This is a genomic window from Myroides albus, from assembly GCF_009711045.1.
Classification (GTDB): Bacteria; Bacteroidota; Bacteroidia; order Flavobacteriales; family Flavobacteriaceae; genus Flavobacterium; species Flavobacterium album_A.
The window spans coordinates 1-57,671 of the sequence record NZ_WMJX01000001.1; the positions used below are offsets into that span (position 1 = coordinate 1).

The window sequence follows — 57,671 nt, forward strand, 5'->3', positions numbered from 1 at the left end:
AAAAAACATGAAGAAAAAACATGAAGAAAAAACATGAAGTAAATTTCTACTCTAATAATAAAGCCTAACCAATAAACATATTAATAATTTAATAGTAAAAAACATCTCCTACTCTTTTAGAATTATCAATTAAAATAAACACCTAAACCACCTTAAAAATCCATAATGTTTCACGTGGAACAAAAGAAAAAGGATATAAAAAGGGATTGTTCCACGTGAAACAATCCCTTTTTATATTATAGCTATACTTTAACTATCTTCCCATATGTATCAGTAAAATAGAGATATCCGTAGGAGTAACTCCGCTAATACGAGAAGCTTGAGATATCGTGATAGGTCTAATATTCTTTAGCTTCTCACGTGATTCAAATGATAGTGACACTATCTTATCATAATCAAAATTCTCAGGTATACGCACATCCTCCAACCTATTCAACTTATCAGCATTATTCTTTTCTTTCTCAATATACCCAGAGTATTTTACTTGGATCTCGGCCTGCTCAATAATCTCTTGATCTAAATTATGATCTTCTACATAAGCCTTTACTTTCTCAAATTTAAGAATGTCTTCCAGTTCAATTTGTGGACGAGAAAAGACCTTAAACATCTTATCAGGTTGAGTCATTAGAGATGAACCTTTGTCCTCCAAGATAGGGTTAGCTTCCTCTGTTTTTACACTTGTTTCCTTAAAGAATTGAACGAAGTTTTCAGCTTCTGTCTGCTTATGTTCCATTCTTCTCATACGTTCTTCGGTAGCTAAACCTAGTTCAAAAGACTTCGGTGTTAATCTAAAGTCTGCATTATCTTGACGTAATAAGGTACGGTATTCCGCACGAGATGTAAACATTCTATAAGGCTCTTCTGTCCCCTTCGTAATTAGGTCATCTATTAATACTCCTATATATGCTTCATCCCTTCTAAGGATTAACTCTCCTTCTTCTTTCACTTTCAAAGCCGCATTCATACCAGCCATTAATCCTTGTGCAGCTGCTTCTTCGTAACCAGTAGTTCCATTGATCTGTCCAGCAAAATACAATCCATCTACAAGTTTAGTTTCAAGCGAATGCTTTAACTGTGTAGGTGGAAAATAATCATATTCGATAGCATATCCAGGTCTAAATATCTTAGCATTCTCAAACCCAGCTACCGAACGAAGAGCCTTAAACTGAACCTCCTCCGGTAGTGAAGTAGAGAATCCATTTACATAGATTTCACAAGTATTCCACCCCTCAGGTTCTACAAATATTTGATGTCTATCTTTATCAGCAAAACGATTAATCTTATCTTCAATAGAAGGACAATAACGTGGTCCAATACTCTTAATTCGACCAGTAAACATAGGAGAACGATCAAAACCTTCTCTTAATAAATCGTGTACTTCAGGAGAAGTATACGTCATGTAACAGTCTCTTTGTTGAACTAATGGCTGCGTCACATCTAAGTACGAGAACTTAGAAGGGTTAATATCTCCCCCTTGCACTTCCATCTTACTATAATCTAATGATCGACCATCCACTCTTGGAGGTGTACCTGTCTTCATTCTTCCAGAAGTAAAACCAGCTTTCACAAGATCTTCTGTTATACCGTAAGCAGCACCCTCACCGGCTCTACCACCACCGAACTGTTTTTCTCCGATGTGGATAAGCCCATTTAAGAATGTACCATTCGTTAAAATAACTGTCTTAGCTTTTATCTCTAACCCAAGATTAGTTACTACACCTTCGATCTTATGATTCTTAATAATCAAAGATTTCACCATATCTTGATAAAAATCAAGGTTAGGTGTACCCTCTAACATAAGTCTCCAAGTCTCAGAAAAACGCATACGGTCAGACTGAACACGTGGAGACCACATAGCTGGTCCTTTAGACTTATTAAGCATCTTAAACTGGATCGCAGTCTTATCTGATACAATACCGGAATACCCTCCTAAAGCATCAATCTCTCTTACGATTTGCCCTTTTGCGATACCACCCATTGCAGGATTACATGACATCTGAGCGATGTTCTGCAAACTCATTGTAATCAATAAAGTTTTAGAACCCATATTTGCAGCGGCAGCAGCAGCCTCCGAACCAGCGTGCCCTCCACCTACTACTATTACATCATATTTATCTTGAAAAATACTCATTCATTAAATTTTAAAATTATTGTTCCACGTGGAACAAAGTCATCTTTTCATCTTCTTTACGACGCATTAAATCACTTTCTTCTTTAGTCTTATCCTTATATCCACAGTAATGTAATACACCATGAGCCATAACTCTTAGTAGTTCAGTATCAAAATCAACACCAAACTCTAATGCATTCTCTCTAACTCTATCAATGGACAAAAAAATATCACCTGAAATAATACTACCTTCCGTATAGTCAAAACTAATAATATCAGTCAAAGTGTCGTGATCAAGATACTTTACATTAATTTCATGTAAAAAATCATCAGTACAAAAAATATAGCTAATATCACCTAAGTAAAAATCTTCTGACTCTACAATATGTTCAATCCAATTTTCATACTTTTCTTCGTTATCTAACTGAAAATCAGTTTCATAATTAAAAATAACCATACTTATTTTCTATAAAAAATTTGAGTGCCAAAGGTACAATGAAAAATAAAAAACTTAGAAAATAAAAGCATAAATATTTCTTTACAAACAAATTAGCCCAGGATCAAAGAATAAAATAAGTAGATAAGTAAAATTAAGAAAAAATGCAAATGCCGGAACCAGGTAAATACAGGCTATAAAAATAGGAGTAGTAGAAACAAACTTATATCTCAAACTCTCCTTACTAACAATAGTTTACGATAGTATTCTTATACTATGGTACTACCAAACATCAACTTAAGAGATCAATAGAAAATAAAACTTAGAACTATCGATTAATATTGCTCATACCAAAAATCAAATATACAAAATATATACAACCAATACAGAAGAATAGCTACAAGTGTAGAAATAGAAAACACCTAAAACTTTGTGCAGTATTAATCTCATAAAAAACTACTTGCTCTCTACTCCCGAATATCGTAAATATACCACGAAGAAAACCCAAAGAATCAAATCAAAAAAAAATTTATCCAAAATCTAACCCTTCATAAATCTCATAAAAAAAAACTACTTGTCCTCTACTCCAGAATATCACAAATATACCACGAAGAAAACCCACAGAACAAAAACAAAATAAAATTCTATCCAAAATCTAAGGCTTCATAAATCTCATAAAAAAAACTGTTTGTCCTCTACTCCAGAATATCACAAATATACCACGAAGAAAACCCACAGAACAAAAACAAAATAAAATTCTATCCAAAATCTAAGGCTTCATAAATCTCATAAAAAAAACTGTTTGTCCTCTACTCCAGAATATCACAAATATACCACGAAGAAAACCCACAGAACAAAAACAAAATAAAATTCTATCCAAAATCTAAGGCTTCATAAATCTCATAAAAAAAACTGTTTGTCCTCTACTCCAGAATATCACAAATATACCACGAAGAAAACCCACAGAACAAAAACAAAATAAAATTCTATCCAAAATCTAAGGCTTCATAAATCTCATAAAAAAAACTGTTTGTCCTCTACTCCAGAATATCACAAATATACCACGAAGAAAACCCACAGAACAAAAACAAAATAAAATTCTATCCAAAATCTAAGGCTTCATAAATCTCATAAAAAAAACTGTTTGTCCTCTACTCCAGAATATCACAAATATACCACGAAGAAAACCCACAGAACAAAAACAAAATAAAATTCTATCCAAAATCTAAGGCTTCATAAATCTCATAAAAAAAACTGCTTGTCCTCTAATCCAGAATATCTCAAATATACCTTGGAGAAAACCCACAGAACAAAAACAAAATAAAATTCTATCCCAAATCTAAGGCTCTATAAATCTCATAAAAAAAACTGCTTGTCCTCTAATCCAGAATATCTCAAATATACCTTGGAGAAAACCCACAGAACAAAAACAAAATAAAATTCTATCCCAAATCTAAGGCTCTATAAATCTCATAAAAAAAACTGCTTGTCCTCTAATCCAGAATATCTCAAATATACCTTGGAGAAAACCCACAGAACAAAAACAAAATAAAATTCTATCCCAAATCTAAGGCTCTATAAATCTCATAAAAAAAACTGCTTGTCCTCTAATCCAGAATATCTCAAATATACCTTGGAGAAAACCCACAGAACAAAAACAAAATAAAATTCTATCCCAAATCTAAGGCTCTATAAATCTCATAAAAAAAACTGCTTGTCCTCTAATCCAGAATATCTCAAATATACCTTGGAGAAAACCCACAGAACAAAAACAAAATAAAATTCTATCCCAAATCTAAGGCTCTATAAATCTCATAAAAAAAACTGCTTGTCCTCTAATCCAGAATATCTCAAATATAAGCAGAAGAAAACCTACAGAACAAAATCAAAATAAAATTCTATCCCAAATCTAAGGCTCTATAAATCTCATAAAAAAAAATAACTGTCTCTTAGTACAGAATAGCACAATTATACCCTGGAGAAAACCCATAGAACAAAATCAAAATAAGATCATATCAAAAATCTAAGGCTCTATAAATCTCATAAAAAAAAATAACTGTCTCATAGTACAAAATACTACAACTATGGGACGAAAGGAAAAAAGAATGTCACTAAAAGCAACATTAAAATAAATACACTACTACCTTCAAAAAAAATTGAACAAAATAAAATTCTGATACTCCAAAATAAAATTGTCACTGACTATCAAAAAAAGTACATGTGTACAAACTACATAATGGGTGAAAAAAGCACAATTAAATAAAAAGACAATAAGCACTGGCAAAACTCGAGAAAAGAAAATCAATAAAAACAGAAAACAAAAAATATTTAAAAATCTCGAACCGCAAAAGAACAAATAATTTTTCCCATCACTTTACTCAAAATAGAAAAGCACACAAATCGTCGGAAAAATGTTCCACGTGAAAAAAACAATTTCAACCTTTATTAACAACATAAATTATTAATAAAAGAAAAAAGAAAATTTATAAAAAAAGATATGTATGTATATAGCTTGTTAATATGTAGCATAACTTTTTTCTATAGATTTCGTATTATCAATTATTAATACTTATCAACATATTATTAATTTTTAAATTGCTTAAAATTAAAGGATTATTTTGTTTATCAACATAGCTTATTATCGTTATCAACAACCTTTTTAGGATAAGTTTAGGTGTTAATTTCTGTTGATAAGTGCTTAGTTCATTATTGATATCTACCTAATAGTTTTTATAAAGTTAATTTGGAATTGACCTTCGATGTAGTGTATTGTAAAATTTTATTAAAATCCAAAAAATAGTTATTTCAAACTTTCCATATTTATCAACATTTTTTGTTGATTTATATATCATTGATTATCTGCTTTTTAAGCGATTTAATTATTTCTTATGTTGATAACACATAAGTAGCTAATTATTAATAGATTATAGTATTTAGTAAGATGTTGTCTTTTACCTGTTTTAGTTCTCTTATGTGCTAAATAGAGTTTAAATATTTCTGTAGTAAAGCAGATTTTACGCTTAATATAGACATGTTTTAATCCAGAAAATATTGTTTTAGAGAAGTAAAACTCCTTCTATTTTAAGTTGATATTTTCTCGAAAAGCAAGTTGTAAATCTTTTTGAAAGACATATTATTTCTTTTTACGTTATTATAAAAATGTCCGATTAATACTATTTTATATACACTTTAAATGCCATCTTCATCGTGTCATTTTATTTCTATTTTATGTATAAGTACATACTAAATTGTAGTTGTATGTCTATGTATTTACCCTTAAGGTTATTTCTTTTTTCTATGTGACGTATATCTTTCAAATGATTACTTTTTGAGTAGTTATATACTTATTAATTGACAGTTATGTTATCTTTGTAAAAAATTTTAAACAAAATGGCTAAGCAAGTTCGCGTGCGTTTTGCACCAAGTCCAACAGGGCCTTTACACATTGGTGGTGTAAGAACCGCGTTATTCAATTATTTATTCGCTAAGAAGCACAACGGAGTATTCTATATTAGAATAGAAGATACTGACCAAAATCGTTTTGTACCAGGAGCTGAGGCTTATATATTAGAAGCTTTAGAATGGTTGGGGATTTCACCAGATGAGACTATCGGTAAGAATGAAAAGTTCGGACCATATAGACAGAGTGAACGCAAGGAATTGTACAAACAATATGCTGATCAACTGATCGAAAGTGGATGGGCATACTACGCTTTTGATACTGCTGAAGAATTAGATCAATTGAGAAAAGACGCTGAAGCTGAAGGAAAGACATTTATATATAATCATACGAATAGAGAGCAGCTGAGTACTTCTCTTAAATTAAGTAAAGAGGAAGTAGATGCTAAGATAGCTAATGGTGAGGCTTATGTTATCCGCTTTAAGACTCCTGTAGGAGAGACTTTACATCTAAAAGATATTATCAGAGGTGATATCAAGTTCGAAACGAGCTTATTAGATGATAAAGTGTTGTATAAAAGTGACGGAATGCCGACATATCACTTAGCTAATATCGTGGATGATCATCTTATGGAGACATCACACGTGATTAGAGGTGAAGAGTGGTTACCTTCTCTTCCACTACACGAGTTGTTATACAAAGCATTCGGATGGGAAGCTCCTGAGTTCGCTCACCTTCCTCTAATCCTTAAGCCAGTAGGTAACGGTAAGTTATCTAAGCGCGATGGAGATAAATTAGGATTCCCTGTGTTCCCATTAGATTGGCAAGATCCTACATCTGGAGAGAAATCTTCTGGATATAGAGAGAGAGGATTCTACCCTGAGACTGTGGTGAACTTCCTTGCTTTACTTGGATGGAATGACGGTACAGATCAAGAGATTTTCTCATTAGAAGAGCTAGTAGAGAAGTTCGATTTAACACGTGTGCACAAGGCAGGTGCTAAGTTTGACCCAGAGAAGAATAAATGGTTTAACCAGCACTATCTGAAACTACAAAGCGATGCTGACTTAGCTAAGGCATACCAAGTAATCTTAAAAGAGAATGGTATCGAGGCGACAGATGCTTATGTAGAGAAAGTAGTGGGATTAATCAAAGAGAGAGCAACATTCGTAGCTGATTTCTATGAGTTGAGTGATTTCTTCTTTGTAAAGCCAACAGAATATGATGCTAAGGCATTAAAGAATTGGAAAGAAGATACCTCTGGTATTATGACACAAGTGTCTGATGTAATAAAAGGTATTGAGACATTCGAAGCGAAGAATATAGAGTCTATCGTGAAGGATTGGATCAATGAGCAAGGTATCGGAATGGGCAAAGTGATGCAACCACTTCGCCTTAGTTTAGTAGGTGCTGTAAAGGGACCAGACTTATTTGACATCATCGAGATGATAGGAAAAGACGAAACTGTCGATAGAATAAAGTTAGCTATTCAAAGAAATAACTAACTTACTAATAAAGTTTAGCAAAGGGGCTCATGTTTCATGAGCCCCTTTTTTTGTATAGTTAACCTATAGAATAGTTTTTTTGTTAAAAAAAATGTAATTTTATAGCATACTAATGCATTCAAAAATGAAAAAGTTACTGTTTTTATTTTCTTTAATGCTTTGTAGTTTATGTTTTTCATGTAGCAATGATGACAATAAATTAGGAGACAAAGCTGAAGAAGCGTGGAACCATTTTGTACAAAAACACCTTGTTGGTGAATGGGTGCCTAATAAAATTGAAATTAAACCAATAATAGGTGAGGTTTTATTATCTACCCCTTATCCTCACAAGGATGGATGTGATCGCGATATCCTGTCTATGTCTGAAAATTTTGAAGGAGCATTTAGCGTATACAGTGAATCCTGTAGTATTGTGAACTACCCATTTAAGTGGAAACACCAAATAGGCACATTGAGTTTTGAGTTTGATAACCGCATCTTAACCGCTTTTTTATTAAAAAAATCCAATGAGTATTTAGTATTAGATTTTAAAGCTATAGATGCGTTACCTATCTTGACTAAATATTATCCAGATATTGCTACTTTACCAGCTGAAGAACTTGCATTGCTTGTGGTAAAGGTCACTTTTTTGAAAAAAGCGAATTAGGTTAATTCTTTTGAGTTACTTTGTAAATAATTAAATATAAATAAATTGTTATGAATCCAACTATTATTGTAGGGGTAATTATAGTAGTAATTATCTTTTTGGGAATTTTTACTGTTAAGCAGCAAAGTGCTGTTGTTGTACAACGTTTTGGTAAGTTTAATAGTATTCGTCAATCTGGTTTGAATTTTAAAATTCCGGTTGTGGATAAAATTGCAGGAGTGGTTAACCTTCGTATTCAGCAATTAGACGTATTGATTGAAACAAAAACAAAGGACAATGTATTTGTTAAGTTGAAAGTTTCAGTACAGTTTAAAGTGATCCAAGATCGCGTATATGACGCATTTTATAAATTAGAGTATCCTCATGATCAGATTACATCCTATGTTTTTGACGTAGTACGTGCTGAAGTACCGAAACTTATCTTAGATGACGTATTCGAGCGCAAGGATAATATCGCTGTAGCTGTTAAAGCAGAATTGAATGAAGCTATGACCACTTATGGTTATGATATCATTAATACTCTAATCACAGATATTGATCCGGATATCCAAGTTAAAAATGCGATGAACCGTATTAACGCTGCTGATAGAGAAAAAGTAGCTGCGGAGTATGAAGCAGAAGCAAGTAGAATACGCATTGTAGCGAAAGCTAAAGCAGAAGCAGAATCTAAGCGTTTACAAGGACAAGGTATTGCAGATCAGCGTAGAGAAATTGCTCAAGGATTAGTAGAGAGTGTTGACGTATTGAATAAAGTGGGTATTAATTCACAAGAAGCATCAGCTTTAATTGTTGTAACTCAGCATTATGATACACTGCAATCAGTGGGTGGTGAAACAAACTCTAACTTAATCTTATTGCCAAATTCACCTTCTGTTGCAACAGATATGTTAACGAATATGGTTGCTTCATTTGCAGCGAGTAGTAAAGTTAAAGATATGATGGAAACTCCCAATATTGCATTAGCTAAAAAAGGAGGTTATAAGCAACAAAATAACGATAATGAAGATGACCTTAACTAGGTTAGAGAACGTTCTTTAAAACGTATAATAGAATCAAAAAAGGCTAATTACATTGTAATTAGCCTTTTTTGATTATTGTCTTCTCTTTTTAAAGAGATATTTTAAAACAGTTGTAATTACAAAAGCTTGTAAACTCCCAGAAGATTTTACAAAGTTTGCAATAGAACCGACTGTATTTTTTACTAATCTATCAGGTGATAATTCTTCTTTAATATCGTCTACAGATTGAAAAATCTTTTGGTAGTGTATTTCGCGTTTGACTTCCAAAATCTTTAAATCCGAATTAATTTCCTCTAAGGATGTATATTGCTTTCTCATGAGTTCGATTCGAATTTAATCATTAAATAATATTTCTGATAGTTTTTTTATCAAAGGTCTCTCTACTAAAGATTTTCTAAATGAATAAGCAATAATAGAAACTAAGATATAGAAACTACCAACAATTAAAAACCCTGTTGAAGTACTATTAAAAGCTTCACCGATAGCATAGGCTGCGAACAAGGATATAAACAATAAGGCCAATGTTGAAAATAAGCTTACTAATATCAATGTCATAAAGATACTACCAGCTTTGACACTTACTTTAAAGCCCCATAAGCGATAATAGTCTAATGTTGACTTGATAAATTCTTCCGAATTTTCTTTAATATTAGTCATTTCTGATTTAACCTCGTCGAAAGCCATATTACAAAATCTAATTATTTTTTAACGTTATCAGCAGCATCATTTGCTTGTTTCTTCAATGCAGCTAATTTATCTTCTAAAGTTGCAATTACTTCATCTCTTTTCTTTCCTGAAGTATTTACAAAGTGCTCAAAACCCTCTTCAAAATCGTGTTTTTTCTTTTCAACAGCACTGCGAACTTGTTTTTTAAGTTCGTCAATTTTGTCTTCAAGATCTTCCTTAGATTCATCAAAAGTTTTCTTGATTTTCTTTCTTGTTTTTTTTCCTTCATCAGGAGCAAAAAGTATTCCTAAGCCTGCTCCTACTGCTACTCCAGCTAATACTGCAAGTACTGTACCTCCTAAACGATTTGACATAACATTGATTTTTTGATTATTATCTAATAAAGTTAGAAAAAAATCACCTCTTTAACTGTTAAAAACAAGTTAAAGAGGTGATTAAATTATATTTTACACAAAAGATTAGGAGTTTATTTTTGCTCTACTTTAGCCCAAGTATCTCTTAATCCAACTGTTTTATTAAATACTAATTGATTCGGTTTACTGTCTTTATCCACACAGAAATACCCCATTCTTTGGAATTGGAATTTATCACCTTCTTTAGCTGTACTTAAACTTGGCTCTAAATAGCCTTTTACAATCTCTAAAGAGTTAGGGTTTACAAATTCTAAGAAGTCTACTTCTTTATTACCATCGGGATTTTCATCTACGAATAAACGATCGTAAATACGAACTTCTGCTTCTACTGCATGAGCTGCAGAAACCCAGTGAATCGTCCCTTTTACTTTGCGTTTACTTGCTTCTGATCCACTACCACTTCTACTATCTGCATCATAAGTTGCATGTATTTCAGTGATATTTCCGTGCTCATCTTTAACGACACTTTCACCTTTGATAATATAAGCATTCTTAAGGCGAACTTCTTTTCCAAGCGTTAATCTAAAGAATTTGCTATTAGCTTCTTCTTTGAAATCTTCTCTTTCAATATAAAGCTCTTTAGAGAACGGAACTTTGCGATAAGTCATTACCTCTTCTTCTGGGTTGTTCTCTGCGTCTAACCATTCTTCTTGTCCTTCAGGGTAATTTGTAATCACCAATTTTACAGGATCCAAAACAGCCATGACACGTGGAGCAATTTTATTTAAGTCTTCGCGAATACAAAATTCTAAAAGTGATACATCTATTAAATTATCGCGCTTAGCAATACCAATAGTATCAGCATAGTTTCTTATAGAAGCTGCTGTATATCCTCTTCTTCTCAATCCTGAAATAGTAGACATACGCGGATCATCCCATGCTGTTACATGTCCTTCACTTACCAAGCGAGCAAGTTTTCGTTTACTTACTACCGTATGCGATAAGTTTCGTCTTGCAAACTCGCGTTGTTTTGGTCTAATATTGTCTTCAGTAACCACTTGATCTAAGAACCAATCATATAGTTCTCTATGAGGTAAAAATTCTAAAGTACAGAAAGAATGAGAAATACTTTCAATATAATCACTTTCACCGTGTGCCCAGTCGTACATTGGATAAATGCACCAAGCATCTTTAGTTCTGTGGTGTGCTTTTTTTATAATTCTGTACATGATCGGATCACGCATCAACATATTCTTGTGAGACATGTCTATTTTTGCTCTTAGAATATGTGCTCCTTCTTCAAATTCTCCATTTTTCATTCTCTCGAATAAATCAAGGTTTTCTTCTATAGAACGATTTCTATATGGACTATCTACACCAACTGTAGATGGAGTACCTTTCTGTTGAGCCATAACTTCTGAAGTTTGGCTATCTACGTATGCTTTGCCATCTTTAATCATTTGGATAGCCCAGTCGTATAGCTGTTGGAAATAGTCAGATGCATAAACTTCATTTGCCCATTTATACCCAAGCCATTCTACGTCCTGTTTGATTGCGTCAACAAACTCCTGTTCTTCTTTAGACGGGTTAGTATCGTCAAAACGCAAGTTAACTGGCGCATTGTACTTTAACCCTAATCCAAAATTTAAACAAATAGAACTCGCGTGACCAATGTGTAGGTACCCATTTGGTTCAGGCGGAAAACGGAAATGAAGTTTTTCTGTTGGCAAACCATTTTTTAAATCCTCTTCAATGATTTGCTCAATAAAGTTTAATGATTTCTCTTTTGTTGACATGGATTTTATTTATATAATACTCACAAAGGTATCAAAAAACAAATCAACTTCGATGGATTTATTATCTTTCCTTGCTATAGACCGTAAAAAAATGTCGTAATTTTAGCCTTTATTTATTTTAATTATTGACTAATGGGAATTATTCGTTTAAACAATATTCGCGTATATGCTTTTCATGGTTGTATGGAAGAAGAAGCTAAGATAGGATCTGACTATCGTGTAGATGTTACTGCTAAGGGAGTATTTAGAGATGCTGCTACTTCTGATAACCTGGTTGACGCTATAGACTACGTGCATTTGAACAAAATAGTGAAAGAGGAAATGGCAATTCGCTCTAACCTTTTAGAACACGTATGTGAGAGAATCATCAAAAGGGTTTTAAAAGAAATTGAAATGGTTACGGATATCACTGTTGCAGTTTCGAAAATTAATCCTCCTATTGGCGGAGATGTCGAATCTGTAACGGTTGAAATGCAGGAAGTTAGATAAAACCTAAAAAAAATATACAACTTTTAGAGTAAAAGGCTTTTGAACTTTCAAATTATTTGCTAAGTTTGCAATCCAATTCGGAACAATGGCTTCGTGTCCGAGTGGCTAGGAAGCGGTCTGCAAAACCGTCTACAGCGGTTCGAATCCGCTCGAAGCCTCAAAAGGATAGTTGTTTAACTATCCTTTTTTTGTATCCAATAATGATATATCTGTGAATAAAAAAAGCCTTAGAGATTCTCTAAGGCTTTTACTTATTTTGTATTTTCTGTAGCGGTTGTTTGGAAGTATTGCTTTACACAGTCTATTGTCGATTTTGGTAAAATTCCTTTCATCATTATTCCAAAACCAAACACCATGATGATGATACTGCTGATTTTTTTTACTTTCAAGATATTTTGATACGTTAACTTCTTGCGTAATTGCTTTGCTAAGAATATTTTAAATAAATCTGTGATAAAATAAGCCAGAATAGTAAAGCCAAAGAAAGTGAACATCTTTTTTGGATCCATGTCCATTTGAGGTCCAATTGTAATGATTATTCCCAACCAGAATCCCAACACACCTACATTGATAAAGTTTAATAGAAAACCTTTCGCAAAGAGGTTAAGATATTCTCTCCTTAGGTTAGGTGGAGCTATTTGCAGTGTTTGTACTTCTACTTTTTTGAGTTTGATAAAGGAGATTATTCCATAGGTAATCATGATAATTCCTCCAAAGATAAAAAGTGCAGGGTCGTCTTTTATGGCATTGATCAGTTTAAAACTACTAAAGAAGGCAATAGCAAAGAAGATAGCATCAGCTAAAATAACTCCCATATCAAGAGCTATCGCTGCTTTAAACCCTCTCGTTATACTTGTTTCAATAAGAATAAAAAAAACAGGACCTATCATAAAACTTAGGAAGAACCCCAAAGTCATACCTGTTAGCAAACCATCAAACATTTTATATAATTAAAAAATGCCAATCATAATAATTGGCATTTAATTATTTCGCAAGTTACAGCTTTTTGGAACAATACTAAAAAATGTTATTCAACTTTTTTAATTGTACCCCCAGCTATTGTTTTTTCATTTAATGTTTTTGGATTCCCATATACGGAAATCGATCCTCCTGCTCTTACTTTCGCATCAGCAACATCAGTGGCATTGATACTCGCTTTACCTCCAGCATTTACTGTGACTGATGTTTGTTTGGTTACAAGTTTGCTATTGATAATATCAGCTCCCGAGTTTGATAATGCATCTTGTACATTTGCTTTACCAGTTAATCTAATTATAGATCCAGCACCTGCTTTGACATTTACTTTATCGGTATCTATGTCTAATTTAATGGATGAGCCTGTTTTTCCTTGTACGTCTAATACATTGGCATTCAATGTACCTTTTCCAACAACGTTAGCACCTTCTCCTGCATTAATCTCATTTAGCTCTTTGTAATACAGAGTAACCTTTATCTCATCACCTTGATAACTGTTAGTGAAATTCATCTTTATTTTTAGATGTTCATTCTTGTTGATGACATTGACGTTATCTTGTTTTTTGCCCTCGATTTCTATCTTGGTACTTCCTGTAGTAGGAATTAAAGTTACTTCTATTTGGTCGAAAACACTTAGCTTTTTAAAAGAACCAATTTCTTTATCTATCTGTGCAAAAGAAATTTGAGCAACCAATAAAGTAATTAATACGGCTAATTTTTTCATAATCTAATTTAATTTTTTAATGAAATTGTAATCCAATTGTTTCTTTACTAAATCTGCATTTTTTACAGTAACAACAACCTCATCTCCAAGTTGCAGAAGATTCTTTGTTGCTTGTCCAACTAAGGCATATTGCTTTTCGTCGAAAACGTAATAGTCTTCTTTTATTTCTCTAATGCGAACCATTCCTTCACATTTGTTTTCTATGATTTCTACGTAGATTCCCCATTCAGTAACACCAGATATAACACCTACAAACTCTTTTCCTTGTTGGTCCTGCATATACTTTACCTGCATGTATTTGATACTATCTCTTTCGGCAGTTGCAGCCAGGTTCTCCATAGAAGAACAATGGTTACATTTTTTCTCAAATTCATCTACTTTAGCAGACTCACCATTATCTAAATAGTGTTGCAGTAGGCGGTGTGCCATTACGTCTGGATAACGTCGTATTGGCGAAGTAAAGTGAGAATAATAGTCAAATGCTAAACCGTAGTGACCGATGTTGTTGGTAGAATAACTTGCCTTACTCATGGTGCGTATAGCTAATGTATCTACTAAATTTTGTTCTTTTTTACCATTGACATCCTTTAGTAGTTTATTCAGTGATTTTGATACACTTGACTTTGTCTTAAAGTTGATTGTGTGTCCAAATCTCGCAATGACAGATTGAAGAGCAAATAGCTTTTCTTGATCTGGTTCATCGTGCACACGATATACGAATGTCTTCTTTTGTTTACCAATAAATTCTGATACTTTTCTATTGGCAAGTAACATGAATTCTTCAATCAAATGGTTTGCTTCTTTTGCCTCTTTAAAAAAGACTCCTACTGGTACATCATCTTCGTTCAAGTTAAATTTCACTTCCACTTTGTCAAAAGAGATTGCCCCATCACTCATGCGTTTTTTGCGCAATTGTTTAGCTAAATCATTCATTTTTAACACTGCTTCAGCTACTTCTTCACTGACTGTTTGCGTTTCTCCTGTAATAGAAATGCTCTCTGGAATTACTCTATCCTCAGTTTCAATGATGTATTGTGCTTCTTCGTAAGCCATACGTTGATCTGAATGCGTCACTGTACGACCAAACCACTTGTCGACAATCTCTGCCTTGTCATTTAACTGAAATAGGGCTGAGAAAGTATATTTATCTTCATTAGGTCTAAGTGAACAAGCAAAGTTAGACAACACTTCAGGTAGCATTGGAATTGTTCTATCTACTAAATAAATAGAAGTAGCTCTATTATAAGCTTCTTCGTCTAAGATAGTTCCTTCTTGTACGTAGTGTGATACGTCAGCAATGTGGATACCTATTTCGAAATTGCCATTTTCAAGTTTTTGGAAAGACAAAGCATCATCAAAATCTTTTGCGTCTTTTGGGTCAATAGTGAAAGTAAGAATATCGCGCATGTCTTTTCGTTTCGCTATTTCACTTTCAGCTATAGAGGTATCTAATTTGTTTGCAAATTCTTCTACTTCTTTTGGAAATTCTGTAGGTAAACCATATTCTGCCAAAATAGCGTGTATTTCAGTATTGTGTTCTCCTTGTTTACCTAATACTTTCATTACTTTCCCGAAAGGACTATCTGCTTTTTCTGGCCAATCTTCTATCTCAACTACAACTACATCACCATCTCGTGCTTCTCCTACTTTTTCTTTTGGAACGAAGATATCAGTATACATCTTAGCATCAGCTGTAGATACAAAAGCAAAGTTCTTTTGAATTTCAATAACACCCACAAACTGTATTTTGTGTCTTTCTAAAACCTCAACAACTTCTCCTTCTGGTTTTTTACCTTTTCGTTTGTTGTAAATATAAGCTTTGACAAAGTCGCCATCTAACGCTTTATTTAAATTATTTGTAGGAATGAATACGTCGTCTTCCATTCCCTCACATACCAAGTATGCTGTTTTACGCGAAGTCATATCGATATAACCTTCAACATAATTAGCTTTAGGGATAAAGCGATATTTACCAGTTTCTATTTCTTCTATCTTTCCTTTTGAGATTAAGTGTTTAAGTTCTTTTATTATCTCGTTTCTTCCTTGCGTATCGTTTACTTCTAATTGACCAGCAATTTGCTTGTAATTATAAGATTTAGTAGTGTTCTTAGACAAGAACTTTAATATTTTTGGAGCAAAGTCAAACGACTTATTCTTTTTATGTTTAATTTTTTTTGCCATTTTCTAATTCATTTGTTTACCTCTATTCAGGTTCATAATTATCCTTAAAAGTACGAATTACTTACTGGTTTATCCTACTTTTTGGATTAATTTAATTTGATTTTTATACATTAATTTATTAATTGCTGTCATTATGAGCAAAGTTTTGAAGCAATGTGAAATGTAATAATTTCCCAGAAAGGGAGATGGAAGAATTATTTTTTTCTATACTCATTGATAGTAATACAGTACTGTAGAGTGCCAGTACAATTTAATGTGACAAAGTTAATGCGCTCTATTGTACTTTCCAAAATTTGCGGGTAAAGCTTGTATCAATTACGGAAGAAAATGAGAAATTAAATCATTATCACGGTCTACGTGATAGTTGTTTAAAAATGGATAGTGTAATCGTATTTTCCTTTTTTGTAATATTCTACGCTTTGAGGTTCATTATTTCTGAAGTAAGTCTTTTCTGCTATTCTGCCTTTCTTGTCGTAAACCTCCCATACTGATAGCATTCCACTATTAAATAAGAAGTATTCATTCTTTTCTCCCGTATTGTGGAAGTTAATTTGAGCCTGGATGACTCCCTCTCTATAATTCTTTTCAAACTCCTTTACCCCATTGGAATAATACGAGATAATGTTGCCATCTAAAAGACCATTCGAATAGCTGTAAGAGGCTTTTAATTTGCCGTTCTCGAAGTAGATTCTCAGCTCACCTTCTCTTTTTCCTTCCACATAATTCACTTCAGAGAATAGGATGCCATTTCGGTAGAATGACTTGTACTTGCCCGTTTTATAACCATCGACATACAAAGCCTCTTCCTCTATGATATTGTGATCGTTGTACCTTACAACTTTTCCTTGTAAAGGCTTTCCATTTAGTTCGAATAAAACGGGTTCTTCTTGTTCTTGGCTATATACGGATAATGAACTGAATGTAGCCAGAATAAAGATTCCTGTGATTAAGTTGCTATTCATCTTCTTTTGTATTGAAGTTTTCAATTGCTTTGACTACTAAGGGTAGATAGACACTTTTGTAAATGACGTCACTTTCATCAACCAACGTTCCATCGGCATTGCATATATTGGGTGAAATTATTTGATACCCATTTCTAAAGATTCTCTGTATGTAAACTTCTATGGCTACATACTCTTTGTGCTCCCCGTGTAGTATTCCATTTTTGTAGTTTACCTCTCTTTTTAGGTAACCATTTTTGTCAAAAACTTGTCGGAGTCCTTCTCTTTTATTGTGAAGGTAATACGCTGTTTCTTTGACAACTCCAGTTTTTGTATAGATTACTTCAGGCCCTTCTTTGAGGTGGTTTTTGTATATTCTCTTAATAAAAACCTTTCCGTTATCATGATAATAGTATAGCTCCCCATCTAAGTTGTCATTGATATAGGTAGCTTTTAGTTGCAAAATGCCCTTGTCGTATTTATTGTAAACACCATTTAGCATGTCGTTTTTATAGCTGTGTTCTCCTGTCAATTTACCACTTGCTGTATATTGTTTAAAGATTCCGTCTTTAAGGCCTTTGATATACTTGCCTTGTTGCTCGATTTGTCCATTAGGAAAGTAGGTAGTTAGTTCACCGTTTAATATATTGTCTTTATACGTACCTTTATATTTGAGTTTTCCATTGCTGTAATACACTGTGTTTTCGCCTTCCTTAAGTCCATTTACCAAGGTTGTTTCTTCAGCTAATTGATCATTGGAAAAATAGGCTTTAAGCTTTCCGTTTAGCGGCTTATTCCCGTCGGCATAGACATAAGTCCCATTGACTAATTGAGCTTGACTATGCATAGAGATTAGCAGAACAAGTAGAAAGAGTAAATATTGAATCTGTTGTTTTTTCATGTCAATTTTTAGTTAAGTAGAATGAACACCTTATAAAGGTAACTAATTTAATAAGTTGATTTTTAAAATAGTACAGCTTACTTTAATAGATAATCTACTATGTATTGACGTCAGCCACTGGATTTATTTATTGTCTTATATTCCATAGTGGTTTGAGAATAGTTATCAGGTTTAAGGTCATTTGTTGTTTCGTTTTACTTCGCATTTCAAGAGGGTTGTCTTTAAGGTATTTGCTTTAGTTCTATTGAAATAGATTATTGTATGTAAATTTTTGTATTTTAGAAAACCAACAAAAAACTTTAATTATGAAAACAATATCTTATGTGCATGGGGCATCCTCTATTCCCTTGCTGGGCGAAACTATTGGCCAAAATCTAAAGCGAACCGTTGATAAATATCCAGATAAAGAAGCTGTGGTAAGTGTTTACCAGAATTACAGGGCTACTTATCGCGAGTTTTATGAACAGACAACTCAGGTGGCCAAAAGTTTATTAGCAAAGGGAGTGATTAAGGGAGATCGCGTCGGTATTTGGGCACCCAATTGTTATGAATGGGTTTTGATGCAGTATGCGACTGCGCGTATTGGTGTCATATTGGTAAATATTAACCCTGCTTATCGCGCGCATGAACTTGAATTTGCAATCAATCAATCCGAAGTATCTTTTATTGTATCAGCTGAAAGTTTTAAGTCAAGTGATTATCGAAAGATGATTTCTCTTGTTTTTGAAGATTGTCCAAGCTTGAGGGAGGTGGTTTTTTTAGGGGAAGAATGGACAGAATTTTTGAAGCAAGCAGACCATATTTTTGAAGAAGATTTTGTTCTAATTGAAGAATCAGTTCAGTTTAGTGAGGCTGTGAATATTCAGTATACTTCAGGGACAACTGGATTTCCCAAGGGAGTTACGCTAACACATCACAATATTCTAAACAATGGCTATTTTATCGGTATTCGATTAAAGTACTCCGTAAAAGATAGGGTGTGTATTCCTGTTCCTTTTTACCATTGCTTTGGGATGGTTATTGGCAATTTGTGCTGTATTGCTCATGGAGCAACCATTGTCATACCCAATGACGGATTTGATGCTAATAAAACGCTGCAAACCGTTCAAGATGAAAAGTGTACTTCTCTATATGGTGTGCCTACTATGTTTATCGCAGAACTGCAACTTCCCAATTTTAAGGATTATGATTTAAGTACCCTGCGTACGGGTGTTATGGCGGGGTCTTTATGCCCTGAAAGTATTATGAAGCGCGTTAAAAGTGAAATGCACATGGAAGAAGTGAGTATCTGTTACGGAATGACCGAAACTTCTCCAGTATCTACGCAAACGCATATTGGTATTGATATAAAGAAGCAAACGACTACCGTAGGTACTGTGCAGGATCACTTAGAAATCAAAATTGTAGATCCAGAAACAGGTAATATTCTCCCTCGAGGAGAAGCAGGAGAACTTTGTACTCGTGGATATTCTGTTATGTTGAAATATTGGAATAATAGGACTATGACTTCAGAAGTATTGGATGACAATAGGTGGATGCACTCTGGGGATTTAGCGACAATGGATGAAGATGGGTATATCTCTATTACAGGGCGTATTAAAGACCTTATCATTCGCGGAGGGGAGAACATATCTCCGAAGTGGATTGAAGACTTCTTATACACTCATCCCGCTATTGCTGATGTACAAGTTATTGGTGTTCCAAGTGAAAAATATGGAGAGGAAATTATGGCTTGGGTTATACTCAAAGAAGGTCAAAGTGCAACTATGGATGAATTGAGAGCTTATTGTGATCAAAAGATTGCGCATTTTAGAATTCCAAAGTATTGGAAGTTTGTTACCGAATTTCCGATGACTATTTCTGGCAAAGTTAGAAAAGTAGAAATGAGACAAATAGCAATCGAAGAATTAGGTTTGTAGAAGATAAAAAGTTTTAACTTTGTAGTGTATAATATAACACAACAATAAAATGAAGATTTCTATAGGAAATGACCATGCAGGTCCAGCATATAAACAAGCAATTGTCAAGTATTTAGAAGAAAAAGGACATACAGTTACTAACTATGGGACTGATTCTTTTGATTCAGTAGATTATCCAGATTTTGCTCATAAGGTAGGTACTGATATTGATGAAGGCAAAGCTGATTTAGGTATCGTAATCTGCGGAAGTGGAAACGGTATAGCGATGACTGCTAATAAACATCAAGGTGTGCGTTGTGCTCTTTGTTGGACCAAAGAGATTGCTGAGTTAGCAAGACAGCATAACGATGCTAATGTGGTTAGTATTCCCGCTCGTTTTACGTCTATTGAACAAGCTATTGCAATTGTAGAAGCTTTCTTGAATACAGCTTTCGAAGGAGGAAGACATCAGAATAGAGTGAATAAAATTACTTGTGCCTAAACAAGTTTTAACAATATAGAAAAGTCCATAATGCTAATTATGGACTTTTTTTTTTGTATACTATTACTCTATTTCGAAGATAGCTTGTATTTCTACCACAGAGTTGACCGGAACAGAAGTAGCACCCAGAGTACCTCTTGCATGTTTGCCCTTCTCTTCGAATATAGCTACAGATAAGTCTGATGCCACATTCATTAGATTAGCGTGCTGAGCGTAGTCAGGAGCCGTGTTGAATATACCTGTTAGCTGTACGGTTTTCTTTACTCTGTTGAGGTCACCATCTACAGCTAATTTAAGCACCGCGATTACATTTAGCATCGTCTGTTCAGTCGCTTGCTTTGCTTGTTCTTCTGTGACATCTACACCTACCTTACCAGGATATAATACTTTACCCTCTTTTAAGGCTACCTGATTGATGAATATTAGATTTCCACTGCGTGAGTAAGGCGTGTAGTTTCCCACAGGATTTGGCGCTACAGGTAGTATGATGTTTTTTTGTTTAAGCGTGGTTTCTACATCAGTGACTACTTGTTTAGGCGTCATTTCTTCTTTCTTTTGAAAAGTTCCTTTTAAGGCTTTGGCAACTTTAGCGAAGTTTTGACCTTGCGTATAAGCGATTAGCAGTTCGCTTTCGCTGGGACGTTGTACCGTTTTGTTTGAAGCAAGGCTACTGGCTCCCAAGACGCTATTGCCTTGAGGGATGCTATTATCCAGCTTCTCCGTAGCTCTGATGCCATTCGGTACGAGTATCATCCCATGTACTGCTAAGCTGTTCCAAAACGACTGTAATGCGAGCTCCTTCCCTGCTCCGCTACCAGCAGACATAAATACGGCTGTAGGTATTCCCTCCAGAGCATGAGCAGTCCACAGATCTACAGTCTTCGCGAGAAAGGCACTCATCGGAGTACTGATGTTACCAAAGTACACAGGAGATCCCCATACGATGCCATCATAAGTCGGTAGCTCCTCAGGAGTAGCTATCTGTAGATCATGTAACAGTGCATTTGCTGAAGGTTGTACTATTTTTATAGTCGCCTCTGTGTGAGGGTTGCTTTCTATTCCCTTAGCGATTTCTTGTGCCATTCTATACGTACCACCTGTATCAGAGTGGATAAGTACTAATATTTTGGTTAGGGTATCTTTTGCCATGATCTGTGTCGTTGTGAAGAATAGTGTACAAGTGATTAGTGCAGTATATAATGCTTTCATATTAATTATTTAAAGTATAATCACAAAGGTATACTTGCAGTTTATATTATATTTGTCAAAAAATATATGCAAAACGCCAATATCAAATGTGGATTGACCGAGAAACTCTTAGGAGTATATGATGATACTAATGAGGTACAGGCGTATGTATGGTATGAAGACAACTTCGTTCACGATGAGTATCAGCACGCTCATCAGCGATATCAGCTCACCTACGTAGAACAGGGCTATCAGTACCTTCATGTAGATAACTGTATCTATCTAGTCCCTCAGTATCACATAGCATGGATACCTTCAGGACAGCAGCACGCTACTACCTCTACAGCGAAGGATATCAACCTAAAAGTACTGTTGTATAAAGAGGTGCCAGCTGACTCATTCTATGATCAAGTGCACATCTTCCCTGCTCCTACTGTGCTGAGGGAGATGCTACAGTATGTGACGAAGTGGAATAGAGTAATCGAGACAGAATTAGAGAAAGAACAGTTCTTACAGGCTATTCTTATGAGTTTAAAATCGTTCTGTGAAGAGAATCAATCGCTCCAATTACCTATTCCTACCGATCATAGGTTAATACCTGTATGCACGTATATCAATGAGCATCTTACCTCAACGCTTGACTTAGATGAACTAGCCAGTATCTCTACCATGTCTGTGCGCAATCTACAGCGCCTGTTCAAACTGGAGACAGGTATCACTCTACAGAAATACCTTCAGATCATCCGCATCTTGAAGAGTATAGAGCTAATAGATACAAGAGAATTTACCTTGAGTGAAATCGCTTTTAAAGTAGGTTATAAGAGCTTAGTGGCTTTTAGAAACTCCTATTTTGACATAGTGAAAGTATATCCTAAAATTAAAAAATAAGGGTATACACCCCTGACAAAAGGTTGTCACTACCCTACTCTACCTTTGCTCCATAATCTTAACAATATACAGAATGATACGAGTAAGTAATGCACCAGTGTGTGCGATGGAGTTCACCAGTTTTAGAAAGAAAACCACAGTAAATGATGACGAATTATTAGTTGCAGTAGCCCGATTTGAGCGTCAATTGGCGCAGGTAGAAGGTATTGTCTATCATACCTTGGTTCGCAACTATGATAACGAGTATGCTAATGTGCTGTTCGCTACTTCTATGGAGGTGATTAAGACCTTAGAAACAGTGATAGGAAACACCAAAGAAACCCAAGACTTCTTCAGTATGGTAGACATGAGTACTGTGCAGGTAGAGTATCACCAGATAAACAAGTTTAATTTCACAGTGCCTTCCTACTTTGGTTGTATAGAGAATGGTAAGTTTTCTCTTAAAGATACTACTCAAGCCTCTACTCTATTATCTGTCTCGGATGCTGTAGAACAAGCTTATCTCAAAGCTTTTGACAACACTAAAGGACACTTTATCTCCACTCGTGGCGATAACCAATATGCCGAAATCGTATTAGGTCAAACCTTTGGCAATACGAAGGAGATTTGCTACGGTTATTTTGGGAATGAAGCTTGCCTTTCTCTTCTTGGTTTAATCGACGAGAGCAGTATGAATCTTGGTTTTTGGTATGTGGTTGGATAAGTGAAATTAAACTACTTAATTATTTGATTATTGACTGACATAGAGCTATTTAACTGTCGCTGACTAAATGAGGTTGTCACTGTCAATATCTGTATAAGAAAGGCCAATTTAAGAGAAAAAGCTAAGAATCTGTTTAAGTACAAATTGTCTTAGAATAAAATCAGTATTTCATTTTTGTATCCCTACGATTGAGGTGGTCGGCTTGTGGTCGGTATTTGATAGGCATCTGGTCGGCTTAAAACATCGCAAAATAGCCTATCACTACCCTATCATCTACTAATCATCTACCGATAAGATGGAATAGTCTTTGTGCAACTTTATAGTACCAACCTATAAAACAAAAAATTATGGCAAAGATGTCACCAAAGGGAAAAATTACAGGAGTAAGTGGTCCTGTGTATTTTAGGTCTTTAAACAATGTGCAGATTGTACAAAGTAGGCCTAATCGCTCAAAACAAGACAAGGGCAAGAATCCTTCCGCTAAGCTGTTTAAGCACACGGCACAGAGCCTGAAACACATACGTAAGCATGTCGAATACTTCTTGGGGATGAGGTATGAGTCTACTGCTCATCTGCGATTGATGGGGCTTGTGATGACGGCCTTGCGCAAGAATACTGTACTACTGATAGCAGAGACTACACTATACAATACTTCTATTGCTGAGGTAGTCGGATTTGAATGGAATACAGCTAAGCTATTTACAGATACCTTCTTGGTAGATATAGCTGTAGAGGAGTTGGAAAATAAGGAGATAACTGTATCGGTGTCTCCTTTTATCCCGATAGAACAGGTGGACTTCCCTCCTATGTGTACACATGCAAGTTTGCGTATCGAAGGATTTTTCATGGCTGAGAATGACGAGATACTTAGTAAGCAAACAGGCACATTATCTATTGATTTCAAAAAGAGTGATGAGGTGGTCAGTCCTCAAACGCTATCTGTACTGATTCCCAATCGGGATTGTCTAAAGATGATGGTAGCTGAGATACAGTTCTTCTACCCGATTAACAACAATCCTGATCAATTGACACTGTACAACTCTAAGGCTTTTAATCCGAGTGTAGTGGTATATGTGGGGAAATGAGGGTATCTTTAGCTACGCAAAAAGCTAAAGTATAGAGATGAGAATGTATCTATGTATTAATAATCAAATGGGTAACATAGTAGGAATAATAACCTGCTATGAGTGTACTAAATGTGACGTAGAGATGCATAGTTATTTGATGTATATAGTTGCAGATGTGGAAATATCTCGGTAAATGCTAAAATAGCAAGGGTAAGGATAATTGTAAGATTTTTGAAGAGTAAAAATGGTTATGGAAAGAGAATTTAGGTTAGATGTTGTTTTGGAAGAAGAATCGTTGGATTTTACTACCATTGTAAACCAAATAACAAATGCTTTTGATATAGAGTTAACTGTAAAGAATCACAAAGGTAGATTGTTGGGAAAAGGGGTATGGGACGAAAGATACAGTTTTCAATTGGAAGATAAGTACGATGACTTATTTGGAGATCACGATCTCTTTTTTGAAATGGGGATAAAGTTTAGTGCTACTGTGGATGACTGTATCACTATACAACAAAAAGTACTGAGGAGATTGGATGAGTATAATATAGCTTGGAATAGGGTAATGTTGATAAAGTATTGAGTTAGTTTTCGTTTATTGAAAAAATGTTTTATTTTAGAGTAAACAAAAAAATATAAGTATGAAAAGGTCTTCATTGGAGGATTTGGAGGTAGTTGTTTAGTTACAATTATAGTAGATTCAATTAATAACGTAGATTAGTTCTTGGGAAGTTTCTACAAAAAGATGTTTTAATTATGAAGAATCGCAAGTATTTAGCTATCGGGTTTGGAGTATGTATCTTGATATACTTGATAGATCACTCAGATCGATTTTTAGAAGGTGTAAGAGACGCATTGTCTTTATAAATAAATATACCCTACAAGCTATGTTATATTGCTTGTGGGGTACTTATAGCAAATCTGTAATATCGTTTTGGTGTATTACTTATAATAAGTTAAGAACTCCTCTATAAGGTATGGAGGGTTGGCTTGTTTTGTCCAACTTAAGGGTAGATCATAGTACTCTAATTCGTGGATAATAACAGGTATGTCTTTGCCTAATTTCTCTTTTAATAGATTGGATTGATGTAGCTCTTGTACTATAGAAATAATCACTTCCATAAAAGCTTTCTGAACTTGTTCGTCTTTCGCACAAATAGCTCTATAGGCGGTATCATCGCCTTCTTCTTCTAAATCCTCTGCTTCCTCCTGCTCATCGTCAGTATAATACCATCCAGAGTCTTTGATAAACTGCTGTAAAACGTTGTCTTCACCACCTAATGTCTCTATCTCGTCTTGCAACCAAAAGGCAAAGTTCCACTTCGCTTCCATCGTATCACTGGCATTGTTTTGCTCAGCGATTACTTGAGATGCTGTGTTGTAACTGATATAGATAACAGGGCATCTCGGGTCATCATTATCATTGTCCTTCCAAAAAGATAGTGCGTATATATCTTCCATTTTCTCATTAGCTATTGCTGCTATTGCTCTTTCTACTTTTTTAAATAAATATGTATATAGTTTTGCTCTATCCATTACACTGTTTTTGGAGTTTATTAAACAGCACTAAAAGTAGTAATTAAAGCAGTATAACGAAGGGTTTATTTAGTCATAGAATATTTAGTTTTCTCTACCACGTCTTCCAATCATTAGAAGTAAACTTCCACTCAGGAGTTTGGATGATGTCGTTATTGAGGTCATACCAAGGGCTGTTGTCTGTAGCATTAGGGTTCTTTAGAATCTGTAGCTCCTGAGCAGGCATATAGCTCTGTGCTAAGAGGACTACCTTGTCCCCTGCTTCATTCTGAGCCATATCTACTACGATAATGGCATGGCCTATAGGATTGCCTGACTGGACTAAGATATCTCCTATCTGTACATCCTCTTTAGAGATAGATTGGAGTTGTTGTTTTAGTGAAGCCGTGTTGGCATAGTTAAAAATGTGTTCAAGGTATTCCCAATATTTTTTAGGGGAATAGTCACCCTTAATATACTCTATGTAATATCTGGGTTTACCATCAGAAACGAAGTTAAAGGCTATTTCGTCATATCGCTTTTGGCTGTAGAGATAATCAGCTCTTAGACGCATAGTCGCATCAGCACATTGGTGTAAGTCTTTCTTCCCTATGGGTAAGTCAATGACAGAGGAATAGACATAAGTGGCATATTTCTCTTTGCCGTTATAGTATTTTACAGTTTCTCCAAAGGGTTTTAGTGGTAAGTGTTGTAAGTGGTATCCAAAGTCAGAGGTGGTGTAAGTAAGACGTGTATATCCCTTAGGTGTGTTGTACCTCTCTCCTATGCTCATACCTGTAGCGTTGATGTAGTTGATCTTTTCTTGTGCTGTTGTAAATTCAACAGATGCGTTAGCCTTGTTGTTTTGACAAGAGATGCACAATATACAAGAGATAAAAGCAAGGAGGTGTTTCATACAGACTTTTAGATTATAACGATATTAAGTAAGTAGATAGTATCCTATGAAACCTAAAAAAGGTTGATTGTGTAAAATCAAGTATGAGCAAAAGGTCAATTGATTAAAAGGTTAAAGTCTATTGGAATGTCATACTAATATGTTTCGATGTATATTTATAGTTCGGTTATTTAATCGTGTTTTTAAAACACTTTAAAGTATTAAATCAATGGAAAGTAAAGAGAGAATATAATTATTAAGACTTATGACTGTGGTTATAGGTCTTTTTTTATTGATATTATCGTTTAAAGAGAATAAAGAATACTGCTACTTGTATGGCTAAGATGGCATAGAATTTAACTTTAAAAGCGTCTTTAGAGATTTTGTGTCTAAGTTTCTTCATCGCAATCCATGCTCCCAATGTTCCTCCAAAAAAACAGAGTGTCAGAAGATTTTTTTCTGCAACTCTTCGCCTGTTCTTTAAGGCCTGTTCTTTGTCATAAGCGAACATTGAAAAGGCTAAGTAATTTATGATAAACAGGTATAAGAATAAAAACTTCATAGGGTTTAATTATTGATACAAAGGTAGTATTTTAGCTATTCTTAAAATAATTAATTATGACGTTGATTGAGTTTATTCAACAAGCTGTAAATGCAAGTGCGAGGAGTATTGAGAACACGTTATCTCTTTTTGGAGAAGGATGTACAATACCTTTTATAGCCAGATATAGAAAAGATAGAACGGGAAACCTCGATGAGGTAGTGATAGAGAAGATTGCTCGCTATAGTGAGTTATATGAAGGGATAGTCAAGAGAAAGGAATCTATATTAGGTGCAATAGAGGAGCAGGGTAAACTGACAGATGAATTAAAGAGTAAGATTACAAATAGCTTTGATTTGACGGAGATTGAAGATCTCTATTTACCTTATAAAAAGACTCGTAAGACCAAAGCTGATACAGCAAGAGAAAATGGTTTAGAGCCATTGGCTAAAGTGATTATGGCTCAGAATGCTCATGATGTAGAGTCTATTGCTGCGAAGTATCTTAATGATAAGGTAGGAAGTGAAGAAGAGGCTATACAAGGAGCCTCTGATATCATCGCAGAGTGGGTGAATGAGAATATGTATATACGAAAATTACTGAGAAGAAAGTTTCAACGCAATGGAGTTATTTCGACAAAGGTTGTGAAGGCTAAGAAAGACGATGAAGCGGCTCAAAAGTTTGATCAATACTTTGATTGGACAGAACCTGTTTATAAAATACCAGCCCATCGCTTACTGGCTATTTTAAGAGCCGAGAAAGAGGGTTTCATTAAGTTTAGTATAGCTATAGATAAAGAGGAAGCGCTGCGTTTTATTGGTGACAATGTAGTTAAAAGCGAGAACGAATGTGGTAGAATAGTAGAAAAGGCTGTAGCAGATAGCTATAAGCGTCTATTAGAACCGGCATTGTCTAATGAAGCATTGGCAGAGGCAAAAGAGAAGGCAGACTTGAATTCAATACAAGTATTTGCTGATAATCTTACTCAATTGTTACTGGGATCTCCTTTGGGAGAGAAGCGCATTTTAGCTATTGATCCTGGTTATAAGACAGGGTGTAAGGTGGTGTGTTTAGATGAACAGGGAGATTTGTTGTACAATGAGACAATATATCCACATGCACCACAGAAAGATACGACTATGGCAATGAAGAAGATTCGCTCTATGGTGAATGCTTACAATATAGAAGCTATTGCGATAGGCAATGGTACAGCCTCAAGAGAGACGGAGTTCTTTATCAAGAAAATTGCTTTTGATAAACCCGTTCAAGTGTTTGTAGTTAGTGAAGCAGGAGCATCAGTTTATTCGGCATCAAAGATTGCCAGAGAGGAGTTTCCTTCGTACGATGTAACAGTTAGGGGAGCAGTCTCCATAGGAAGACGTCTATCAGACCCTTTAGCTGAATTGGTAAAGATAGACCCTAAGTCAATTGGCGTGGGACAGTATCAACATGATGTAGATCAAACCCTATTGAAGAAAGAACTGGATAGTGTGGTAATAAAGTGCGTGAATACAGTAGGGGTGAATTTGAATACTGCAAGTAAATCGCTATTGAGTTATGTATCTGGTATAGGTGAGAAGATGGCTGAGAATATTGTACAATACCGAACAGAGAATGGCCCTTTTGAGAGTAGAACAGCGTTAAAGAAAGTACCTCGTTTAGGTGAAAAGGCATTTCAACAAGCGGCAGCATTTGTTAGAATTAAGAATGCCAAGAATCCATTAGACGATTCTGCTGTACACCCAGAGGCTTATGGTGTAGTAGAGAAAATTGCAAAAGATATGAAAGTATCTATAGGGGATATGATCTCTAATAAAGAGCTAATCGCTAAAGTAGATGCTAACAAATATACTACTGGTGAGGTAGGCGTATTAGCCCTTCAAGATATTTTAAAAGAGTTAGAGAAACCTGGATTAGATCCTCGTAAAGCGGCGAAAGTATTTGAGTTTGATCCCAATGTAAAGCATATGAGTGATTTGAAGATAGGGATGGTGTTGCCAGGAATAGTGAATAATATTACCAATTTTGGATGTTTTGTTGACATTGGTCTAAAGGAAAGTGGTTTGGTTCACATTTCTCAACTTAAAGAAGGATTTGTATCTGATGTGAATGAAGTTGTCAAGCTACATCAGCATGTGGAAGTGAAAGTAACAGATGTGGATGAGGCTAAGAAAAGAATACAATTAAGTATGATTTTATAAAAAAAGCTTTGCAAACATAATTTTGGCACGATACTTGTTTTTATTACTTACAACTGAATTTCAATAGGTTTTGTTTAGATAAACAAACAAATTAAGTTAAGTAGTGTTTTTATTATGTTTTATAAGTGAAGAGCCTTTCTTTTTAGTGTTTAGAAAGGCTCTTTTTTTTATATAAAGTAGTCGTAAACAAAAAAAGCACTATCAACCGGAGTTTATAGTGCGTATAATATTACAATTAAATAGTGTTAACTATTCAGTTTTGCTTTCGTCTTTAGTATCTTTTTTAGTTACTTGTTGAGCATTGTCTTCTTTAGTAGCATCTTTAAATTCTTTGATACCACTTCCTAATCCTCTCATTAATTCAGGTATTTTTTTACCTCCGAATAACAATAGGATTATCGCAACAATAATAATCACTTGCCACGGTCCAACCATTCCTAAAAAAAAGTGTAATGCGTTCATATTAATTTGTTTGAAACATTAAGTTCTCGCAAATATAGGAAGAAAATTATAAAACCACTGAATCTGAATAATTTTATTATATTTTTAAGAGTGTTTTCGATATTAAAAATTACTTTTAAGGGGAATTAAATAAGGAGATAGTAGATTCATAAGTACTATAATTGTTATATTTGTTTATTAAAAGCGCAACTTATGTCAACAAAAGACAAGAAATCAAAGAGATGGAAGAGTAAACTTTTAAATAAGTACCGTGTTGTTATCGTTAATGATAGAACTTTTGAAGATGTAAGGTCTTTTAAATTAAATCTTTTGAATGTCGTTGGTGCAATGACGGCATGGATTTTTCTATTGATTTTATCTACCGTTATTTTAGTTGTATTAACTCCAGTTAAGGAGTATATTCCCGGATATTCTTCTGCCGATTTGAAGCAAAGAGCGATTGAGCTAACCTTAAAAGTTGATTCATTGGAGGTCGAATCTGTAAAGAATAAAGCCTATTTGTTAGCCGTCAAGAAGATCTTACTCGGCGAGGTGGAGTCAACACACAGCAACTTGGATTCTCTTAAAAAATCAGAAGTACCTGTTGATCAAATCGTGCACAAGGAACCAAGTGAAAAGGATTTAAAGCTTAGAGAAATGGTGCGATTAGAAGATAAGTATAACTTGTTTCCTGAGGCTACGCCTAAAGTAAATCAAATTCTTTTTTCGCCTATTGATGGAGAAATCGTCAAGAGGTTTGATCCAAGTATATCTCATTTTGGTTTGGATTTTATGGCTGCTAAAGGAACTCCAGTCAAGGCTATATCAAAGGGTATTGTACTTTTTGTCGATTGGACCTTGAGAGATGGATATACTGCGATAGTGCTACACGAGGATGGAATAATTTCCGTGTATAAGCATCTGAATACAATGGTAAAAGAGGAATATGACAAAGTTAGTTCGGGTGAAGTATTAGGCTTATTTGATGGTAATTTTGAAGATGAGTTAAATAAAAGTAATAAGAAGTATTTTCATTTTGAATTGTGGAAGGATACATATCCTTTAGATGCTTCGGTATTTATAGATATTGAATAATAGAATATGTCATTAAAATCTTTTGGTGCAAAAGTATTTGCATCTATTATACATAAAAAGAATCAGAAATGGATTAATAATCCAGTAGAAACACAACATAAAGTGCTCTTATCTTTGCTCAAAACAGCTGGGCAAACCAGTTTTGGAAAAGATCATCACTTCTCAGAAATAAAAACGCATAGCGATTTTGTAAATCGCGTACCTATTCGAGATTACGAAGGGCTGCGTCCCTATATCGACAGAGTAGTTGAGGGAGAAGCTAATGTACTGTGGAAAGGCAAGCCTCTTTATTTTGCCAAGACTTCAGGAACTACTTCAGGAGCTAAATATATACCATTGACAAAGGAGTCAATGCCTTATCATATCAGTGCTGCAAGAAACGCTATTTTGGCGTATGTGCACGAAACAGGTATTGCGGATTTTGTAGATAGAAAAATGATTTTCTTGCAAGGGAGTCCAATTTTAGAAGAAAAGAATGGAATAAAACTCGGCAGGTTATCTGGTATTGTAGCTCACTTTGTCCCTGCTTATTTGCAGAAGAATAGACTTCCAAGTTTAAAGACAAATTGCATTGAAGATTGGGAAACGAAAGTTGATGCTATAGTCGAAGAAACTGTACATCAGGATATGAGTATTATTTCGGGTATTCCAAGTTGGGTGCAAATGTACTTTGAGCGTTTGGTTGTCCGAGAAGGTAAGTCAGTAGGTGATATTTTCAAGAACTTTAATTTATTCATCTACGGAGGAGTAAATTACGAACCTTATCGCGCTAAATTTGAACAACTAATAGGAAGAAGGGTTCCGTCAATAGAGTTGTTTCCTGCCTCAGAAGGCTTTTTTGCCTATCAGGATTCTCAGAAAGAGAAAGGACTATTGCTCTTGTTAGATGCAGGTATCTTCTATGAGTTTGTGAAAGCAGAGGATTTCTTTAATGAGAATGCCAAAAGATATACCATTGGCGAGGTAGAACTGGGCGTGAATTATGTTTTGATTATTTCTACAAATGCTGGTTTATGGGGATATAATATTGGAGATACAGTTCAGTTTGTCAACTTGAAACCTTACCGTATCGTTGTGTCTGGACGTATTAAGCATTTTATCTCTGCTTTTGGTGAACACGTCATCGGCAAGGAAGTAGAAACGGCTATAGAAGAAGCTATGAGAGGAACGACTATTCAAGTGAACGAGTTCACAGTGGCTCCGCAAATAACACCAAGTGAGGGGTTGCCTTATCACGAGTGGTTTATCGAATTTGGCAGTGAGCCAGAGCACTTGGAAAGTTTTGCTTTGAAAATCGAGCAATCCCTTCGAAAACAAAATAGTTATTATGATGATTTAATTGTCGGAAAGGTTTTGCAAACTTTGAAAATTAGAAAAGTGACTAAAGGAGGATTCCAAAACTACATGAAGAGTATTGGAAAACTGGGTGGGCAAAATAAATTGCCAAGATTGAGCAATGATAGAAACATTGCAAGTGAATTAGAAATTATAAATTAAATATTGACGTAATATGAAAGGTATGAAAGAGATTAAAAATATATCAAGAACGAGAGCACAGGTATCGTCAGCAGCAGTGGAACGCATGTATATTACTATGCGTCACCTGTTTAATAGAGGGTTTTATAAGCCCATGGGAGTGTCAGGAGATACCTTAAGAGAAGCCTTATTGGAGTTGCGTCCAGAAATATATGGTACAATTGCAGAAGAAAAAGTAGAGTTGAATGGGTTGTTATACGTGATTGAGCGTCTTCCTATCGGAATAGAAGAGTGTCGCTATATTAACTTGACTTCGGATGAAGGATATACTTTTTCGCATTTTACTGCTATCGTGCCACCAAAGAGAAGAAGAAATTGTTACCGCATAGATGAAGAACAAATGAATATCGAGATTACCAGAGGTAGATCTGATATCTATGATGTTTTGACTCACTTGACTTTTATTTTTATTGAATCGCATAAAATTAAAGATCGCGTTTTAATTGGTGAAGATGGTAAAGTGACCAGAGATTGGCGAAAAATAGAGACGGCAGCCAAGAAAGAAGAACCTTTAGAGTTAGAGGAGAAAGAGGTAATTATGTCGCACTTATCTAATGTTTTGGGACGTTCTTTCGCTGAGGTATTAGATGTCTATGAGAAATTTGCAATAGAAGAAAACCCAGATCGATTTTTAGATGTTATCTATTGGTTGGGTAAATTAGCGATAGAAGAGGATGTATTTAACGACAAGAGAACGATTACTTTTAGTCCATTGTTAAGAGAGCGTTTAGGACATCATATTTATGGAGAAATTTGGTCTGATCGCATCAAGGAGGTTTTGACTAAGAAAGGTTTGTTAGAGCGTCCTATTCATATCATCAGTGCAAATATGCATAGTGTGATGAACTCAATTTTTGCTCCATCTGTTGTTAAACAAGAGTTAGAAGTTACTTCTGAATTGGGAATCTATGAGGAGTTGAGTAAACCTGAGAACAAGCATCTAAGAGATCTTGTAAATGAAAGGGCAGAGAGAGAAGGAATGGTGTTTCTTAAAGATGAGTCAGGTACAAATATTGATGTTCAAATTTTTGATACTGCTAAGATTAACTTTGCCAATACTAATTTTAAAGGACAGCAAATTGAGGGGGAATACCCTGTAATTATCGTTATGGATTACGCTTTTGGAGAGCAGGCTTATGAGACGATTGACGAGCTTTTGAAACCGTATAAAAAGACAACGATGATTGATGTAGAATCAGTGTCTATTATGGGGAAAGCTGGTATTTTAGTTGGAGGTAAAGGGGATATTATGATCCCATTTGCTCATATTAACGAGGGTACTGGAGATAATTATCCATTTGACAATGAGTTGACAGTCGAGATGTTTAAGAATGATGATATCCCAGTTTTTGGTGGTACTATGGTAACTGTATTGGGAACGTCGCTTCAGAACAAGGATCTATTAAAATTTTTCCACGATTCTACATGGGGAGTAATTGGATTAGAAATGGAAGGAGCACATTACCAAAAAGCAATTCAAAGTGCTTCTAAGATTAGAAAGAGTATTAATCCAGATGTAAAAGTTAGATATGCTTACTACGCTTCTGATAATCCATTGGAAACAGGAAGTACACTTGCCTCTGGTGGTTTAGGAACTACAGGTGTGAAACCGACGTATTTAATTACGATTAAGATATTAGAGCAAATATTTAGTATTAAGTAGAGAATTTAATTATGGGAGATTCGAATAATCACAAGTCGCAGGACTTAGATGAAATAGACTTAAAGTATTTAAAAGAATCTGCAGTATCATTATTTGATACTGTAGGTTTTGGTATATTTAGACTAATAAGATTAGTGTTGAGCTATTGGTATCTTTTTACTCTGGCAATAATCATAGGTGTTGGTTTAGGGTATTACAAAGAGAGTAATATTCCTGAAAAGGCTCTTGAAGAGCAAGTTTCGAATGTACAAAAAGATATTCAAAAGTATAGTATTCTTATTTCTCCTAAAGTTGAAAGTGTTGATTACTTGAAGTATTTGGTTTCGAGTAATTTCAAGAATACTTTTAGCTCTCAAGAATTGTTATCATCTAGATTAATTGGAGTAGATGACATATATAATTGGTTGAGTAAAGATTCCAGTTATGTAAAAACATTAGCTTTGATCGGAACTAATTTGAATAGTCATGAAGACCTAATTCAAAATTATGCTACATCAAAGAATTATCATTATCAAGATTTGAGAATAGAAGTAAATTCAGATTTTGAGATTAATAGATTTGTAGAAGAACTTCAGAATTATTTTGATAGTTTACCGTTGTTTAAGAAAAAGTTAGAGCTTGCTAAGCAAGGACTACTTTTAAAACAAATAGAGTACTGTAAAGACTTGGAAAGAATTAATCATGCTCTTGATATTGTTAAGAACGGGAATAAACTATCTTTAGATAGTGAATCGAGAATATTGAGTTTAGTTAAGTTTAAGCACGAGTTACTTGAGTTGATACAGGATAATGAATTTGAATTGTTGGAGAGTGATCATGTTGTTTATTTGCTTGGAGTAGTAAAAGATGAACGAGAACTCGATAAACACTATGTAGGAAATGTTGTAAAAGAAGCGTCAAAGAATAAGATGATCATGTATTCATTGTTTTTGATTCTGTTAGTTTTTATCGGATTAGGTGTTTATAAATTATATACTCACTACAGTAATCGAAAATGATGGCATAATGAAGATTAAAGCAACAAATATAGAAGGCTGTTTTGAATTGTACCCTACTGTTTTTAATGATGAGAGAGGATATTTTTTTGAGAGCTACAATAAGGTGACCTTTGAGAATTTATCGGGACTTAAGGTTGATTTTGTACAAGACAATCAATCTTTTTCAAAAAGAGGAGTTCTAAGAGGATTGCATTTTCAGAGAGGAATATACCAACAGGCGAAGCTTGTACGTGTAATTAAAGGTGAAATAGAAGACGTTGTAGTAGATATTCGCAAAGATTCTCCAACATTTGGTCAGTACTTTAAAACAGTACTTTCTGCTGAAAATAATAAGCAAATTTTTGTACCAAAAGGATGTGCACATGGTTTCTTAGTATTGAGTGAGGAGGCTTTTTTTAATTATAAATGCGATAATTATTATAATAAAGAGTCAGAGGGGGGAATTTTATATAATGACGTAGATCTTAATATTCCATGGAGTATTAGTGATAGTGAATTGATTATTTCAGATAAAGATCAAGTGTTACCAAGATTTAAAGATATTAGTGCATTATGAAAAAAGTACTTGTAACAGGCTCAAAAGGACAGATGGGGCAAGCATTAAAATCAATCTCAGGAAATTATCCTAAGGTTGATTTTGTTTTTATGGATAGAGATAGCTTAGACATTACGTGTCAATCTGTTGTAGATGAAGTATTCGATAAGATTCTTCCAGATTATTGTTTTAATTTTGCTGCTTATACAGCCGTCGATAAAGCAGAAGAAGATGTAGAATCGGCCTTTAAGATTAATGGAGAAGGAGTATTTAATTTGGCAAAAGCCTGTGTAAAACACAATACTATATTGATTCACCTTTCCACTGATTTTATTTTTGATGGTACAAAATCTAGTCCCTATTTTAAAGATGATATTCCCAATCCGATAAATGTATATGGTGTTTCTAAGTTGAAAGGAGAGGAGTATGTAAAAGAGATTCTTCAAAGTTATTATATAGTTCGTACTTCGTGGTTATATTCTGACTTTGGACATAACTTTAAACAGACAATGTTAAGGTTGTCGAATGCGAACGACGAGATAAATGTGGTAGATGATCAGATAGGAGCTCCTACTAATGCGTTAGAGTTATGCTGTTTTTTAATGAATTTAATGCAAGAAAAACGAGAGTATGGAGTTTATCATTATAGAGGAGAGAAAGTGTGCTCTTGGTATGAATTTGCAGTATCTATTTTTAGAGAAAATAATATAAATATAAAAGTTAACCCAATAACTACAGAGGAGTATCCTACTAAAGCAAGGAGACCTAAGTATAGTGTGTTGGATCTTGGTTAGTTCTTAGTTATTTTAAAAGATAGAGTTAATATATTATAGAATAATGACAGTTTATTTTTACATTCCTAATAAAGCTATAAATGAGGCGACAATTTATTATACAAAGATTGTTGAGCAAGCCTTTTTGGAAAACAATGTTTCAGTTATTAGGAAAGAAAGCTTAGATTTCTCTTTAAAAAAAGAAGATTTAATTTTTACAATACGTATAATAGATTTTATTAAAGCGCGTGTAAAGTTAAGAACAAAGCGAATTGCTATTTGGTTCCAGGGGATTTTAGGAGAAGAGTATTTGTTGCTTAATAACAATTCTTTGAAAGCCAAAGTTGTAAAAAAAATAGTAGATATCTGTGAAAAGTATACCTTGAAGAATTCGTTTTTCTCTTTTTTTGTATCTGACGCAATGAGAAGGTATTTTGAAAAGAAACACAATTTACTTTTAGATGAGGATTATGCTTTAGTACCTTGTTATAACAAAAAGCTGAATAAAGCTTACTTTGACACTGGTAAAGAAAATTACACTTTCGTTTACGCAGGAACACTTTTTTCATGGCAGTGTTTTGAAACCACAGTGAAACTTTTTAAGGAGATAGAGAAGCTAAATGAGAAAGCAAAGTTTATTGTTCTTACTAAAGAGAAAAATGAAGCAAAGGATATTTTGAATAAATATGATGTGAGAAATTATGAAATTTCCTTTGTAAGTTTAGATCAATTGGATTTAGAATTAAGTAAGTATAAATATGGGTTTTTGTTGAGAGAAGACGATGTAATTAACAATGTTGCAACTCCAACTAAGATGAACTCCTATCTATCTGTTGGTTTAATACCAATCTATACCAATGTTGTTTATGATTTTGAGGAGAAGCTTGATTTAGGCTCTTACTCTATTAAAATTGATATTAATGCTGATTTGAGTTTAAGTGCAGAGCAAATCTTTTTAAAAGATCAAGTTACTGTTGACTACAGTGAATATTATGGTATTTGTGAAAAGAACTTTACTCACTATTACGATGATAGTTATAATGTAGATTTAATTAAAAATACACTAGTAAGAAAAGCTTTAGTATGACTATGAAAGGTTCATTAAATAGAAAAGTTTTTTTGCTTATTTCTTTCATTTCTATTTTAATAGGAATGTTAGGATATTACTTTTTGCCTGAAAAGTTTTTTTATGATTCAATTAATATTGTAAATGATCCACTGAATGAAATTGGTTGGTTTGGAGGTAGTTATCCATTTACTATAAGTATATATCACTACAGTGGATTAGCTTTTTTACCCAATTTTTTAATTGGTTTTATTCAATTGAGTATTGTTTTTATAATACTAAATAAGTTAGGTATACCTAAGGATTTTGGTAAAGTAAGTTATAAGAATTTATTCTTGTACTTTTCTTTTCTATTTGCAGGGGTATTTCTGGGACAGCCTACAAAAGAGTTTATTGCTTTTATCATTATGTTGGTTCTTTTAAAGTTAATATTAGATAATAGATATACTCTTTTTAGTAAAAGCATGATGTGTGTTTTTATATTATTCTTGTTTGGTATCTTGTTTAGGCCATACTATCTTTTGATTCCCTTCATAGTGTTTGGGATGTATATTGTAGTTTATCTGCCTATTCGGAACAAATTATTTTGGGTGATTGTTGCTGGAATATTTGTAGTTTTTAGCATATCTATTGCTGTGTATTTTTTGAAAGGCGATTTTTTAACAGAGTTATATAGGGAGCAAATAAATGACCCTAGAGTTGGTGAAGATTTTGCAAGTTCAATGATTAGTTCACCTGTGAGGCCTACCACTTGGTACAATGAGTTTGTGAGTATTATATATGGTTTTTTTGCTGTTAATATTCCAGTAGATGCAATAAGATTACTTCTAAAGCCTCAAGTTTTAGTTTTCATTTGTTGGCAAATTGTTTTTGTAATTATTTTTTACAAGAAGTTTCGACTTCATATTTTAAACCGATTCACCCACCAAAAGGAGATTCTAGTTTATTTATTTGTGTTAGCAATGTTTATTATACAAGGATGTTTTGAGCCTGATTACGGATCTGTGTTAAGACATAGAATTGGATTTTTCCCTTTTATTTATTTTATAATTATAGATGGAGTTAACAAAAAAGAATAGAATAGATTATATATTTAATTTATTAATTTTAGGAATAGGATGTACTTTTTTTATGCGTAAGATTAGTACAATTCTAATTATACTATTTGTAGTATTTTGTGTAGTGTTTAAGCGAAAACTTGTTATTAATAAGACAAGTTTTCTTATAAGTTTAGTTATTGCTTCTTTGTTTTTAGTAGAGTTGCTTTTTATTTGGAACAGTTCCGATGTAAGTGTCGCCTTGAAAAGTTTGGAGAAGTATTTAAGTCTACTTTTGTTTCCTATTTTTATTATTGGTAATTACAGAGATATTAGATTTAAGTTTATTTTATTAAATTATGCAAGGATTACGCTTGGATTGACTATTTTCTTTTTTATTAGATTTATAATTTTATATCCTGAGAATGTAGACTTATACTTACAAGGAGTTCACCTTTGGGAAGCAGGTTACGTTTTTGTTGATAGTTTTGGTAATCACGCACCGAATGTTAACTTACATTTAGCCTTTGTGACTTCTATCATCTTTTATTATTTTTTGCAGGATTATTATAGAAGTAGTGTGCTTAAAAGAGTTACTAACTTAGTTTGTATCATAGCTTTGATAGTATTAATCTTTGTTATTAATACAAGAGTAGCGTTGTTTTTAGTTTTTATAGATTGTTTTTTAATTGTTTTTTACTTTTTGAAGAAATCAACAAGTTTTAAGTTTGGTTTAAAACAAAGAATATTATTGATATCATTTGTTGTTCTTTCTCTAACAGGAAGTATATACACCATTGCAAAAGTACCTTATTACAAGGATAAGTTTTCTACATTTACTTTTGGTTATATGGATAAAGTAGGGAAGTTGGATGAAATTCAAAATCCTGAATCAAAAGTTTATAATTCACTAGCTTTAAGACTAAGTGTTTGGAAGTCAGTATGGGCAATTTATCAAGAAAGTAATCCCTTGATTGGTATTGGTGTTTCGGATTTTGATCAGGCATTGTATCATCATTATGAAGAAACGGAGCAGTCTTTTCTAAGAAAACATGAATTAGGCCCACATAATCAATATATAGAAAGTTTAGCTAAATTTGGTATTTTAGGTTTACTTTCTACACTTTGTTTTCTCATTTTACCTTTTACGTTAGGTTATAGAATGAAGTTTGTATTAATGATGCTCTTCTCTTTTAATATGTTGTTTGCAAATTTATTTGATGGCTATTTGTACTTATTTATGGGCATTGTTTATAGTGGATGGATGATTAGCTTATTTGGAGCTTATTACCTACAATTTAAAAGTAAGTTAGAGTCTATTTAAGGATTCTGTATAAATTGTCGAGAGGATTGTAAAATTAGTTTCTTTGTTATATTTATTAGTACAATCAATGTATGCATTGGTTCCTAATTTAGCTCTTAGACTCGAATTTTCTAATTCATGTACAAGTGGTACTAGATCTTCAACCTTTTCAAATAGGTATCCATTGATACTATCTTGTACAATATCTTTATTGCCAATTACATTTGTTGCTACGATTGGTTTGTGGAAAGCCATTGCTTCTAAAACAGCAATTGGTAAACCTTCCCAAAGAGAAGTTTGTATGTATACGTCTAAGCTATTCAATGAATCATATAGATCTGTTTGATTGTGAATCCAACCAGTAACAATAATATTGCTAGCCGTTAGTAGTTCTTTTTGATCTCCATCCCCTATCCATATGAATCTATATTTTGGAAAAGTTTCAGCTATTTGATTAAATAGTTGAGGGTTTTTTTGTGGCATGATTCTACCAATTGTTCCAATTGTAATAGTATTAGTATTATTTATTTTGGGTATATAGTACTTTGAAAGTTTGTCAAGGTTAATTCCATTTCTTACTAGCATTGATTTACCTATTTTACGGGCAATATTGTACTCTGTATCCCCACATGCAATTGTAGTTCCTCCAAATAATAGTTGTGTGAATTTCTCTATATTATAGAATATCTTTCTTTTTAGAGGTGAGATGTCAAGTCTTAGAAAAGAATATCCGTGCGGTGTGTAATAAATTGCTTTTCTCTTTACCATAAACGTTGTAGCCCAACGGCCGATGACCCCTGCTTTAGAAGAGTGAAGATGCACTACGTCAGGTTTGATGCTTTTTAAGAGATTGCGCAGTTTTAAAGTAGCTTTTATATCCTTTATAGGTTTTAATTCACGTTGCATTTCAACACAAATCATTGTAATGTTTTTTGGAAAATCATTTTTGATTTGCTCTTCACTGACTTCTTTTCTATTATTACTATAAATAATAATAGTTTCAATATCGTCTACTTTTGAAAAGAAATGAGCTAAGTCTTTGAAATAAGAATAAACACCACCACCGAAAGATTCTACTATATGAACTACTCGCATACTTTTTTATTGACAAAAATAGTATAAATATTGTTACTTAAGTATTGTTATTCTTGAAGGTTAAAAAAACTGAAAAGTTCATTAACTTAGCAATTTAAAACGAATGTTAAATGAAGCGAATACTAATCACTGGTGCTGCTGGTTTTTTGGGATCACATTTGTGTGATCGATTTATTGCTGAGGGATATCATGTAATAGGTATGGATAATCTCATCACAGGCGATTTGAAGAATATTGAACATCTCTTTAAACTAGACCGATTTGAGTTTTACCACCATGACGTAACTAAGTTTGTTCATGTACCTGGTGAATTAGACTATATACTTCATTTCGCATCACCAGCAAGTCCGATAGACTATTTAAAGATACCTATTCAAACATTGAAAGTAGGGTCTTTAGGAACGCATAATCTATTAGGTTTAGCACGTGTTAAAGGTGCGCGAATCTTAATCGCTTCTACTTCTGAGATATATGGTGATCCCCTTGTACATCCACAAACGGAGGAGTATTATGGGAATGTGAATACTATTGGACCGCGTGGGGTGTATGACGAAGCTAAGCGATTCCAAGAATCCATTACCATGGCTTATCATACTTTCCATAATGTTGAAACAAGAATTGTTCGTATCTTTAATACATATGGTCCTCGTATGAGGTTAAATGATGGAAGAGTTATACCAGCTTTTATCGGTCAAGCATTGAGAGGAGAAGATTTAACAGTTTTTGGAGACGGAAGTCAAACAAGATCTTTTTGTTATGTTGATGATCAAGTAGAAGGAATTTATAGATTGTTATTGTCTGATTATCATTTACCTATTAATATTGGTAATCCCGATGAAATTAGCATTCTTGATTTTGCAAGAGAAATAATAAAACTTACTAAAAGTGATCAAGAGATAATATTTAAGGACTTGCCTATAAATGACCCTTTACAACGTTGCCCAGATATTACTAAAGCGCAGACAATATTGGGATGGCAACCAAAAGTTGGTAGGAGTGAAGGTATGATGAAAACTTTTGAATATTTTCAAAAGTTCTCAGATACAGAATTGTTAAAAGAAGAACATAAAGATTTTTCTAAATTTATTTACTAGTGGCTAAAAATTCTGGAAGATATTCTTATTTAATTAGGCCATTAACTATATCATTAGATTTGATATTGATTAATGTGCTCGCTACGCTAACATTTGATATACCAAATGCTTGGCTTTTTCACGTATTCTTGTCAGTTGGTTGGATAATTAGTGCTTGGATTAGTAATTTCTACGATGTATATAGACATACAAGAGTTGTTAGAATATTAGAAAAGGTAGTAAAACAATTCGCACTTCAGTTTGTTGTTGTTACTTCTTTTAATGGTTTTTTTGAGCGTTTTGCCGAACCAATGACTCTAATTACATATGGTGTATTGATTGTTATTACTGTAACTTTTTCAAAGTTCCTGATCTTCTTCTCATTGAAGTATTTTAGAAAAGTTTTAGGTGGTAACTCGAGAAATATCATTTTGATTGGAGAAGGAAAAGAAATAAGCCGTTTGGCAAAAGTATTCCATAAGCGAAAAGATTTAGGTTTTAGAATATTAGGGGTTTATTCTGACTACCTTTCAGATTCAAAATTAGACGAGATTAAAACGTTTATTTTAGCTCATGAGGTTGATGAGATTTACGTTCAATTTTCAATTGTACAAGACGAGGATTACCATGAACTACTTGAGTTTGCTGATAGCAATTTAATAAAGTTACAGTATGTTCCAACTCAAAAACAGGTTCTAACCCATAGTTTAAAGGTTATTTATTATGACATTGTACCTGTTTTGCCACGTCGTGTAATTCCTTTGGATAAACCTTATAACAAGTTGTTTAAACGCCTTTTCGATTTAGTTTTCTCATTAGGTGTTATAGTATTTATTCTTTCTTGGTTAGTTCCGATAATAGCTGTTTTAATAAAAAGAGAATCTAAAGGCCCCGTTTTCTTTAAACAGAAGAGGACAGGAATTAATGATGAAGAATTTTATTGTTATAAGTTTCGTTCAATGGCTGTCAACGATGATAGTGATAAGAAGCAAGCTACCAAGAATGACAGTAGAATAACTAAGATTGGTGCATTCCTAAGAAAATCAAGTTTAGATGAGTTTCCACAATTCCTAAATGTGTTCTTAGGCGACATGTCTATTGTAGGACCACGCCCCCATATGGTAGTTCACACTAAAGTTTACGCCAAACGAGTAAATAAGTTTATGTTGCGTCATTTGGTTAAACCTGGTATCACAGGAATGGCACAGACACATGGATATAGGGGAGAAATTGAGACTGATAGAGATATTATTAACCGCTTCAAGTACGATTTGTTTTACTTGGAGAATTGGTCGATATTCTTAGATCTTAAAATAATTTACCTAACAGTCTATAATGTTTTTAAAGGTGAAGAGAAAGCATATTAAAGGTATTATTATAATACCTTTTTTTATTTATAAGCTCTTTTTATAGTAAGTAAAATAGGTTAATTTTGACCATGTAAATAACAAACAACACAATTAATGAAAATTTTATTATTAGGTTCAGGCGGACGTGAGCACGCACTTGCTTGGAAAATCTTACAGAGTACTCGTTGTGATCAGTTGTATATTGCACCTGGAAATGCTGGTACTTCGCAAATAGCTACAAATTTAGATCTAAGTCCTTTAGATTTTGAGAGTGTAAAACAGAAAGTATTAGAGTTAGGTATTGATATGGTTATTGTCGGACCAGAAGACCCTCTTGTAAAGGGGATTGTGGATTTCTTTAAAAACGATGATGCGATTAAGCATATTGCTGTTATAGGACCATCTCAAAAGGGTGCAGCTTTAGAAGGGAGCAAAGACTTCGCTAAAGAGTTTTTGTTGAAACACAATATTCCAACTGCCGCATACCAGACTTTTACAAAGGATAAAATTAACGAAGGCAAAGCATTTTTGGAAACTTTACAAGCTCCTTATGTTTTAAAGGCTGATGGTTTAGCGGCTGGAAAAGGAGTTGTTATCCTAAACGATATCGCTGAAGCTAAGGTAGAGTTAGAGAATATGTTAGTAGACGCTAAGTTTGGTGATGCAAGCTCTAAAGTAGTTATTGAAGAGTTTTTGTCGGGTATAGAGTTAAGCTGTTTTGTCTTAACTGATGGGAAGTCGTATAAGATTTTGCCTACAGCAAAAGATTATAAGCGTATTGGAGAAGGAGATAAAGGCTTGAATACAGGAGGAATGGGGGCTATTTCGCCAGTTCCTTTTGCGACTGATGAGTTCATGGCTAAAGTTGAAGAACGCGTTGTGAAACCTACAATTAAGGGTATTATCGAAGATAAACTAGACTTCAAGGGGTTTGTGTTTATTGGACTGATTAAAGTAGGAGAGGATCCTTACGTGATTGAGTACAACGTACGTATGGGAGATCCCGAAACAGAAGTGGTAATGCCAAGAATAGAATCTGATATTGTTGATTTATTTGAAGGAGTTGCGAATGGAACTTTAGCCGAGAAAACATTGGTAATTGATCAGCGAAGTGCTACAACCGTTATGTTGGTTTCAGGTGGCTATCCAGAAGCTTATGAAAAAGGATTGGAAATTACAGGTTTAGATCTTGTTTCTGACTCTATCGTATTTCACGCTGGAACTGTTTTAAAAGACGATAAAGTGGTTACAAATGGAGGACGTGTTTTGGCTGTAACTTCTTATGGAAATACTTTCGAAGAAGCATTAAAAAAATCTTATCAAAATATAGATAAACTAAATTTTGATAAGATCTATTATCGTAAAGACATTGGATTTGATCTTTAAGATTATATTATTTTAAAAATGAGTGGGCTGTTGTATCTTGTTCATCTTCATTGTTAGCTTTGAATAATTTTAGTTGTTTTAACCAATAAGCAAAGAAATAACAAGTAATAAGGATGAATACCCAAGTAATAATATTAGCAGTCCACCAGTTTTTAAGTTCTAATTTTGCAAAGAAATCCATTGGCAAGAAAAGAAGCTTTTCGAAAAGGAATCCAATTCCGTTAAAAAATGAAGTCATGGTACTTTATTTTTAAATTAAATTAATTATTTATAATCCGTTTTTATATAAGTTAGTAAAACTAAAAGAGTTCAATTAACCTATAATAGGTACAAAAATATAAAATATATAAATGTTAGCAAGTATTTTTAGTAAAACAAAGCCGATTAATTATATCATACTGACTATATTAGTTGTTGTATGCTATTCTTTATTTATCGGATTTAGTGATGATACTACCGGATTTACACTGTTTGAGGTAGGTAAGAAAACTGTTGTTTTAGGATTGTTATTACTCATGTTCTTCTTATCTCAGTTTATTGTAACAAAGAATAGACTCGTTAACGATAATGCCTATGTTCCGTTATTGTTTGTGTCTTTTTTATTGTTCTTTCCAACTGTATTTGAACACACAAGAGTAGTTATCTCTAACTATTTTATCATGCTGGCATTAAGGCGTATTTTTTCCTTGCATTCAACACAACAATCTAAGGAAAAGATATTTGACGCATCATTGTGGATTCTGGTCGCTTCTCTATTTCACTTTTGGAGTATCTTGTTTTTAGTGCTTTTGTTCTTTGCAATTATCTTTTTTGTGACGAAAGATTATAGAAATTGGGTGATACCTATTTTAGCTTTTTTCACTGTATTCATCGGTTTGTCTATTTATCTTTTAGTAACAGATAATACTTATGTCGATTGGTTGGAAACGAAGTTACAGATAAGCTTTAACTTTATGTATTTTGAGAATACATATCAGAATATTGCCCTTGCAACCTTTGCTTCAATATCTATTTTGTTTTTTGTGGCCGAATTATTTGATCTTAGAAATAAAGCATATAATATGCAGAGCACCTATAAGAAAATGCTACTAAGCTTTCTTATAGGAGTTGCAATTTATGTTATCTCTCCAGACAAGAATAATGGAGTTTTGATTTTCTCATTCTTTCCATTGGCTGTATTAGGAGCTAAATACATCGAGTCAGTTACACAACGCTGGAGAAAAGAAGCAGTTGTCTCTACTGTATTCTTGCTGGGAATCTTTTTTTATATAATGCAATTGGTCTTATAACTTATGGCCATAAGCTAAATCACCTGCATCACCTAACCCTGGCACAATATAATTGTGGTCATCTAACTTTTGATCAAGTGTTGCTACCCATAGATGTATGTGATCTGGCAAGTGTTTCTCCAAGAACTCAATTCCCTCAGGAGCTGCGATTACCACTGCTATATGCATTTCTTTTGGCGTCTCCTCAGCCATCAATTTATTAATCACAGCAACTAAAGATTGTCCTGTAGCAAGCATTGGATCTATTAAGATCATGATTTTGTCTTGAAATGAAGGTGCAGCTTGATATTCAACCAATATCTCACTTGCTTCACCGTGTTTTCCATGACGGCGGTATGCTGATACGAAGCCGTTTTCAGCATTGTCAAAGAAATTCATAAAACCTGTATGTAAGGCTAACCCAGCACGTAGGATTGAACATAAAACAACTGGGTCTTTAATACATGTTGTTTCTTTTATTCCAAGGGGCGTCTGAACAGAAATATCTTTGTATTCTAATGTTTTACTTAACTCATAAGACATGATTTCGCCGATTCTTTCGATGTTTTTTCGAAATCTCATGCTGTCTTTTTGAATATTTACATCACGTAATTGAGCCAAGAAGTGATTTAAAATACTGTTTTCTGCAGAAATATAATGAATTTTCATAGGAGTATAATTAGTACCATAAAAGTATAAAAACTATATTTGTAAATAAAATTATTATTATGTTTTCAGAATTAGCATTTCCAATATTCGAAGAGAGTATTCGTGATTATCATAAATACGACAATGTAGACCAGCCAATTAGCAACCCTTATCCCAAAGATGATATTAAACATTTATTGTATCTAAAAAATTGGATTGATACCGTTCAATGGCATTTTGAAGATATTATTAGAGATCCACAGATTGATCCTATTGCAGCTTTAGCTTTAAAACGTCGTATTGATGCTTCAAATCAAGAGAGAACTGATATGGTTGAATACATTGATAGCTATTTCTTACAGAAGTACAAAGATGTGCAAGTAAAAGACAATGCTAAGATTAATTCTGAAAGTCCTGCTTGGGCAATAGATAGGTTTTCTATTTTAGCCTTAAAGATTTATCACATGAGAGAAGAGGCGACGAGACCTGAAGCAACTCAAGATCACAGAGATAAATGTCAAGCTAAATTAGATGTTTTATTAGAACAGAAGAAAGATTTATCTACGGCAATTGATGATTTATTGCAAGATATTTCTACTGGAGATAAATACATGAAAGTGTATAAACAAATGAAAATGTATAATGATGAGGAGCTTAATCCTGTGTTATATCAAAACAAAAAGTAAATTGTATTATTGAATCTATCATATACAAAAAGCGTGAAATACTACATTCACGCTTTTCTTGTTTGTTAACTAAAACTTGATTCTCGTGGCAAATTTAAAACATATTGTGGTTTTTCGACTTTCTGCAATGGGAGATGTCGCAATGATTGTCCCTGTACTTAAAGCGCTAATAAGCCAACATAAAGATGTAAGAGTAACTGTTGTTTCCAGACCCTTTTTTAAGCCTTTCTTTAAGGGCATAGATAGAGTAGACTTCTTTTCTATTGATGTTAAGAAAAGACATAAAGGTTTCTTGGGCTTGATTCGCTTGTTCAAAGATTTAAAAAAAATGAAAGTGGACTATTTTGCTGACTTTCACAACGTGTTGAGATCTCGTATAGTCAGTTCGCTTTTTAAATTAAGTGGCACCCGTGTTGCTACTTTAGATAAGGGAAGGCAAGCAAAAAAAGAACTAACCAGAAGCGAGAATAAGGTATTTAAGCAGCTTCCGACCATGTTCGAAAATCACTGTATTACTCTTGAAAAATTAGGTTTTAAAGTGGATTTAGCTCATCCGGAGTTTCCTGAAGTACCTGCATTAGCTCCTGAGCTTTTACAATATACAGAAGAAAAGAATGCACCCTGGATTGGGATTGCCCCTTTTGCGCAATATGATTCGAAAGTTTACCCTTTAGATCTTATGCAAAAGGTTGTCGATACTTTAGCGGAACGTGAAAAAGCAGTTATATTTCTATTTGGAGGAGGCGAAAAGGAAATTGCCTTATTGAACCAATTAAAGAGAGATAATTATAACGTTATCGTTATGGCAGGTAAAGTGAAGTTAGATGTTGAAATGAATTTAATTCAACATTTAGATGTAATGCTTTCTATGGACTCAGGTAATGCTCACATTGCAGCAATGTTAGGTAAAAAAGTAGTAACTTTATGGGGAGGCACACACCCTTATACTGGATTTGCTCCTTTTAACCAACCCATGGAGTATTGTATTACGGCTGATAGAGAAAAGTACCCTTTACTTCCTACATCTGTTTTTGGCAATAAAATTGTAGAAGGGTATGAAGATGCAATGCGTACGATTACTCCAGAGAGTGTTTGCAATAAGATTATTGAGATTTTACAAAAAGAGAATTAATAGATTTAATTGAATATAAAATGGCTTTTAATATTAAAGATTATATTAGAGATGTTCAAGACTTTCCGAAGGAGGGTGTTGGTTTTAAAGATATTACACCACTGTTGAACAATCACGATGCGATGATGTCAACTGTAAAGGAGTTAATTACACTTCTGGGAGATAAAAAAGTAGATAGAGTAGTTGGAATGGAAAGTAGAGGCTTTTTCTTCGGTACTCTCTTAGCTGCCGAATTAGGTGTTGGTTTTGTACCTGTTCGCAAGCCTGGTAAACTGCCTTTTGACAAGATCTCTCAAGAGTATGCGTTAGAGTATGGTACAGATATGTTAGAAATGCATGCAGATGCTATTAAACCAGGAGAGTTAGTTCTAATTCACGATGATGTTTTAGCAACTGGAGGGACTGCAGAAGCAGTTTGTAAACTTGTTGAACGCCTTGGTGGTAAAATTGTACAATTGAACTTCCTGATGGAGTTGTCTTTCCTTCATGGACGAGAGAAATTAAAAGGTTATGATGTACAAAGTATCGTAAGCTACTAAATTCACGATATATTTATGATTTAACCCTATACAGGATTCTATAAGTAGAATCTTGTATAGGGTTTTTTGCTTTAATACACATTGATCGATAGTGTTTTTAAGCTGAAGTAGATTACGCTCTTGTTCAATGTTGAACGGGAATAGAGAACAACAATAGCTTTCCCCAATCTTTTACCACCCTGATAGGCGAACGCAATAGAAATGAAAAGCATTTAGTTCAACAGCTTTTTATAAATGTAGAGTGGTACAATAAGCGAATAGTAGGTTGACTAAGAAAACTATTATTTAGGCGGTTTTATCAATAAAAACAGTGAATCGGCTTGAACGAGGAGGGGCGGTTGTGTCCGGAATTATCTAATCAACTATGAGGTTAAGTGATTTAAAAACAACTGATACCAAGTAGCTAATAAGACCCTATAAGACTTTAAAGCATAGGATAGTTTCGTTAAGAGATAATCTCCAGTACTACTGTTGTTATCTTGATATTTGCCCTTTCGAAAAAAAAATATGTGACCAAATGTGAAACATGTTGTCTAAAGTACGAATACGAAAGGGAGAAATTGCTATGAAAACCTTTTCGAATTTCACATAAAGTGTTTTTTAAGGTGTATTAAGTTGGTAAAGAATTTGGTAAGTTGAGTTTGATTTAGGGGTAAAGCAAATAATCAACTTACATAATGTTACCATGAGTGTCAAAGTTGTTTAGTGACACATTAAGTTATGATTGTTTTGGTTTGCATTAAACAATTACTTCGGTAGGTTTAATGTAAAAGATCAAAAAGGCTATCTATTTATAGATGGCCTTTTTTGATTTTGGGATTTTGCTGTAGATAATCGTTTATTCAAAGTAGAGTTTGGTGTAAGTCTCCTTTTGATTAATAATAATTATTCGAATACTCGTTTATTTACTAAAATTACACCATTTGTTTGTTTTTGATTTTCAGCAGCGCCGTTATCTCTTAAAAGAGGGTAACTCTTAGATGTAATTTCCACTAAAGTTGCACACTTTCATATTTACCTCAAATGGGTTAATGATTCTTGGGTGTTTTGCGTGAAACGTTGGGAAGAATATGGTAAATAGTAATTTACTACATTATTAAGTGGTTAAATTGAGTTTTTTAGTACCTTTGTGCCTATTATTTTTTAGTATATGATACATTCGATGACAGGGTTTGGTAAAGCTTGTATGCAGTTACCTCACAAGAAAATCACAGTTGAAGTTAAATCTTTGAATAGTAAGAATTTAGATTTAAATGTTCGCTTACCATTAACTTATAGAGAAAAGGAATTACCCCTGCGCAATGTAATTGCTCAAGAACTTGAAAGAGGTAAAGTTGACTTTTCATTGTACTGTGAGATTACAGCAGAAGAAACATCTAATAAAATTAATGGACCTATCGTTGTAGCATATATAAATCAAATGAAGGAGATCATTCCTCAGGCAGATGAGACTGAATTGATGAAGATGGCAGTTCGTATGCCAGACGCTTTGAAAGTTGAGCGTTTGGAATTAGATGAGAGCGAATGGTTAGAGATTGAAAAGGTAATAGCAGAAGCAATCAAGAATATCAACGAGTTTAGACGAAGTGAAGGAAGTACACTTGAGAAAGATTTTCGCCTGAGAGTAGCTAATATTCGCTTCTATATGGATGAAATAACTAAACTGGATGCTGAACGTATTTTGACTGTAAAAGAAAGACTTAGAAATAACCTTGATGAACTTCAAGTTACTGTTGATGAAAATCGATTTGAACAAGAGGTTATTTACTATTTAGAGAAACTTGATATCAATGAAGAGAAAGTAAGATTAGCACAACACTTAGATTACTTTATTGAAACATTGGAAGGCAAAGAAGCTAATGGACGTAAATTAGGTTTTATTGCTCAAGAGATGGGAAGAGAGATAAATACAATGGGATCTAAATCTAACCATGCTGATATGCAGAAGTATGTTGTGAAGATGAAAGACGAATTAGAAAAAATAAAAGAACAAGTTTTAAACGTTCTATAATCCAAATATATACAGCAGCAGTTTTATTATGAAGAAAGGTAAACTGATTGTTTTTTCGGCCCCTTCTGGATCTGGAAAAACAACAATTGTAAAGCATTTACTTGAACAAAAAGAATTGAATTTAGAGTTTTCTATTTCTTGTACCTCTCGAGCGCCGAGAGGTGAGGAAGTAAATGGAAAAGACTACTACTTTATCTCCTTAGAAGATTTTAAAAAGCATATAAAGGCGGAAGACTTTTTAGAATGGGAAGAAGTTTATAGAGATAATTTCTATGGAACTCTAAAATCTGAAGTGGAGCGTATTTGGGCAGAAGGGAAGAATGTGATTTTTGACATAGATGTTGCCGGAGGATTGAGAATTAAGAAGAAGTTTCCAGAAGAGACATTGGCAGTTTTTGTGAAGCCACCAAGTATTGATGAGCTTAAGATTCGCTTGAAAAAGCGCTCTACTGAAAGTGAAGATAAAATCAATATGCGCATTGCTAAAGCTTCAGTTGAGTTAGCTACAGCTCCGCAGTTTGACATGATTATTAAGAATTACGATTTAGATACAGCAAAAGAAGAAGCATCTAATTTAGTTAGAGAATTTATTAAATAAGAGGTAGTTAAAATGAAGGTTGGATTGTATTTTGGAACATTTAATCCTATTCACATAGGTCATTTAGTTATTGCCAATCACTTAGTGCAATTTACAGATATAGATGAAGTTTGGATGGTGGTTACTCCTCACAGCCCTTTGAAGAAGAAAAAAGGTCTTTTAGAGGATTTTCACAGAATACACATGGTGAATTTAGCAACTGCAGATTATGATCATATAAAGCCTTCCGATATTGAGTTTAATCTTCCGCAACCGAATTATACTGTGAATACTATGGCTCATCTGCATGAGCGATACCCTAAGTATGAATTCGCTTTGATAATGGGACAGGATAATCTGGATAGTTTTACGAAATGGAAAAACTATGAGGTGTTGTTAGCAGAGTATTCTATTTACGTTTACCCTCGTATTTTTTCTGGTAAACAAGATGATAATCCTCTCTTAGCGCATGCCAATGTACACTTGGTTGAGAATGCCCCTATTATGGAGATTTCAGCTACATTTATTAGAGATGCGATCAAAGAAGGGAAGAATATTAAACCCTTGTTAGATAAAGAAGTGTGGAAGTATATCGATCACAATCTGTTTTTTAAGAAGTAGAATAATTGTAATATATACATATAAAGAGGAGTGCTACGGCATTCCTTTTTTTAATTTTAGAAGTGAAATAAATAAACAAAAGATGTTATGTTGAATTTTGAATTATATAATCCCACAAGATTGCTATATGGAAAAGGTCAAATAGCTTCCATTGGTCAATTGATCTTACCCAACAGTAAAATTCTACTGGCTTATGGAGGAGGTAGTATCTTTAAAAATGGGGTATACAACCAGGTTACGGAAGCTCTGAAGGACTTCGAAGTAATCGAGTTTGGCGGAATAGAACCTAACCCACATTATGAAACTTTGGTGAAGGCCGTTGAATTAATCAAGAAGAATAAGATTGACTTTATCCTTGGTGTAGGTGGAGGTAGTGTTATTGATGGAGTGAAGTTTATCTCCGCTGCTGTTCATTATGAAGGGGATAGCAAGGAGATTATATTAAATAAAATGAATGTAAATTGGCAAACAGTACCCTACGGAGCAGTCTTGACTCTACCCGCAACGGGAAGTGAAATGAATAACGGAGCAGTCGTGACAATTGCAGAGTCAAACGACAAGTTATCGTTTTCTGGTGAGCCTCTATATCCATTGTTTTCTATCTGTGATCCTACTGTTGTAAGCTCACTACCGCAAAGGCAGATTGCCAACGGTTTGGCTGATTCTTTTGTACACGTATTAGAACAATATATTACTTACCCTCAGAATGCTCCCTTACAAGATCGCTTTGCAGAATCTATACTCTCAGTTATTCTTGAAGTCGCTCCCGCTATCTTATCGGACCCTGCGGATTACGATGCTGCGACTACTTATATGTGGGCATGTACTATGGCTCTAAATGGATTGATAGCTATGGGTGTCAAAGAAGATTGGGTAACCCATGCGATTGGCCATGAACTAACTGCTCTTTATGGTATTGATCACGGGCGTACATTAGCGATAATAGGACCTAATTTGTATCAGGTTATGTTTGATACCAAGAAAGAGAAATTAGCGCAATTAGGGAGACGTGTGTTTTCTATTTCTGAAGGTTCTGAGGAAGAAATTGCCAAGAAAGCTATAGAGGCGTTAGTAGCATTCTTTCATTCTTTAGAGATTAAGACGAAGCTTTCTGACTATACAGCCGATTACCTTCAAACAAGCGATATTATTGTCAATCGATTTCGCTCCAGAGGATGGTTAGCGATGGGAGAACAAAAAAATATAACACTGGATAAAATAAAAGAGATAGTAGAGTTAAGCTATTAAATTAATAACTAACTTTTTTAGCAATTTTGGTTAGGTATCTTTATAAGATACGATGTAAATATTCTCTTATCTATCATTTGTGAATTAATTAGGTATAAATATGTTAACCTTTATTTTGTTTTATATTAATCGTATCACTCCAATTAATCGTTTTTTTATGATTATGGTTTACAATTAATGATTAATATAGTCTTATTGGTATTTTTTCTGTGAAATATCTTAGTGCTGTTAAAAAGAATGGAGTTATTACTATCATTGTTTGCAATAAGTTTTTTATTTACTTTTGGCATAGATATAATCTAAAATTATGAGTGATTATCCAAAGTTTGCGGTAATTGGTGGTGGAAGTTGGGCAACCGCTATTGTAAAAATGCTAAGTGAGAATCTTCCGAAGATTGCTTGGTATATGAGAAATGATACGGCCTTAGAAGAAATCAAGGTTAATTTTCATAATCCAAATTACCTAAGTTCTGTAGAGTTTGACGTCGATCAGCTTTATTTAACTAATGATATTAACAAAGCAATCTCTTATGCTGATTATGTGATTTTTGCTATTCCGTCTGCTTTTTTGAGTAAGGAAATGGAGAAGTTGTATGTCAGCTTGGAGGGGAAAGTTATTATTTCGGCTATTAAAGGTATTATACCTGAAACAAGCCTTATCGTAGGAGAGCATTTTCACACTGTTTATGGGATTCCTTATGATAATATTGCCGTGATTACGGGACCTTGTCATGCGGAAGAAGTTGCCTTAGAGCGTCTTTCTTATTTAACTTTAGCTTGTCGCAATGAGGAGCATGCAAAGACGGTCGCTGATTGCTTGAGTAGTCACTATATTAAAGTAAAAGAGACTGATGATATTGTAGGGACTGAGTATGCAGCTGTATTAAAGAATATTTATGCCATTGCTTGTGGTATGGCTCATGGTCTTGGTTATGGTGATAACTTCCAAGCCTTGTTGATGAGTAATGCTATTCGCGAAATGAAGAAGTTCATTAAGAAGGTGCATCGAATGAAGAGAAATATCAATAACTCTGCCTATCTGGGAGATTTATTAGTGACAGGGTATTCCTTATTCTCCCGAAACCGAATGTTCGGTAATATGATAGGAAAAGGGTATACGGTAAAATCAGCGCAAATGGAGATGAGTATGATTGCGGAAGGGTATTATGCCGCTAAAAGTGCTTATGAGTTAAACCAAAAGTACGGTGCCAAAACGCCAATTATCAATGCTGTATACGATATTCTATACAATGGTAAGGATCCGAAGAAGACGTTTAGAAAGCTTACCGAAAAATTAGATTAATTTTTTCTGTTTATTTACGTTATTTGATAAATAGATTCAAAATAAGGCATAACCCTCTGTATTACAGGGGGTTATTTTTATTTTATTTGTTTTCGTATATTTGCTATTTAGAATGTATTGTGTTGTATTTCAGTTGATTACTTTAGTTTCTCTTGGGGGAAATTTTTATATTTAGTTTTGACCCTGTAAAAAAAAAATAGAATGGATCATTTAATTAATCACCCTGGTTTACTTGCAGGGTTTGGAATTGTTGTTTTAGTAATGCTGTTGTTGGACTTAGGTGTTTTCAACCGTCATAGCCATACTGTTTCTACGAAAGAGGCCTTGATATGGACTGTGGTTTGGATTGGTCTGGCGATGTGTTTTAGTGGGGTTATATACTATTACATGGATTTCGAGAACTTTGCGCGTTTCCAATCAGCTTATTGGATTGAGAAGGCGTTGTCAGTCGATAACCTCTTTGTTTTTATTCTTGTGTTTACCTTCTTTAAGGTACCCAAGGAACTACATCACCGCGTATTGTTTTGGGGAATAATTGGTGCATTAGTATTTAGAGCTATATTTATTTTTGCAGGGGTTGAGATCATTAACCATACCTATTTACCGGAAATGGAGCTATTTGGTAGAAATGTTGAGATCAATATTGTTTTGACAATTTTTGGTATCTTCTTATTGATTTCAGGTATAAAATCTTGGTTTGCTAAGGATGATCACAGTGATGAACAAGACCTTTCAAAAAACTTTGCAGTGCGTATGGTACACAAGTTTTTTAAAGTGAGTAATGAGTATGACGGAGAGAAATTTTTTACGGTTAAGAACGGGGTTAAAATGGTTACTCCTCTATTCGTAGCATTAATGGTGATTGAGTTTACAGATGTGATTTTTGCAGTAGACAGTATTCCAGCTATTTTTGCTATTGCTCCAGATGACCCTTTCATCTTATATACTTCTAATATTTTTGCTATTCTTGGTTTGAGATCGCTGTATTTCTTACTTGCTAATTTCATGGACAGATTCTCTAAACTGAAATATGGTTTAGCTATTATATTGTCTTTTATTGGTATAAAAATGATTATCTCTCCTTTCTATCACGTTGATTCTATGATTTCATTATCAGTGATTGGTGGAGTTTTAATATTATCAGTAGTAGCTTCTTTTTTATTTCCTCCAAAAAAAGACGCACTATAAGTTATAGTTTATAAAGTTCAAAAGGCTGTCGTTGAAAAACGACAGCCTTTTTGTTATAGGTCAAGTTGGTATATGTTGAACTTTGATATATCTACAGAGCCTTCCTCGACCGATAAGGTCAATTGGTTGTAGGGCTCTGTTGGGAATATTAGATTGGTCATCGTCACTTTTCCTTTGTTTATAAATAGTTCAGTGGAACACTTGTCTACGATTAATCTTGTCTTGTATTTTTTGATTTCGTATAAAGGGCCTTTTATTTTCTTTGAAGTAAATTTTGAGTCAAAGTCAATTTGTCCACTTCGATTTCTATTCATATAGATTTTATCTTTCTTAAAGTGATAGGTATAGGAAATTTCTTCGTTTTCACTATTCGATAAGGTTAAGGTAAAAGATTTCGTACTGACGTCAATGATGTCAAAATCGAGTACAATTTCGAAGGCGCCATTGTTGTTTTCTAACATGGATTTGATTGTTGTTGTCTTGTCGAGTAATCTTGACGGATAACTTTGTTTTTCTACTCTGTGTTGCTTTGTCTCTTTAATTGGAAAACTCGCGACAATAAATTGCTTTTGCACTTTTGTCAATTCTAAAATGCGCGGTAATGTCATCGCATTCTGAAAAGTTGTTGTAGGTGTTTTGTGTGCGTATTGAAGGTTGTTCATCCAGGCTATCCATAGCGTTTTTCCTTTTGGGTGGTTACTGTTAGTCGTTCCCGCATAACAATCGCGGCCAAAGTCGAGTATTTTGACTTCATTGTCTTCATCTGCTTTGAATACGCTACCATCGAAGTCCCCAACTTGATATAGCGTAAAGGCTTTAAATTTCGATTTTTGTGCATTTGTACTATGCATTAGAATCCATTTGGTTTGACTTCCATATTGTAGAGGGAATAAGTCTGGACTGTGCCAGTGATCACTTGGGATGGTATAGGGATATTTGAATACACTTGTTTCTTGCCATTCGAGTAAATTTGCTGAATTGTATATGGCGATTGAATGTCCCATAGTTATTAGCATTACCCAATTTTGAGTTTGCACGTGATAGAAAACTTTAGGAGAACTGAGCTCCTGGCCATTTTTACTTGTTACGATGGGATTGTTATCAAATTGTGTGAAGTTTCCATCAGTATCTAATTTATAGGCTAAGTAAAGCTTGTGGTTTTTATGGGGATACTTATAGAAAGCAAAAGTGGTCTGTTTTCCAAGATTGGAGGTATTAAGTTTGTCAATGACTATGTAGTCTACATTTTTGTTGTGTAGATGATGATATTCGCTGTTGTTGGTTGCCATTTGCCATTGCATTAGATTTTTGGATAGGACTGTCGTCCAATGTGCATGCTGTTGGTCTGTATGGTGTAAGTTGTTGAGAAAGTGAAGTTGATAATGCTGATTGCTATAGCTAAAGGCAAAGGGAAAATCCATCCAACCCCAGGGAGCAGTTAAGTGAAGTAAAGGCCTGTGTTTTTCGAATATTTGTAAGGGAAGATCCTCTTGTTGTGCAATATGGAGCTCGCTAAGTTTTATTTTATTTTCTGAACCA

General features: G+C 34.0%; 53 protein-coding genes and 1 tRNA gene (1 of these 54 running past the window's edge). 34 read left to right on the forward strand and 20 right to left on the reverse strand.

The features are described 5' to 3' along the window. Positions 1-253: 253 nt before the first annotated feature. Together mnmG and ybeY are read right to left on the reverse strand one after the other, a co-directional pair. Entirely contained in the window at positions 254-2,131 is a 1,878-nt protein-coding gene (gene mnmG, locus GJV76_RS00005) for a tRNA uridine-5-carboxymethylaminomethyl(34) synthesis enzyme MnmG (protein WP_155090594.1), read from the reverse strand. 16 nt (positions 2,132-2,147) lie between these two features. Further along, positions 2,148-2,567 carry an rRNA maturation RNase YbeY gene (gene ybeY, locus GJV76_RS00010; RefSeq protein ID WP_155090595.1) on the reverse strand — a complete coding sequence of 140 codons (420 nt, stop codon included), beginning with the start codon at positions 2,565-2,567 and terminating at the stop codon, positions 2,148-2,150. 3,369 nt (positions 2,568-5,936) lie between these two features. Between ybeY and gltX the strand changes: the two genes are divergently transcribed. The 3 genes from gltX to GJV76_RS00025 all read left to right on the forward strand — a co-directional run bounded on the left by gltX (position 5,937) and on the right by GJV76_RS00025 (position 9,116). Then, positions 5,937-7,451, forward strand: coding sequence for a glutamate--tRNA ligase (gltX, locus tag GJV76_RS00015; protein WP_155090596.1), 1,515 nt, complete (start codon positions 5,937-5,939; stop codon positions 7,449-7,451). A 124-nt stretch (positions 7,452-7,575) separates the two neighbouring features. Continuing rightward, positions 7,576-8,097 carry a hypothetical protein gene (locus GJV76_RS00020; RefSeq protein ID WP_155090597.1) on the forward strand — a complete coding sequence of 174 codons (522 nt, stop codon included), beginning with the start codon at positions 7,576-7,578 and terminating at the stop codon, positions 8,095-8,097. Between the two features lie 50 nt (positions 8,098-8,147). After that, positions 8,148-9,116, forward strand: a complete 969-nt coding sequence (locus GJV76_RS00025; protein ID WP_155090598.1) for an SPFH domain-containing protein — start codon at positions 8,148-8,150, stop codon at positions 9,114-9,116. 72 nt (positions 9,117-9,188) lie between these two features. Here the strand turns inward: GJV76_RS00025 and GJV76_RS00030 are convergent, their stop codons facing one another. The 4 genes from GJV76_RS00030 to GJV76_RS00045 form a co-directional block, all read right to left on the reverse strand. Next, positions 9,189-9,434, reverse strand: coding sequence for a DUF6327 family protein (locus tag GJV76_RS00030; RefSeq protein WP_155090599.1), 246 nt, complete (start codon positions 9,432-9,434; stop codon positions 9,189-9,191). Between the two features lie 15 nt (positions 9,435-9,449). After that, positions 9,450-9,800: a hypothetical protein gene (locus tag GJV76_RS00035; protein ID WP_155090600.1), complete on the reverse strand. Its 351-nt coding sequence runs from the start codon at positions 9,798-9,800 to the stop codon at positions 9,450-9,452. Between the two features lie 14 nt (positions 9,801-9,814). After that, on the reverse strand, positions 9,815-10,156 hold the full coding sequence (locus tag GJV76_RS00040) for a YtxH domain-containing protein (RefSeq protein WP_155090601.1): 342 nt from the start codon (positions 10,154-10,156) through the stop codon (positions 9,815-9,817). Positions 10,157-10,269: 113 nt separating this feature from the next. Further along, a complete protein-coding gene (locus tag GJV76_RS00045) occupies positions 10,270-11,952 on the reverse strand; it encodes a glutamine--tRNA ligase/YqeY domain fusion protein (RefSeq protein ID WP_155090602.1) in 1,683 nt (560 codons plus the stop codon). 132 nt (positions 11,953-12,084) lie between these two features. On the opposite strand from GJV76_RS00045, the gene folB reads away from it, so the two are divergent. Together folB and GJV76_RS00055 are read left to right on the forward strand one after the other, a co-directional pair. After that, positions 12,085-12,441: a dihydroneopterin aldolase gene (folB, locus tag GJV76_RS00050; protein ID WP_155090603.1), complete on the forward strand. Its 357-nt coding sequence runs from the start codon at positions 12,085-12,087 to the stop codon at positions 12,439-12,441. An 87-nt stretch (positions 12,442-12,528) separates the two neighbouring features. Next, positions 12,529-12,599 (forward strand) — tRNA-Cys (locus GJV76_RS00055). 93 nt (positions 12,600-12,692) lie between these two features. Here the strand turns inward: GJV76_RS00055 and GJV76_RS00060 are convergent. The 5 genes from GJV76_RS00060 to GJV76_RS00080 all read right to left on the reverse strand — a co-directional run bounded on the left by GJV76_RS00060 (position 12,693) and on the right by GJV76_RS00080 (position 18,163). Beyond that, positions 12,693-13,382 carry a LysE family translocator gene (locus tag GJV76_RS00060; RefSeq protein WP_155090604.1) on the reverse strand — a complete coding sequence of 230 codons (690 nt, stop codon included), beginning with the start codon at positions 13,380-13,382 and terminating at the stop codon, positions 12,693-12,695. 86 nt (positions 13,383-13,468) lie between these two features. Beyond that, positions 13,469-14,140, reverse strand: coding sequence for a head GIN domain-containing protein (locus GJV76_RS00065; protein WP_155090605.1), 672 nt, complete (start codon positions 14,138-14,140; stop codon positions 13,469-13,471). A gap of 3 nt (positions 14,141-14,143) precedes the next feature. After that, positions 14,144-16,321: a ribonuclease R gene (gene rnr, locus GJV76_RS00070; RefSeq protein WP_155090606.1), complete on the reverse strand. Its 2,178-nt coding sequence runs from the start codon at positions 16,319-16,321 to the stop codon at positions 14,144-14,146. 368 nt (positions 16,322-16,689) lie between these two features. Continuing rightward, a complete protein-coding gene (locus tag GJV76_RS00075; protein WP_155090607.1) occupies positions 16,690-17,283 on the reverse strand; it encodes a toxin-antitoxin system YwqK family antitoxin in 594 nt (197 codons plus the stop codon). Continuing rightward, positions 17,276-18,163, reverse strand: a complete 888-nt coding sequence (locus GJV76_RS00080; protein ID WP_230381468.1) for a toxin-antitoxin system YwqK family antitoxin — start codon at positions 18,161-18,163, stop codon at positions 17,276-17,278. The genes GJV76_RS00075 and GJV76_RS00080 overlap by 8 nt, the downstream gene beginning before the upstream one ends. Before the next feature lie 305 nt (positions 18,164-18,468). Here GJV76_RS00080 and GJV76_RS00085 point away from each other — a divergent pair, with 305 nt between their 5' ends. Together GJV76_RS00085 and rpiB are read left to right on the forward strand one after the other, a co-directional pair. Next, positions 18,469-20,082 carry an AMP-binding protein gene (locus tag GJV76_RS00085; RefSeq protein WP_155090608.1) on the forward strand — a complete coding sequence of 538 codons (1,614 nt, stop codon included), beginning with the start codon at positions 18,469-18,471 and terminating at the stop codon, positions 20,080-20,082. A gap of 49 nt (positions 20,083-20,131) precedes the next feature. After that, positions 20,132-20,563 (forward strand): ribose 5-phosphate isomerase B, encoded by a 432-nt coding sequence (gene rpiB, locus GJV76_RS00090; protein WP_155090609.1) that lies wholly within the window; start codon positions 20,132-20,134, stop codon positions 20,561-20,563. A gap of 63 nt (positions 20,564-20,626) precedes the next feature. Here the strand turns inward: rpiB and GJV76_RS00095 are convergent, their stop codons facing one another. After that, on the reverse strand, positions 20,627-21,772 hold the full coding sequence (locus tag GJV76_RS00095; RefSeq protein WP_155090610.1) for an Atu1372/SO_1960 family protein: 1,146 nt from the start codon (positions 21,770-21,772) through the stop codon (positions 20,627-20,629). 66 nt (positions 21,773-21,838) lie between these two features. Here GJV76_RS00095 and GJV76_RS00100 point away from each other — a divergent pair, with 66 nt between their 5' ends. The 4 genes from GJV76_RS00100 (at position 21,839) to GJV76_RS00115 (ending at position 24,992) form a co-directional block, all read left to right on the forward strand. Beyond that, on the forward strand, positions 21,839-22,639 hold the full coding sequence (locus GJV76_RS00100; RefSeq protein WP_155090611.1) for an AraC family transcriptional regulator: 801 nt from the start codon (positions 21,839-21,841) through the stop codon (positions 22,637-22,639). 73 nt (positions 22,640-22,712) lie between these two features. Next, a complete protein-coding gene (locus tag GJV76_RS00105; RefSeq protein ID WP_155090612.1) occupies positions 22,713-23,342 on the forward strand; it encodes a hypothetical protein in 630 nt (209 codons plus the stop codon). A gap of 347 nt (positions 23,343-23,689) precedes the next feature. Beyond that, entirely contained in the window at positions 23,690-24,427 is a 738-nt protein-coding gene (locus tag GJV76_RS00110) for a hypothetical protein (RefSeq protein WP_155090613.1), read from the forward strand. A gap of 232 nt (positions 24,428-24,659) precedes the next feature. After that, entirely contained in the window at positions 24,660-24,992 is a 333-nt protein-coding gene (locus GJV76_RS00115) for a hypothetical protein (protein WP_155090614.1), read from the forward strand. A gap of 359 nt (positions 24,993-25,351) precedes the next feature. Here the strand turns inward: GJV76_RS00115 and GJV76_RS00120 are convergent, their stop codons facing one another. From GJV76_RS00120 to GJV76_RS00130, 3 genes are all read right to left on the reverse strand, one after another. Then, positions 25,352-25,945 carry a hypothetical protein gene (locus tag GJV76_RS00120; protein ID WP_155090615.1) on the reverse strand — a complete coding sequence of 198 codons (594 nt, stop codon included), beginning with the start codon at positions 25,943-25,945 and terminating at the stop codon, positions 25,352-25,354. Between the two features lie 94 nt (positions 25,946-26,039). Further along, positions 26,040-26,840 (reverse strand): DUF4846 domain-containing protein, encoded by an 801-nt coding sequence (locus tag GJV76_RS00125; RefSeq protein WP_155090616.1) that lies wholly within the window; start codon positions 26,838-26,840, stop codon positions 26,040-26,042. A gap of 277 nt (positions 26,841-27,117) precedes the next feature. Then, positions 27,118-27,381 (reverse strand): DUF1294 domain-containing protein, encoded by a 264-nt coding sequence (locus tag GJV76_RS00130; RefSeq protein ID WP_155090617.1) that lies wholly within the window; start codon positions 27,379-27,381, stop codon positions 27,118-27,120. Between the two features lie 56 nt (positions 27,382-27,437). Between GJV76_RS00130 and GJV76_RS00135 the strand changes: the two genes are divergently transcribed. Next, a complete protein-coding gene (locus tag GJV76_RS00135) occupies positions 27,438-29,561 on the forward strand; it encodes a Tex family protein (protein ID WP_155090618.1) in 2,124 nt (707 codons plus the stop codon). 249 nt (positions 29,562-29,810) lie between these two features. Here GJV76_RS00135 and GJV76_RS00140 read toward each other — a convergent pair whose 3' ends face one another. Further along, entirely contained in the window at positions 29,811-30,023 is a 213-nt protein-coding gene (locus GJV76_RS00140; RefSeq protein WP_155090619.1) for a twin-arginine translocase TatA/TatE family subunit, read from the reverse strand. 192 nt (positions 30,024-30,215) lie between these two features. On the opposite strand from GJV76_RS00140, the gene GJV76_RS00145 reads away from it, so the two are divergent. The 9 genes from GJV76_RS00145 (at position 30,216) to GJV76_RS00185 (ending at position 40,029) form a co-directional block, all read left to right on the forward strand. Beyond that, positions 30,216-31,097, forward strand: a complete 882-nt coding sequence (locus tag GJV76_RS00145) for a murein hydrolase activator EnvC family protein (protein WP_155090620.1) — start codon at positions 30,216-30,218, stop codon at positions 31,095-31,097. A 6-nt stretch (positions 31,098-31,103) separates the two neighbouring features. Then, entirely contained in the window at positions 31,104-32,594 is a 1,491-nt protein-coding gene (locus GJV76_RS00150; RefSeq protein ID WP_155090621.1) for a GH3 auxin-responsive promoter family protein, read from the forward strand. 22 nt (positions 32,595-32,616) lie between these two features. After that, entirely contained in the window at positions 32,617-34,296 is a 1,680-nt protein-coding gene (locus GJV76_RS00155; RefSeq protein WP_155090622.1) for a DUF6909 family protein, read from the forward strand. Between the two features lie 11 nt (positions 34,297-34,307). Beyond that, positions 34,308-35,294 carry a hypothetical protein gene (locus tag GJV76_RS00160; protein ID WP_155090623.1) on the forward strand — a complete coding sequence of 329 codons (987 nt, stop codon included), beginning with the start codon at positions 34,308-34,310 and terminating at the stop codon, positions 35,292-35,294. A gap of 7 nt (positions 35,295-35,301) precedes the next feature. Next, a complete protein-coding gene (gene rfbC / locus GJV76_RS00165) occupies positions 35,302-35,850 on the forward strand; it encodes a dTDP-4-dehydrorhamnose 3,5-epimerase (RefSeq protein WP_155090624.1) in 549 nt (182 codons plus the stop codon). Continuing rightward, on the forward strand, positions 35,847-36,623 hold the full coding sequence (gene rfbD, locus GJV76_RS00170; RefSeq protein WP_155090625.1) for a dTDP-4-dehydrorhamnose reductase: 777 nt from the start codon (positions 35,847-35,849) through the stop codon (positions 36,621-36,623). Before rfbC ends, rfbD begins: the two co-directional genes overlap by 4 nt. A 43-nt stretch (positions 36,624-36,666) precedes the next feature. Further along, positions 36,667-37,689: a glycosyltransferase family protein gene (locus tag GJV76_RS00175; protein WP_155090626.1), complete on the forward strand. Its 1,023-nt coding sequence runs from the start codon at positions 36,667-36,669 to the stop codon at positions 37,687-37,689. Between the two features lie 2 nt (positions 37,690-37,691). Further along, positions 37,692-38,747: a hypothetical protein gene (locus GJV76_RS00180; RefSeq protein ID WP_155090627.1), complete on the forward strand. Its 1,056-nt coding sequence runs from the start codon at positions 37,692-37,694 to the stop codon at positions 38,745-38,747. 229 nt (positions 38,748-38,976) lie between these two features. After that, positions 38,977-40,029 carry an O-antigen ligase family protein gene (locus GJV76_RS00185; protein ID WP_230381469.1) on the forward strand — a complete coding sequence of 351 codons (1,053 nt, stop codon included), beginning with the start codon at positions 38,977-38,979 and terminating at the stop codon, positions 40,027-40,029. Here the strand turns inward: GJV76_RS00185 and GJV76_RS00190 are convergent. Continuing rightward, positions 40,015-41,103: a glycosyltransferase gene (locus tag GJV76_RS00190; protein WP_155090629.1), complete on the reverse strand. Its 1,089-nt coding sequence runs from the start codon at positions 41,101-41,103 to the stop codon at positions 40,015-40,017. The two genes, GJV76_RS00185 and GJV76_RS00190, sit on opposite strands and share 15 nt — an antisense overlap. Positions 41,104-41,213: 110 nt before the next feature. Between GJV76_RS00190 and GJV76_RS00195 the strand changes: the two genes are divergently transcribed. The 3 genes from GJV76_RS00195 to purD all read left to right on the forward strand — a co-directional run bounded on the left by GJV76_RS00195 (position 41,214) and on the right by purD (position 44,911). After that, entirely contained in the window at positions 41,214-42,197 is a 984-nt protein-coding gene (locus GJV76_RS00195; RefSeq protein WP_155090630.1) for a UDP-glucuronic acid decarboxylase family protein, read from the forward strand. Further along, positions 42,197-43,543: an exopolysaccharide biosynthesis polyprenyl glycosylphosphotransferase gene (locus GJV76_RS00200; protein ID WP_160338989.1), complete on the forward strand. Its 1,347-nt coding sequence runs from the start codon at positions 42,197-42,199 to the stop codon at positions 43,541-43,543. The genes GJV76_RS00195 and GJV76_RS00200 overlap by 1 nt, the downstream gene beginning before the upstream one ends. Positions 43,544-43,639: 96 nt before the next feature. Beyond that, positions 43,640-44,911 carry a phosphoribosylamine--glycine ligase gene (purD, locus tag GJV76_RS00205; protein ID WP_155090631.1) on the forward strand — a complete coding sequence of 424 codons (1,272 nt, stop codon included), beginning with the start codon at positions 43,640-43,642 and terminating at the stop codon, positions 44,909-44,911. 7 nt (positions 44,912-44,918) lie between these two features. On the opposite strand, the gene GJV76_RS00210 is transcribed toward purD, so the two are convergent. Next, positions 44,919-45,149: a DUF6341 family protein gene (locus GJV76_RS00210; protein ID WP_155090632.1), complete on the reverse strand. Its 231-nt coding sequence runs from the start codon at positions 45,147-45,149 to the stop codon at positions 44,919-44,921. Positions 45,150-45,261: 112 nt separating this feature from the next. Here GJV76_RS00210 and GJV76_RS00215 point away from each other — a divergent pair, with 112 nt between their 5' ends. Continuing rightward, positions 45,262-46,200, forward strand: coding sequence for a DUF6427 family protein (locus GJV76_RS00215; RefSeq protein WP_155090633.1), 939 nt, complete (start codon positions 45,262-45,264; stop codon positions 46,198-46,200). Here GJV76_RS00215 and upp read toward each other — a convergent pair. Next, positions 46,195-46,848 (reverse strand): uracil phosphoribosyltransferase, encoded by a 654-nt coding sequence (upp, locus tag GJV76_RS00220; protein ID WP_155090634.1) that lies wholly within the window; start codon positions 46,846-46,848, stop codon positions 46,195-46,197. The genes GJV76_RS00215 and upp overlap by 6 nt on opposite strands. 59 nt (positions 46,849-46,907) lie before the next feature. Here upp and GJV76_RS00225 point away from each other — a divergent pair, with 59 nt between their 5' ends. From GJV76_RS00225 to GJV76_RS00265, 9 genes are all read left to right on the forward strand, one after another. Then, on the forward strand, positions 46,908-47,513 hold the full coding sequence (locus GJV76_RS00225) for a DUF4254 domain-containing protein (protein WP_155090635.1): 606 nt from the start codon (positions 46,908-46,910) through the stop codon (positions 47,511-47,513). 85 nt (positions 47,514-47,598) lie between these two features. Then, positions 47,599-48,645, forward strand: coding sequence for a glycosyltransferase family 9 protein (locus GJV76_RS00230; RefSeq protein ID WP_160338990.1), 1,047 nt, complete (start codon positions 47,599-47,601; stop codon positions 48,643-48,645). A 20-nt stretch (positions 48,646-48,665) separates the two neighbouring features. After that, positions 48,666-49,184 (forward strand): adenine phosphoribosyltransferase, encoded by a 519-nt coding sequence (locus GJV76_RS00235; protein ID WP_155090636.1) that lies wholly within the window; start codon positions 48,666-48,668, stop codon positions 49,182-49,184. A gap of 1,162 nt (positions 49,185-50,346) precedes the next feature. Further along, a complete protein-coding gene (locus tag GJV76_RS00240) occupies positions 50,347-51,195 on the forward strand; it encodes a YicC/YloC family endoribonuclease (RefSeq protein ID WP_155090846.1) in 849 nt (282 codons plus the stop codon). Between the two features lie 28 nt (positions 51,196-51,223). Continuing rightward, positions 51,224-51,793: a guanylate kinase gene (gene gmk, locus GJV76_RS00245; RefSeq protein ID WP_155090637.1), complete on the forward strand. Its 570-nt coding sequence runs from the start codon at positions 51,224-51,226 to the stop codon at positions 51,791-51,793. 12 nt (positions 51,794-51,805) lie between these two features. Continuing rightward, positions 51,806-52,393 carry a nicotinate (nicotinamide) nucleotide adenylyltransferase gene (gene nadD, locus GJV76_RS00250; protein ID WP_155090638.1) on the forward strand — a complete coding sequence of 196 codons (588 nt, stop codon included), beginning with the start codon at positions 51,806-51,808 and terminating at the stop codon, positions 52,391-52,393. Between the two features lie 87 nt (positions 52,394-52,480). Further along, positions 52,481-53,641, forward strand: a complete 1,161-nt coding sequence (locus GJV76_RS00255) for an iron-containing alcohol dehydrogenase (RefSeq protein WP_155090639.1) — start codon at positions 52,481-52,483, stop codon at positions 53,639-53,641. A 307-nt stretch (positions 53,642-53,948) separates the two neighbouring features. Then, positions 53,949-54,944: an NAD(P)H-dependent glycerol-3-phosphate dehydrogenase gene (locus GJV76_RS00260; protein WP_155090640.1), complete on the forward strand. Its 996-nt coding sequence runs from the start codon at positions 53,949-53,951 to the stop codon at positions 54,942-54,944. Positions 54,945-55,145: 201 nt separating this feature from the next. After that, the gene (locus tag GJV76_RS00265; RefSeq protein WP_155090641.1) at positions 55,146-56,132 is read left to right on the forward strand and encodes a TerC/Alx family metal homeostasis membrane protein; all 987 of its coding nucleotides are present in this window, start codon (positions 55,146-55,148) and stop codon (positions 56,130-56,132) included. A 53-nt stretch (positions 56,133-56,185) separates the two neighbouring features. Here the strand turns inward: GJV76_RS00265 and GJV76_RS00270 are convergent, their stop codons facing one another. After that, positions 56,186-57,671: the 3' portion of a glycoside hydrolase family 32 protein gene (locus GJV76_RS00270; RefSeq protein ID WP_155090642.1), read on the reverse strand. The gene runs 212 nt beyond the window's last position; 1,486 of the gene's 1,698 nt are visible here — the last part of the coding sequence; its start codon lies off the right edge, out of view — the gene reads right to left on this strand; its stop codon occupies positions 56,186-56,188.

Bases quoted from the DNA above. Each gene is read 5' to 3' on its own strand.
- GJV76_RS00140 (WP_155090619.1), bottom strand. From the start codon at position 30,023: ATGAACGCATTACACTTTTTTTTAGGAATGGTTGGACCGTGGCAAGTG.
- GJV76_RS00135 (WP_155090618.1), top strand. From the start codon at position 27,438: ATGACGTTGATTGAGTTTATTCAACAAGCTGTAAATGCAAGTGCGAGG.
- GJV76_RS00190 (WP_155090629.1), bottom strand. From the start codon at position 41,103: ATGCGAGTAGTTCATATAGTAGAATCTTTCGGTGGTGGTGTTTATTCT.
- GJV76_RS00120 (WP_155090615.1), bottom strand. From the start codon at position 25,945: ATGGATAGAGCAAAACTATATACATATTTATTTAAAAAAGTAGAAAGA.
- GJV76_RS00020 (WP_155090597.1), top strand. From the start codon at position 7,576: ATGAAAAAGTTACTGTTTTTATTTTCTTTAATGCTTTGTAGTTTATGT.
- rnr (WP_155090606.1), bottom strand. From the start codon at position 16,321: ATGGCAAAAAAAATTAAACATAAAAAGAATAAGTCGTTTGACTTTGCT.
- GJV76_RS00195 (WP_155090630.1), top strand. From the start codon at position 41,214: ATGAAGCGAATACTAATCACTGGTGCTGCTGGTTTTTTGGGATCACAT.
- GJV76_RS00100 (WP_155090611.1), top strand. From the start codon at position 21,839: ATGCAAAACGCCAATATCAAATGTGGATTGACCGAGAAACTCTTAGGA.
- GJV76_RS00075 (WP_155090607.1), bottom strand. From the start codon at position 17,283: ATGAATAGCAACTTAATCACAGGAATCTTTATTCTGGCTACATTCAGT.
- GJV76_RS00035 (WP_155090600.1), bottom strand. From the start codon at position 9,800: ATGGCTTTCGACGAGGTTAAATCAGAAATGACTAATATTAAAGAAAAT.
- folB (WP_155090603.1), top strand. From the start codon at position 12,085: ATGGGAATTATTCGTTTAAACAATATTCGCGTATATGCTTTTCATGGT.
- GJV76_RS00045 (WP_155090602.1), bottom strand. From the start codon at position 11,952: ATGTCAACAAAAGAGAAATCATTAAACTTTATTGAGCAAATCATTGAA.
- GJV76_RS00255 (WP_155090639.1), top strand. From the start codon at position 52,481: ATGTTGAATTTTGAATTATATAATCCCACAAGATTGCTATATGGAAAA.
- GJV76_RS00025 (WP_155090598.1), top strand. From the start codon at position 8,148: ATGAATCCAACTATTATTGTAGGGGTAATTATAGTAGTAATTATCTTT.
- GJV76_RS00125 (WP_155090616.1), bottom strand. From the start codon at position 26,840: ATGAAACACCTCCTTGCTTTTATCTCTTGTATATTGTGCATCTCTTGT.
- GJV76_RS00145 (WP_155090620.1), top strand. From the start codon at position 30,216: ATGTCAACAAAAGACAAGAAATCAAAGAGATGGAAGAGTAAACTTTTA.
- GJV76_RS00030 (WP_155090599.1), bottom strand. From the start codon at position 9,434: ATGAGAAAGCAATATACATCCTTAGAGGAAATTAATTCGGATTTAAAG.
- GJV76_RS00095 (WP_155090610.1), bottom strand. From the start codon at position 21,772: ATGAAAGCATTATATACTGCACTAATCACTTGTACACTATTCTTCACA.
- GJV76_RS00110 (WP_155090613.1), top strand. From the start codon at position 23,690: ATGGCAAAGATGTCACCAAAGGGAAAAATTACAGGAGTAAGTGGTCCT.
- GJV76_RS00130 (WP_155090617.1), bottom strand. From the start codon at position 27,381: ATGAAGTTTTTATTCTTATACCTGTTTATCATAAATTACTTAGCCTTT.
- GJV76_RS00175 (WP_155090626.1), top strand. From the start codon at position 36,667: ATGACAGTTTATTTTTACATTCCTAATAAAGCTATAAATGAGGCGACA.
- GJV76_RS00235 (WP_155090636.1), top strand. From the start codon at position 48,666: ATGGCTTTTAATATTAAAGATTATATTAGAGATGTTCAAGACTTTCCG.
- GJV76_RS00040 (WP_155090601.1), bottom strand. From the start codon at position 10,156: ATGTCAAATCGTTTAGGAGGTACAGTACTTGCAGTATTAGCTGGAGTA.
- GJV76_RS00180 (WP_155090627.1), top strand. From the start codon at position 37,692: ATGAAAGGTTCATTAAATAGAAAAGTTTTTTTGCTTATTTCTTTCATT.
- GJV76_RS00225 (WP_155090635.1), top strand. From the start codon at position 46,908: ATGTTTTCAGAATTAGCATTTCCAATATTCGAAGAGAGTATTCGTGAT.
- nadD (WP_155090638.1), top strand. From the start codon at position 51,806: ATGAAGGTTGGATTGTATTTTGGAACATTTAATCCTATTCACATAGGT.
- GJV76_RS00265 (WP_155090641.1), top strand. From the start codon at position 55,146: ATGGATCATTTAATTAATCACCCTGGTTTACTTGCAGGGTTTGGAATT.
- rfbC (WP_155090624.1), top strand. From the start codon at position 35,302: ATGAAGATTAAAGCAACAAATATAGAAGGCTGTTTTGAATTGTACCCT.
- GJV76_RS00150 (WP_155090621.1), top strand. From the start codon at position 31,104: ATGTCATTAAAATCTTTTGGTGCAAAAGTATTTGCATCTATTATACAT.
- gmk (WP_155090637.1), top strand. From the start codon at position 51,224: ATGAAGAAAGGTAAACTGATTGTTTTTTCGGCCCCTTCTGGATCTGGA.
- rfbD (WP_155090625.1), top strand. From the start codon at position 35,847: ATGAAAAAAGTACTTGTAACAGGCTCAAAAGGACAGATGGGGCAAGCA.
- gltX (WP_155090596.1), top strand. From the start codon at position 5,937: ATGGCTAAGCAAGTTCGCGTGCGTTTTGCACCAAGTCCAACAGGGCCT.
- ybeY (WP_155090595.1), bottom strand. From the start codon at position 2,567: ATGGTTATTTTTAATTATGAAACTGATTTTCAGTTAGATAACGAAGAA.
- GJV76_RS00260 (WP_155090640.1), top strand. From the start codon at position 53,949: ATGAGTGATTATCCAAAGTTTGCGGTAATTGGTGGTGGAAGTTGGGCA.
- GJV76_RS00105 (WP_155090612.1), top strand. From the start codon at position 22,713: ATGATACGAGTAAGTAATGCACCAGTGTGTGCGATGGAGTTCACCAGT.
- GJV76_RS00065 (WP_155090605.1), bottom strand. From the start codon at position 14,140: ATGAAAAAATTAGCCGTATTAATTACTTTATTGGTTGCTCAAATTTCT.
- GJV76_RS00080 (WP_230381468.1), bottom strand. From the start codon at position 18,163: ATGAAAAAACAACAGATTCAATATTTACTCTTTCTACTTGTTCTGCTA.
- GJV76_RS00160 (WP_155090623.1), top strand. From the start codon at position 34,308: ATGGGAGATTCGAATAATCACAAGTCGCAGGACTTAGATGAAATAGAC.
- GJV76_RS00115 (WP_155090614.1), top strand. From the start codon at position 24,660: ATGGAAAGAGAATTTAGGTTAGATGTTGTTTTGGAAGAAGAATCGTTG.
- mnmG (WP_155090594.1), bottom strand. From the start codon at position 2,131: ATGAGTATTTTTCAAGATAAATATGATGTAATAGTAGTAGGTGGAGGG.
- GJV76_RS00240 (WP_155090846.1), top strand. From the start codon at position 50,347: ATGACAGGGTTTGGTAAAGCTTGTATGCAGTTACCTCACAAGAAAATC.
- GJV76_RS00060 (WP_155090604.1), bottom strand. From the start codon at position 13,382: ATGTTTGATGGTTTGCTAACAGGTATGACTTTGGGGTTCTTCCTAAGT.
- GJV76_RS00155 (WP_155090622.1), top strand. From the start codon at position 32,617: ATGAAAGAGATTAAAAATATATCAAGAACGAGAGCACAGGTATCGTCA.
- GJV76_RS00215 (WP_155090633.1), top strand. From the start codon at position 45,262: ATGTTAGCAAGTATTTTTAGTAAAACAAAGCCGATTAATTATATCATA.
- rpiB (WP_155090609.1), top strand. From the start codon at position 20,132: ATGAAGATTTCTATAGGAAATGACCATGCAGGTCCAGCATATAAACAA.
- upp (WP_155090634.1), bottom strand. From the start codon at position 46,848: ATGAAAATTCATTATATTTCTGCAGAAAACAGTATTTTAAATCACTTC.
- GJV76_RS00210 (WP_155090632.1), bottom strand. From the start codon at position 45,149: ATGACTTCATTTTTTAACGGAATTGGATTCCTTTTCGAAAAGCTTCTT.
- purD (WP_155090631.1), top strand. From the start codon at position 43,640: ATGAAAATTTTATTATTAGGTTCAGGCGGACGTGAGCACGCACTTGCT.
- GJV76_RS00085 (WP_155090608.1), top strand. From the start codon at position 18,469: ATGAAAACAATATCTTATGTGCATGGGGCATCCTCTATTCCCTTGCTG.